Annotated in this window: 51 protein-coding genes and 2 tRNA genes (1 of these 53 running past the window's edge); 22 read left to right on the top strand and 31 right to left on the bottom strand. The window is 47.3% G+C overall.

Features of this window, described 5'->3' with window-relative positions:
* On the top strand, positions 1-855 hold the 3' portion of the coding sequence (gene bchB / locus HUK38_RS06625) for a ferredoxin:protochlorophyllide reductase (ATP-dependent) subunit B (RefSeq protein ID WP_182583537.1). The gene continues 720 nt to the left of window position 1, outside the view; 855 of the gene's 1,575 nt are visible here — the last part of the coding sequence; its start codon lies off the left edge, out of view; it ends in the stop codon at positions 853-855.
* A 135-nt stretch (positions 856-990) separates the two neighbouring features.
* On the top strand, positions 991-2,586 hold the full coding sequence (locus HUK38_RS06620) for a DNA methyltransferase (protein WP_182583536.1): 1,596 nt from the start codon (positions 991-993) through the stop codon (positions 2,584-2,586).
* A 45-nt stretch (positions 2,587-2,631) separates the two neighbouring features.
* Here the strand turns inward: HUK38_RS06620 and HUK38_RS06615 are convergent, their stop codons facing one another.
* Positions 2,632-2,949, bottom strand: coding sequence for a type II toxin-antitoxin system HicB family antitoxin (locus tag HUK38_RS06615; RefSeq protein ID WP_338065370.1), 318 nt, complete (start codon positions 2,947-2,949; stop codon positions 2,632-2,634).
* Between the two features lie 75 nt (positions 2,950-3,024).
* Here HUK38_RS06615 and HUK38_RS06610 point away from each other — a divergent pair, with 75 nt between their 5' ends.
* From HUK38_RS06610 to cydX, 3 genes are all read left to right on the top strand, one after another.
* Positions 3,025-4,638: a cytochrome ubiquinol oxidase subunit I gene (locus tag HUK38_RS06610; RefSeq protein ID WP_182583535.1), complete on the top strand. Its 1,614-nt coding sequence runs from the start codon at positions 3,025-3,027 to the stop codon at positions 4,636-4,638.
* Between the two features lie 2 nt (positions 4,639-4,640).
* On the top strand, positions 4,641-5,783 hold the full coding sequence (gene cydB, locus HUK38_RS06605; protein WP_182583534.1) for a cytochrome d ubiquinol oxidase subunit II: 1,143 nt from the start codon (positions 4,641-4,643) through the stop codon (positions 5,781-5,783).
* Positions 5,784-5,868: 85 nt separating this feature from the next.
* On the top strand, positions 5,869-5,991 hold the full coding sequence (cydX, locus tag HUK38_RS06600) for a cytochrome bd-I oxidase subunit CydX (RefSeq protein WP_182583533.1): 123 nt from the start codon (positions 5,869-5,871) through the stop codon (positions 5,989-5,991).
* 56 nt (positions 5,992-6,047) lie between these two features.
* Here cydX and HUK38_RS06595 read toward each other — a convergent pair whose 3' ends face one another.
* From HUK38_RS06595 to HUK38_RS06580, 4 genes are read right to left on the bottom strand one after another with little or no spacing between them, the layout of a single operon-like run.
* On the bottom strand, positions 6,048-7,052 hold the full coding sequence (locus HUK38_RS06595; protein WP_182583532.1) for a glycosyltransferase family 2 protein: 1,005 nt from the start codon (positions 7,050-7,052) through the stop codon (positions 6,048-6,050).
* Positions 7,053-7,054: 2 nt separating this feature from the next.
* Positions 7,055-7,822: a sulfotransferase gene (locus HUK38_RS06590; RefSeq protein WP_182583531.1), complete on the bottom strand. Its 768-nt coding sequence runs from the start codon at positions 7,820-7,822 to the stop codon at positions 7,055-7,057.
* Positions 7,819-9,588 carry an arsenate reductase/protein-tyrosine-phosphatase family protein gene (locus HUK38_RS06585; protein WP_182583530.1) on the bottom strand — a complete coding sequence of 590 codons (1,770 nt, stop codon included), beginning with the start codon at positions 9,586-9,588 and terminating at the stop codon, positions 7,819-7,821. Before HUK38_RS06585 ends, HUK38_RS06590 begins: the two co-directional genes overlap by 4 nt.
* A gap of 45 nt (positions 9,589-9,633) precedes the next feature.
* Complete coding sequence (locus HUK38_RS06580) at positions 9,634-11,067, bottom strand: oligosaccharide flippase family protein (RefSeq protein WP_182583529.1); 1,434 nt, start codon at positions 11,065-11,067, stop codon at positions 9,634-9,636.
* A gap of 393 nt (positions 11,068-11,460) precedes the next feature.
* Between HUK38_RS06580 and HUK38_RS06575 the strand changes: the two genes are divergently transcribed.
* The 3 genes from HUK38_RS06575 (at position 11,461) to HUK38_RS06565 (ending at position 15,388) form a co-directional block, all read left to right on the top strand.
* Positions 11,461-11,748 carry a hypothetical protein gene (locus tag HUK38_RS06575; RefSeq protein WP_238787505.1) on the top strand — a complete coding sequence of 96 codons (288 nt, stop codon included), beginning with the start codon at positions 11,461-11,463 and terminating at the stop codon, positions 11,746-11,748.
* 22 nt (positions 11,749-11,770) lie between these two features.
* Positions 11,771-12,955: a TonB-dependent receptor gene (locus HUK38_RS06570; RefSeq protein WP_238787504.1), complete on the top strand. Its 1,185-nt coding sequence runs from the start codon at positions 11,771-11,773 to the stop codon at positions 12,953-12,955.
* Between the two features lie 261 nt (positions 12,956-13,216).
* On the top strand, positions 13,217-15,388 hold the full coding sequence (locus tag HUK38_RS06565) for a putative bifunctional diguanylate cyclase/phosphodiesterase (protein WP_182583527.1): 2,172 nt from the start codon (positions 13,217-13,219) through the stop codon (positions 15,386-15,388).
* Here the strand turns inward: HUK38_RS06565 and hypF are convergent.
* The 13 genes from hypF to HUK38_RS06500 form a co-directional block, all read right to left on the bottom strand.
* Positions 15,346-17,790, bottom strand: a complete 2,445-nt coding sequence (hypF, locus tag HUK38_RS06560; RefSeq protein WP_338065369.1) for a carbamoyltransferase HypF — start codon at positions 17,788-17,790, stop codon at positions 15,346-15,348. The two genes, HUK38_RS06565 and hypF, sit on opposite strands and share 43 nt — an antisense overlap.
* A gap of 27 nt (positions 17,791-17,817) precedes the next feature.
* Positions 17,818-17,894, bottom strand: a tRNA-Pro gene (locus HUK38_RS06555).
* A 102-nt stretch (positions 17,895-17,996) separates the two neighbouring features.
* Positions 17,997-18,425, bottom strand: a complete 429-nt coding sequence (locus HUK38_RS06550) for a MerR family transcriptional regulator (protein WP_182583525.1) — start codon at positions 18,423-18,425, stop codon at positions 17,997-17,999.
* The gene (ihfA, locus tag HUK38_RS06545) at positions 18,403-18,705 is read right to left on the bottom strand and encodes an integration host factor subunit alpha (RefSeq protein ID WP_182583524.1); all 303 of its coding nucleotides are present in this window, start codon (positions 18,703-18,705) and stop codon (positions 18,403-18,405) included. The genes HUK38_RS06550 and ihfA overlap by 23 nt, the downstream gene beginning before the upstream one ends.
* 49 nt (positions 18,706-18,754) lie before the next feature.
* Positions 18,755-21,196 carry a phenylalanine--tRNA ligase subunit beta gene (gene pheT, locus HUK38_RS06540; protein WP_182583523.1) on the bottom strand — a complete coding sequence of 814 codons (2,442 nt, stop codon included), beginning with the start codon at positions 21,194-21,196 and terminating at the stop codon, positions 18,755-18,757.
* Positions 21,197-21,290: 94 nt separating this feature from the next.
* On the bottom strand, positions 21,291-21,506 hold the full coding sequence (locus HUK38_RS06535; protein ID WP_182583522.1) for a hypothetical protein: 216 nt from the start codon (positions 21,504-21,506) through the stop codon (positions 21,291-21,293).
* 80 nt (positions 21,507-21,586) lie between these two features.
* Positions 21,587-22,630: a phenylalanine--tRNA ligase subunit alpha gene (gene pheS, locus HUK38_RS06530; protein ID WP_182583521.1), complete on the bottom strand. Its 1,044-nt coding sequence runs from the start codon at positions 22,628-22,630 to the stop codon at positions 21,587-21,589.
* A gap of 162 nt (positions 22,631-22,792) precedes the next feature.
* A complete protein-coding gene (rplT, locus tag HUK38_RS06525; RefSeq protein ID WP_182583520.1) occupies positions 22,793-23,155 on the bottom strand; it encodes a 50S ribosomal protein L20 in 363 nt (120 codons plus the stop codon).
* A 121-nt stretch (positions 23,156-23,276) separates the two neighbouring features.
* On the bottom strand, positions 23,277-23,474 hold the full coding sequence (rpmI, locus tag HUK38_RS06520) for a 50S ribosomal protein L35 (RefSeq protein WP_182583519.1): 198 nt from the start codon (positions 23,472-23,474) through the stop codon (positions 23,277-23,279).
* 123 nt (positions 23,475-23,597) lie between these two features.
* Positions 23,598-24,116 (bottom strand): translation initiation factor IF-3, encoded by a 519-nt coding sequence (infC, locus tag HUK38_RS06515; RefSeq protein WP_182583591.1) that lies wholly within the window; start codon positions 24,114-24,116, stop codon positions 23,598-23,600.
* A gap of 186 nt (positions 24,117-24,302) precedes the next feature.
* The gene (thrS, locus tag HUK38_RS06510) at positions 24,303-26,216 is read right to left on the bottom strand and encodes a threonine--tRNA ligase (protein ID WP_182583590.1); all 1,914 of its coding nucleotides are present in this window, start codon (positions 26,214-26,216) and stop codon (positions 24,303-24,305) included.
* Between the two features lie 196 nt (positions 26,217-26,412).
* Positions 26,413-26,489 (bottom strand) — tRNA-Val (locus HUK38_RS06505).
* 61 nt (positions 26,490-26,550) lie between these two features.
* Positions 26,551-29,445 (bottom strand): class I SAM-dependent DNA methyltransferase, encoded by a 2,895-nt coding sequence (locus HUK38_RS06500; protein ID WP_182583589.1) that lies wholly within the window; start codon positions 29,443-29,445, stop codon positions 26,551-26,553.
* Positions 29,446-29,772: 327 nt separating this feature from the next.
* Here HUK38_RS06500 and HUK38_RS06495 point away from each other — a divergent pair, with 327 nt between their 5' ends.
* The 3 genes from HUK38_RS06495 (at position 29,773) to HUK38_RS15085 (ending at position 33,174) form a co-directional block, all read left to right on the top strand.
* The gene (locus HUK38_RS06495) at positions 29,773-30,582 is read left to right on the top strand and encodes a BRO family protein (RefSeq protein WP_182583518.1); all 810 of its coding nucleotides are present in this window, start codon (positions 29,773-29,775) and stop codon (positions 30,580-30,582) included.
* Positions 30,583-30,665: 83 nt separating this feature from the next.
* Entirely contained in the window at positions 30,666-31,901 is a 1,236-nt protein-coding gene (locus tag HUK38_RS06490) for a glycosyltransferase (protein WP_182583517.1), read from the top strand.
* 616 nt (positions 31,902-32,517) lie between these two features.
* Positions 32,518-33,174 (top strand): IS630 family transposase, encoded by a 657-nt coding sequence (locus HUK38_RS15085; RefSeq protein ID WP_338065374.1) that lies wholly within the window; start codon positions 32,518-32,520, stop codon positions 33,172-33,174.
* An 89-nt stretch (positions 33,175-33,263) separates the two neighbouring features.
* Here the strand turns inward: HUK38_RS15085 and HUK38_RS06480 are convergent, their stop codons facing one another.
* The 3 genes from HUK38_RS06480 to mgtE all read right to left on the bottom strand — a co-directional run bounded on the left by HUK38_RS06480 (position 33,264) and on the right by mgtE (position 36,691).
* Entirely contained in the window at positions 33,264-34,250 is a 987-nt protein-coding gene (locus HUK38_RS06480) for an HPP family protein (RefSeq protein ID WP_182583516.1), read from the bottom strand.
* 93 nt (positions 34,251-34,343) lie between these two features.
* Complete coding sequence (locus HUK38_RS06475) at positions 34,344-35,129, bottom strand: hypothetical protein (RefSeq protein ID WP_182583515.1); 786 nt, start codon at positions 35,127-35,129, stop codon at positions 34,344-34,346.
* Between the two features lie 119 nt (positions 35,130-35,248).
* Positions 35,249-36,691 (bottom strand): magnesium transporter, encoded by a 1,443-nt coding sequence (mgtE, locus tag HUK38_RS06470; RefSeq protein WP_182583514.1) that lies wholly within the window; start codon positions 36,689-36,691, stop codon positions 35,249-35,251.
* 460 nt (positions 36,692-37,151) lie between these two features.
* Between mgtE and secF the strand changes: the two genes are divergently transcribed.
* Both secF and HUK38_RS06460 read left to right on the top strand, forming a co-directional pair.
* Complete coding sequence (gene secF / locus HUK38_RS06465) at positions 37,152-38,132, top strand: protein translocase subunit SecF (RefSeq protein WP_182583513.1); 981 nt, start codon at positions 37,152-37,154, stop codon at positions 38,130-38,132.
* A gap of 71 nt (positions 38,133-38,203) precedes the next feature.
* Positions 38,204-38,746 carry an NADH-quinone oxidoreductase subunit B family protein gene (locus HUK38_RS06460; protein WP_182583512.1) on the top strand — a complete coding sequence of 181 codons (543 nt, stop codon included), beginning with the start codon at positions 38,204-38,206 and terminating at the stop codon, positions 38,744-38,746.
* Between the two features lie 96 nt (positions 38,747-38,842).
* Here HUK38_RS06460 and HUK38_RS06455 read toward each other — a convergent pair whose 3' ends face one another.
* The 6 genes from HUK38_RS06455 to HUK38_RS06430 all read right to left on the bottom strand — a co-directional run bounded on the left by HUK38_RS06455 (position 38,843) and on the right by HUK38_RS06430 (position 44,423).
* The gene (locus HUK38_RS06455; protein WP_182583511.1) at positions 38,843-40,093 is read right to left on the bottom strand and encodes a NupC/NupG family nucleoside CNT transporter; all 1,251 of its coding nucleotides are present in this window, start codon (positions 40,091-40,093) and stop codon (positions 38,843-38,845) included.
* A gap of 27 nt (positions 40,094-40,120) precedes the next feature.
* Positions 40,121-40,771, bottom strand: a complete 651-nt coding sequence (locus tag HUK38_RS06450) for a gamma-butyrobetaine hydroxylase-like domain-containing protein (RefSeq protein ID WP_182583510.1) — start codon at positions 40,769-40,771, stop codon at positions 40,121-40,123.
* A 3-nt stretch (positions 40,772-40,774) separates the two neighbouring features.
* A complete protein-coding gene (gene fabA / locus HUK38_RS06445; RefSeq protein ID WP_194374848.1) occupies positions 40,775-41,299 on the bottom strand; it encodes a 3-hydroxyacyl-[acyl-carrier-protein] dehydratase FabA in 525 nt (174 codons plus the stop codon).
* Positions 41,300-41,587: 288 nt separating this feature from the next.
* Positions 41,588-41,812: a FeoC-like transcriptional regulator gene (locus HUK38_RS06440; protein ID WP_182583509.1), complete on the bottom strand. Its 225-nt coding sequence runs from the start codon at positions 41,810-41,812 to the stop codon at positions 41,588-41,590.
* Entirely contained in the window at positions 41,806-44,154 is a 2,349-nt protein-coding gene (feoB, locus tag HUK38_RS06435; RefSeq protein WP_182583508.1) for a Fe(2+) transporter permease subunit FeoB, read from the bottom strand. Before feoB ends, HUK38_RS06440 begins: the two co-directional genes overlap by 7 nt.
* Entirely contained in the window at positions 44,154-44,423 is a 270-nt protein-coding gene (locus HUK38_RS06430) for a FeoA domain-containing protein (RefSeq protein WP_182583507.1), read from the bottom strand. The genes feoB and HUK38_RS06430 overlap by 1 nt, the downstream gene beginning before the upstream one ends.
* 225 nt (positions 44,424-44,648) lie before the next feature.
* Here HUK38_RS06430 and HUK38_RS06425 point away from each other — a divergent pair, with 225 nt between their 5' ends.
* The 3 genes from HUK38_RS06425 to HUK38_RS06415 all read left to right on the top strand — a co-directional run bounded on the left by HUK38_RS06425 (position 44,649) and on the right by HUK38_RS06415 (position 47,699).
* Positions 44,649-45,104: a MarR family winged helix-turn-helix transcriptional regulator gene (locus HUK38_RS06425; protein WP_182583506.1), complete on the top strand. Its 456-nt coding sequence runs from the start codon at positions 44,649-44,651 to the stop codon at positions 45,102-45,104.
* 2 nt (positions 45,105-45,106) lie between these two features.
* Positions 45,107-45,556, top strand: coding sequence for a hypothetical protein (locus tag HUK38_RS06420; RefSeq protein WP_182583505.1), 450 nt, complete (start codon positions 45,107-45,109; stop codon positions 45,554-45,556).
* A gap of 331 nt (positions 45,557-45,887) precedes the next feature.
* On the top strand, positions 45,888-47,699 hold the full coding sequence (locus tag HUK38_RS06415) for a GGDEF domain-containing protein (RefSeq protein WP_182583504.1): 1,812 nt from the start codon (positions 45,888-45,890) through the stop codon (positions 47,697-47,699).
* 147 nt (positions 47,700-47,846) lie between these two features.
* Here HUK38_RS06415 and HUK38_RS06410 read toward each other — a convergent pair whose 3' ends face one another.
* The 3 genes from HUK38_RS06410 to nifV all read right to left on the bottom strand — a co-directional run bounded on the left by HUK38_RS06410 (position 47,847) and on the right by nifV (position 51,078).
* Positions 47,847-49,481: an ArnT family glycosyltransferase gene (locus HUK38_RS06410; protein ID WP_238787503.1), complete on the bottom strand. Its 1,635-nt coding sequence runs from the start codon at positions 49,479-49,481 to the stop codon at positions 47,847-47,849.
* Positions 49,481-49,870 carry a preQ(1) synthase gene (gene queF / locus HUK38_RS06405; protein WP_420825164.1) on the bottom strand — a complete coding sequence of 130 codons (390 nt, stop codon included), beginning with the start codon at positions 49,868-49,870 and terminating at the stop codon, positions 49,481-49,483. Before queF ends, HUK38_RS06410 begins: the two co-directional genes overlap by 1 nt.
* A 65-nt stretch (positions 49,871-49,935) precedes the next feature.
* Complete coding sequence (nifV, locus tag HUK38_RS06400) at positions 49,936-51,078, bottom strand: homocitrate synthase (RefSeq protein WP_182583501.1); 1,143 nt, start codon at positions 51,076-51,078, stop codon at positions 49,936-49,938.
* A 217-nt stretch (positions 51,079-51,295) separates the two neighbouring features.
* On the opposite strand from nifV, the gene gmk reads away from it, so the two are divergent.
* From gmk to HUK38_RS06370, 6 genes are all read left to right on the top strand, one after another.
* Positions 51,296-51,958: a guanylate kinase gene (gene gmk, locus HUK38_RS06395; protein WP_182583500.1), complete on the top strand. Its 663-nt coding sequence runs from the start codon at positions 51,296-51,298 to the stop codon at positions 51,956-51,958.
* A 101-nt stretch (positions 51,959-52,059) separates the two neighbouring features.
* The gene (locus HUK38_RS06390; protein ID WP_182583499.1) at positions 52,060-52,998 is read left to right on the top strand and encodes an ABC transporter ATP-binding protein; all 939 of its coding nucleotides are present in this window, start codon (positions 52,060-52,062) and stop codon (positions 52,996-52,998) included.
* Positions 52,995-53,762, top strand: coding sequence for an ABC transporter permease (locus tag HUK38_RS06385; RefSeq protein ID WP_182583498.1), 768 nt, complete (start codon positions 52,995-52,997; stop codon positions 53,760-53,762). Before HUK38_RS06390 ends, HUK38_RS06385 begins: the two co-directional genes overlap by 4 nt.
* Before the next feature lie 105 nt (positions 53,763-53,867).
* Positions 53,868-55,202, top strand: coding sequence for a phenylacetate--CoA ligase family protein (locus tag HUK38_RS06380; RefSeq protein ID WP_182583497.1), 1,335 nt, complete (start codon positions 53,868-53,870; stop codon positions 55,200-55,202).
* 111 nt (positions 55,203-55,313) lie between these two features.
* On the top strand, positions 55,314-56,150 hold the full coding sequence (locus HUK38_RS06375) for a metallophosphoesterase family protein (RefSeq protein ID WP_182583496.1): 837 nt from the start codon (positions 55,314-55,316) through the stop codon (positions 56,148-56,150).
* A gap of 104 nt (positions 56,151-56,254) precedes the next feature.
* Positions 56,255-56,674: a hypothetical protein gene (locus HUK38_RS06370; RefSeq protein ID WP_182583495.1), complete on the top strand. Its 420-nt coding sequence runs from the start codon at positions 56,255-56,257 to the stop codon at positions 56,672-56,674.
* Here HUK38_RS06370 and HUK38_RS06365 read toward each other — a convergent pair.
* Positions 56,622-57,425 carry an alpha/beta hydrolase gene (locus HUK38_RS06365; protein ID WP_182583494.1) on the bottom strand — a complete coding sequence of 268 codons (804 nt, stop codon included), beginning with the start codon at positions 57,423-57,425 and terminating at the stop codon, positions 56,622-56,624. The genes HUK38_RS06370 and HUK38_RS06365 overlap by 53 nt on opposite strands.
* Positions 57,426-57,671: the final 246 nt, after the last annotated feature.

Here is a 57,671-nt window from a genome sequence, read left to right as displayed (position 1 = left end):
ACCGTGCCCATCGGTGTCGGCGCGACGCGGGATTTCATCACCGAAGTCGCCCAAGTGATCGGCATTGACCCCGCGCCAGCACTCGCTGCTGCCAAAACGCGGTTGCCGTGGTACTCGCGCTCGGTGGACTCGACCTATTTGACCGGCAAGCGCGTGTTTATTTTTGGTGACGCCACGCACGTCACCGCCGCCGCCCGCATCGCTACCGAGGAATTGGGATTTACTGTTGTGGGATTAGGCACTTACAGCCGCGAGTTTGCCCGCGAGGTGCGCGCCGCGGCGGAGCAGTACGGCGTCGAGGCGCTGATTACCGATGATTATTTGCAGGTCGAGGCGCAGGTCGCGGCGTTGCAACCGGAGTTGGTGCTGGGAACGCAGATGGAGCGGCACATCGCCAAGCGGCTCGGTATTCCGTGCGCGGTGATGTCAGCGCCGGTGCATGTGCAGGATTTTCCCGCTCGTTACGCGCCGCAGATGGGTTTTGAAGGCGCGAACGTCATTTTTGATACTTGGGTGCATCCGTTGATGATGGGGCTGGAGGAGCATTTGATTACGATGTTCCGCGAGGACAGCGAGTTTCACGATCACGCCCCGCCCGCGCCCCCGATCAATGCTGGCGCTGCGGCGGTGGACATTAACGCGGGTGCGTCGTCACCTGCGCCAGTCGCCGCTGCGCCCGACTCGTCATCCGACACGCCGCAGTGGCAAGCGGATGCCGAGCAGGAATTGCGCAAAATTCCGTTTTTCGTGCGTGGTAAAGCGCGGCGGAATACCGAGCAGTTCGCCCGCGAGCGCGGGTTGGCGGTGATTACGGTTGAGACGCTGTATGACGCCAAAGCGCATTTCGGGCGGTGAATGAAAACGGCGATGAGTAAATTGAACTGTGCTGGCGCGATTCAGTTTTAATGAACCGACCAGCACAGTTGCCTTGATTGTTATTCCCGCGACGGCGGGGTTTAATTCGCGCAGTTGTGGGAATGACTTGGAGTGATGATGAACCAACTATTCTACGGCGACAATTTAGACGTATTGCGCAATAAGATTAAAGATGAGAGCGTGGACTTGTGCTACATTGATCCGCCATTTAATTCTAAACGCAATTATTTCCAGATTTATAATAACGTCGGCAAAGAAGACGCGGCACAAGCGCAGGCATTTATTGATACTTGGACGTGGAATGAATTAGCCGAGTTGGGTTGGTTAGATATTACGCAAACTCGCCAAAGTGATTACACGCGGCAGACAATTGAATTATTAAAAGGCTTGCGGGCGGTATTGGGGACGGGCAGTTTGCTGGCGTATTTGGTGAGTATGACGCAGCGGGTGAATGAGATTTGGCGGGTATTAAAACCAACCGGCAGTTTTTATTTGCATTGTGACCCAACCTGTAGTCATTATTTGAAATTGATGTTGGATAGTATTTTTTGTCCAAGGGGCGGAGATTATTTGAATGAAATTGTTTGGGAACGGACTTTTAATTCAGGCAGCAGTAAATCTATAGCGCGGAAATTTCCAACCAATACTGATAGCCTTTTTTTGTACAGTAAAACATCAGAATATTTGTTCAATAAAATCAATCGGCCCTATAGTCAAGGCGCCCTAAAACGCTACGATAAAATAGATGAACAAGGTCGAAGATTTAAATGGAATCCATTGAAAACAGTGTCCGCTGAAAGATTAAATAGGCTGTTGGAATCAGGCGAAGCAAAAATAATACTTACGTCAAAATATCCAGTCTACAAGCATTATTTTAATGAAGAAAAAGGGGCGCCCGTCAGCAATCTTTGGAACGATATTGGCCAAATTGGCACGTTTGGTGGTGAACGCCTCGGCTACCCCACCCAAAAACCCGAAACCTTATTAGAACGCATTATTCAAGCCAGCAGCAATGCAGGCGACCTGGTATTAGATGCGTATTGCGGCTGCGGTACCACCGTTGCTGTGTCCCAGCGATTAAATCGGTCATGGATTGGAATAGACATCACTTACCAAAGTATTGCGTTAATTCTCCAACGATTAGAAGACAGTTTTGGCAGCGACGTATTAACTAATATCAGTTTAAGCGGCATCCCGCGTGACATGGCATTCGCCCGCGCTTTGGCTAATAAAAAAGATGACCGATTACGCAAAGAGTTTGAGAAATGGGCGGTATTAACTTACAGCAATAATCGCGCCGTCATCAATGATAAAAAAGGTGCCGACAAAGGCATTGACGGCGTTGCGTACATTGCCACTGGTAAAGAAAAAACCGCCACAGCGCCGGTCATTATTCAAGTCAAATCTGGCAAAGTACAGCGCAATGACATTGCCACGTTACGCGGTGATATGGCGCGAGAACAGGCAGTCATGGCGGTATTGATTACATTAGAAGAACCGACCAAACCCATGCGGGATGAGGCAATAGCGGCGGGGTTTTATCAGCATGAGTTTTTACACCGCAATTACCCGTGTATTCAAATCGTGACCATTCGTGAAATGCTTGAAGACGGCCGCCGCAGTGATTTACCGCTGCATCACGCAGTGATTAAAAAAGCGGCGGCAGCAAAGACCAGTGAGCAGGGTATTTTATTGGCGGGTGATGATTGATAGCCAATTAAAACTGGCATAAAACAGATTAAACGCATCAGCCAATTACACCGCCACGTCCACATATTTAACATGACATTGTGTCGCAGGCGGCGCAATTCCATCCTCGCGCAACCCTTCCAAGTGGAACAGAATCGCCTCGGTGATTTCGCGTGTCACTTTTTCAACCGACTGCCCAGTCGCAATACAGCCGGGCAAATCGGGAACGTAGGCGGAAAAATTGCCGGCCGCTTTTTCGATAACGATGGCGTAACGCATTGATTTAACTTCTAATCTGCTTGTTTGAAAAAACTGTTTAGGAAATGCCGCCCCGCCCGCCCGCGTCATTCCCAACCCGTCACAAATTGCCAGTTGCCCGCGCACCCGGATGTGTGCATTATCACCGCGTCACTGGTTGACATCCGCCCATCTCCCATCAATTCACTGGGGAATTAAACAATGCTTGACAGTAGTATGATCGAGCTATCGCGCTGGCAATTCGCCTCCACCGCGATGTATCACTTTTTATTTGTCCCGCTGACGCTCGGTTTATCCTGGATTCTGGTCATCATGGAGAGCGTTTATGTGATGACCGGCCGTGAAATCTATAAAGACATGACCAAGTTTTGGGGCAAGTTATTTGGGATTAACTTCGCCCTCGGCGTCACCACCGGCTTGACAATGGAGTTTCAATTCGGCACCAACTGGGCGTATTACTCGCATTACGTTGGTGACGTCTTCGGCGCCCCGCTGGCTATTGAAGGGTTAATGGCATTCTTTTTAGAATCTACCTTCATTGGATTGTTCTTCCTCGGCTGGGAACGATTAAGCAAACGCCAACATTTAACCGTCACCTTTTTAACCGCATTTGGCTCTAATTTATCCGCGTTGTGGATTTTAATTGCCAATGGCTGGATGCAAAACCCCGTCGGTTCTGAATTCAGCTTTGAAACGATGCGCATGGAAATGACCAGCTTTACTGAATTGCTGTTTAATCCCGTCGCGCAAGTCAAATTCGTTCACACCGTCGCCGCCGGTTACGTCACCGCCGCCATGTTCGTCATGGGTATTTCATCGTGGTATCTATTAAAAGGGCGTGATGTCGCCTTTGCCAAACGTTCGTTCTCCGTCGCCGTCGGTTTCGCGCTCGCGTCTATTCTATCGGTCATTTTATTAGGTGACGAATCTGGCTATGAAATTGGCGAAATCCAGCGCGTCAAATTAGCGGCGATTGAATCAGAATGGCACACTGAACCGGCCCCCGCTGCCTTCACGATTTTCGGTATTCCCAGCAATGAAGATGAAGCCACGCACAATGCCATTAAAGTCCCCTGGTTATTAGGCTTAATTGCCACTCGTTCATTAGATGAGGAGGTGGTTGGCTTGAAAGATTTAATAGCAAAGCACGAAATCCGTATTCGCTCCGGCATGATCGCCTATGATGCGTTACACAAACTGCGCAATGGTGAAGATACGCCGGATATTCGCGCCGTGTTCACGCAACACAAAGCCGATCTTGGCTACGGGTTATTATTAAAACGCTATGTTGACAATCCCGCACAAGCGAATGAAGAACAGATTAAATTGGCCGCCAAAGATTCAATTCCCCAAGTGGCGCCGTTATTCTGGAGTTTCCGCGTGATGGTCATGTGCGGCTTCTGGATGTTGCTATTAATTGCGTTAGGGTTTTATTACAATGCCAAGCGCACTTTGCAAGAACAACGCTGGTTATTATGGATGTTTTTATTCAGCATTCCCGTCCCCTGGATCGGTGTGGAAACCGGTTGGTTTGTTGCTGAATTCGGTCGTCAACCCTGGGCAATTGGTGAAGTCTTGCCCACTTACATTGCCGCGTCGAGTTTAACCGCGCAGGAAATCATGTTGAGTTTAACCGGGTTTATTACCTTCTATACGATTCTCTTCTTGATTGAAATGTTTTTAATGTTCAAATTCAGCCGCCTCGGCCCCAGTTCATTGCACACCGGACGGTATTTCCACGAACGGCAAACCAATCATCTAGGTGGTGGCGCAATTGCAGCAACGGCCGCGACTCAAAAGGCGCAGGGAGAATAATCATGCCATTGGATTATGAAGTACTCAAATTCATTTGGTGGGTATTGGTCGGTGTCTTATTCATCGGCTTTGCTGTCACCGATGGATTAGACATGGGCGTTGGCGGGTTATTACCCTTCTTGGGTAAGAATGACCTAGAACGGCGCGTCATTATTAACACCGTCGGGCCGCATTGGGATGGCAATCAAGTGTGGTTAATTACCGCCGGCGGCGCAATCTTTGCCGCGTGGCCATTAGTGTATGCTACAGCATTTAGCGGGTTTTATTTCGCCATGCTCTTGGCATTATTTGCGCTATTCTTTAGACCAGTTGGCTTTGATTACCGCAGTAAAATTGCCAATCCTATTTGGCGCAGCGCGTGGGATTGGGGCTTATTCATTGGCGGCGTAGTACCGGCATTAGTCTTCGGCATTGCGTTCGGCAATTTATTACAGGGCGTCCCATTCCATTTAGACGAGTTCCTGCGCCCCTATTACACCGGCAGTTTTTGGGGCTTACTCAATCCATTTGCATTATTAACGGGCGTGGTGAGCGTCGCCATGTTAATGCTGCACGGCGCATTATGGTTGCAATTGCGCACGGCTGATCCAATTGCCACTCGCGCCAAAGCCTGGGTGAAACCATTGGGATTAACGACCATTGCCACCTTTGCATTAGCCGGTATTTGGCTGACCTTTGGGATTGATGGTTTCAAAGTGGTATCAATGCCCGCATTAGATGCCGTGCCGAATCCATTAACTAAACAGGTCGTGATTGATTCGAGCGGCTGGTTAGTCAATTACCGCGATTATCCATTAACGCTGTTATTTCCAGTGCTGGGATTTGCGGGATTAGGGTTCGCGGTATCCATGTCTATTCAAGATCGCCCCGGCTTGGGGTTAATTTTGAGCGGGCTAGGCATTACCGGGATTATTATGACCGTCGGTGCGGCGATGTTCCCGTTTATTATGCCGTCTAGCACCAATCCCAATAACAGTTTAATTGCGTGGGATGCCACGTCGAGTCATTTGACATTAACGGTGATGTTTTGGGCAGCGGTGATCTTTATTCCGATCATTCTGGTCTACACCACTTGGACGTATTACAAGATGTGGCGGCGCGTGACGATTGAAGAGATTCAAGCGCAGGACACGTTAGCGTATTAACCGATCAATGAGTAAATAACGCCTGCATGACTAAGACACAATGCAAATTGCGGTCTTAGTCATTGCACATTAGCGGAGGTTGATGATGTGGTATTTTTCGTGGATTCTTGGCGTGTTATTAGCCGTTGCATTCGGCATTATTAACGTGATGTGGTATGAATCAGAGCAGTGCCACGAACCAGCGGGGGATCAGGATACGGCGGGTTAATAGAATCGGCGGGTAGTGTTTTTATGGGTATAATTGGCAAATAAATACCTACAACACTACCCGATCATTTTAAATGACAACTTATTTTTTAAGAATTGCACAACCAAATACGCAAGCCACTTGAATGAAAAACGCGCACCCAATGCCTGCCAACCAAAGTGACTACCCGCAGTATAGTTGCCAGATTTGAATAACTGTTCGGCAATGTGTTTAAGGGTGTAAACTAATTGGCATTTAGCCATGTTTCTAATGAGAGGATGTTTGGCATAAATGACCGCTTTTTCAAACACGCGGAGTTGATACAAGCGCCTGTCAACTTCTGATAAGGCCGTTGTCATATTTGATTGTTTTGATTTATCTGGCACCCGATGATGCGAAACGACATTTGGGTTAAAGATAATTTGGTTTGCTTGATTTATCGCTCTTAAATACAAGTCTCGGTCACACTCCCAACGTATGTTTTCATCCATTCCACCAATCGCAAAAAAGAGTTTTTTGCGGATAACCAAGCAATTCAAGTGACAAAAGCCATCAATATTCATCAAATTGTCAACAGACACCAGCCAAATATTTGCCGAAATAGATTTAGGCGGAAAGCGGTTAAAGGTGTTAGGCAAATTCTCAAGCCAAACTGGTTGTGTTAATGGTTTACCTAATAATAACGCTTGTTGGTTACTCATATACAAATCAATGCTAGGCATATCACACAAGTTATTTGCAACTTGTTCAAGGTAGCATGGTTCTATCCAAAAATCGTCATCATCCAGAAAACAAAGGAATTCATTTGATGCAAACTTGCTACCTTCATTTAAACTATAACTTTGCCCATGCCCTTTATCGCGTTGGGCGAGGCGTAAAAGCTTTGTTTCTATGTCAGGACGTTCACCAGCAATTGAATTAAAAAGATTATTGTAGTTTTCTGAATACTGGGCGTCAGAACCATCATCAACAACGATGATTTCAAACCCTTGATAGGTTTGATTTAATACAGAATTTAGAGCATCACCAAACAACTCAGGACGATTGCGTGTTGCTAAAATAACGCTGAATAATCCAGCCATATTTAATCCCTTGTAGCCAGTTTGTGAATGTGTGCGTCTGTAAATACCATTTCTTTTTGCGCAACACCAATAAAATCCAACAATGCTACTTGCTGCTGTCTCTCATTCAGTGATTCAGTCTGTATCAACCGAAATACCTCAGGATATTTTTGCGCAATCTTCTCACTCTCTGAGTAATAAAAATCCCAATATTGTTCAATCGCTTCACGTTTATTATTTGCGTCGAATTTTGGAAAGCATTTATCCCATACCAAATCCTTTTCCCATTCTGTCCCGTCATGTTCTTGCCAAAAATTACGCGATTCATAATAAGGTTGTCGTGTAATTAAAGCAGATAATTTATCAGCAATTTTTTTAGAGCGCCATCTCTGAATTTCTGATTTTTTTAGCCAGCTTCTCACTGTCGCCTCTTTATTTCTTTTGAGACATATAAATCTCACATTTGGGTTAACTGTAAGAATATCTTCGACATAGCTTAAATAATAAAAAGCAATATCTCCAATCAATTTAACTGATTTCATAGTACATAATTTATCATAAGCTACCGCTGCGACAGGGCGTGATAAATCCACCGTTAATTCAGATGAATTACCACCATCTAAAATACGCTGGTATTCTTCAATTGTATTGATAATTGGTCGGCGTGTACCATGAAAACGTACGCAACTCGGATTCATTTCGTGAAAACATAGCGCATCATGTTGCGCATTGATTAATTTTGCCAATGATGCAGTACCAGAGCGTCCTGAACCTAATCCAATAACAATCATTGTTTATCTCTATGTAGTTGAGTAGTTTTTATTGAATCTAAAACGTAGTTAACATTCAATACCAGTGACTGAACACAATTCTCATACTGACATCGCTGCTGCCCAAATGGATCAGCAATTTCAACAGCGCCCTGTAGGCTGTCTTTAATACCCGCCATCCCCAATAAAAACGTTTTATATTTTGCTCTGGGAAGCGCCGCAATTAACTGCTTATAATGGCAATATTCCATGACAAAAATCACATCACTTGCTGTCACCAAATCTGAATTAATACACACCGATGACCAGCTCGTCATATCCACCCCAACCTGTCGCGCCACGTTAATCATCATTGGATCAGCAGCCCGTCCAGTTTCATGATGAAACCCCGCTGACCGTATTATTAAATGCGTCTTTGGTGCAACGGTGGCAACATAGCGTTCAGCAAACGCACTGCGATTGATATTGCCATAACAAACAAATAATACTTGTTTAGCATTCTGTAGCAATGCCTTTATTTGACCACTGCGCCATGCGCGGCGTTGTTGAAATAACCAATAGCGATGATGCCACAATTGTAAAGCACGATAATAATAATCCGAAATAATGCGCCCGATGTCAATGATTCCTGGCAATGGATCACGCCAACTTTGCACATCAAAATAATGACGTGGACTAAATACCAGCAAGCTGTCACGCAATAATTGCCAGCGCGAAGGGAAATGCACTAATTCTGACGGCGCATCGTGACGCAATACCTGTTCATACCAATATAAATCACGATCTAATTTGCGACACATGACGCCAATTTTTGCTGGACGGGTAGTGGTAATAATCCCAGTTGTTAATAGCTCATATAGCATTGCAGGAAAATCAGCGCCCGCCGCGACGGCTAATGGCAATGATCCCCAAAACCGCCCATTGATTTCCATCAGTGCAAATGTTTGGGTTTGGGGATCCCATTTGAATTCAACCATTGCAACGCCATGCCAATGCAATGCTTTCATTAACTTCTGCGCTGTTGCTAATAAACATGGCTCTATTGCAACACTCATTCTTAAACTACTACCACCACCTGTTAATGGCACTTCATGCAGCCGCAAATGTTGAAAGGCATAGCGTATTTCTCCGTGATTTGCAATTAACTCAATTCCAATTCCTTGGCCAATCATGTATTCCTGAAGCAACACAGGGCCATACGGTAGATATTGTTGCAGCTTTACATTAACAGTTTCTACATCAAACGCATAGCTGACTTGTAATTGTTTTTTAGTGAATGCGTGTTCACCAATAGAACAGCCTGGCTTAATAACAACGGGTAATTTTAATCCCAAATTGGCCGCGGTGATTACGGCATGTTCTGTTGTGATTAACTGACTTTTTGGAATAGGAATTTGCAACCGTTCTGCAAGTTCTAATGTGCGCGATTTAAACAATGCAACTGCAAGTGCTGTTGGTGGCGCCATTGCAATACGTTCACGGTCTGCAGCGTTCGACAGCGTCATTAAAGGAACTAAGGTGCGCTCGGTCACTGGAATAATTAAACGATAAACATTCAACGCGATTTGAGTGCGACACCATGCAATAAAATCATCCGTCCGTGATAATGGATCAGGATATAACAAACATTGCTTAACAGTGCGTGAATAATTAGCAAGTGGTTTAGGTAGATGACTGGCAATCACCACGTCAACTTTTAATTGTGTTAATGAACGTGCAATTGTCAATGACGGCACCATATCGCCATCTAACACCAACACGGTTTCATATTGACCTATATTCTGCATTATCGTTAATTCTTTATAAAGAGCATTATTTATATTGGAGAATCATCATATTGCTAATCGAGATTTTATTTTGCTTACTAACCACAATATCTCATTTTTTATAGGATGTTGTAAAATAAATATTGCAGTGATCCAAGCGAGTGCAGCAATGCCTACACAGGCAACCAATGATAAAATACCTGTTGGTATATACCGTGTTATTAGTAATAAACTACACGCAATGGTTCCACTGACTAATAAACTTTTGCGTAATGCCATCCACAATTCTTGTAAAGAACAATTCAAGTTGTCACGCATGATATGATAAGAAAGCAGCATGGCAACTATATTACTTACGGCTAATCCAAAAGTAACGATGATTAAACCAAACTGCGTTAAAAATAATAAAAAAACGGTCTTAACGACTAGCATAATGAGTGCAAAACGTGTATCAATTGCGATACGACCTATTGCAATTAAGATTTGTGCTCTCAGATAAAATGGAACTAAAAGCATTTCTCCTAAACACAGAATTTGTACTAATATGATAGATTCATACCATTGTTCGCCATAGAGTAGTGGGATAAGTTGTGGTGCGGTGAATACCAATAAAAGCAGAAATGGCCAACCTAATACGGTAATATGACTAATTGCAAGTAAATAATGCGGAAGTAATGCCGTCTGTTGTCTTACTTGTGCGGCAAAATGTGGCATGGTAATACTGAATATTGATCGCATTAAAAACTGATTAATTAATTCCAGCAATCCAGTGGCACGACTAAAGTAGCCAACCGCTTGTACACTAAGTAATTTTCCAAAAAATAAATCTGGTAACCGCTTGCCGGTTTCATGCGCAATTGCGGTAATAACGGATAATCCACCGAAACGTAGTACTGGCCAAATTTCAAAACGACCGGGAGGTAATTTCAAATGTCGAGGACGAAAATACCAGATTAAAAATGTTCCAACTACGACATTAGCGATATTACCCCATGCTAATGAAAAATAGCTGAAGCCTAGCAGGGCTAATATAATAGATGTTAAAGTTGAGGCAGTGGCAGTGATTATTTGAACAACCGCAAGCGTTTGAAACTGTAATTCACGGCGCAGTAATCCAGCCGTTGTGGTGCCAAAAGGAATTAAAATAAAATTAACGACTAAAACATGTAGCACAGCTGCAACCGCCGGTTCATCAAAAAATTGGGCGGTCCAATCTGCTAATAACCAAACGACGACAGCTAATCCCCATGAAAACATGAAATTAACTAAACGAGCGGCGCGTAAACGTCCCCAAGTTAAGTCTTTCTCTTGTACAATGTAGCTATTGACGCCAAAATTGCGTAATAAATCAGCCAAGTTAATCAAAATCATTGATAAAGAAAAAATACCAAATTCGCTTGGTGTCAATAACCGTGCAATAATTAAAGTAGCAATAAATTGCAAAACAATTTGAAAGTAGTTAGCAAAAAAAGTTACTAATAAAGAGCGCCGAATATTCATAGAGATAGCGTATGAAATCTTATTTGAATGAATTATCAGTTGCAAAAAAGTTGCTATTGGTTGCCAATCAAAAGTGTGTTAACCTATGTAAAGCTAACCTGTCCGATGGTAAAATTTGAAAACCACCTTAGATGTTCGTGATTGAATCTCTGAGTACGCTTTTTAGCTTGTGCGTCAAACCTAATCGCTGTTAACAGCCTATCAGATATGCTCATAGACTCGATTGTTTTATCACAGGTCATTGATAGCAATCGCTGGCAATGGTGGCGCCATATTATTGTTTTTTTAATGAGTTGTAGTTGTTTGCATTTAGTTCAGGCACAAACAATAATTATTAATCCTTCTGTACATCTAACCTGCATTGATCAAAACACAGCCCGCTTGTTATTTACCATGCGTATTCAGCAATGGCCGAACCAAGAACACCTTCCCGTGCGCGTTTTTGTATTAGCGGACGATAACCCAGTACATCGTGAATTCACTAAAACGGTATTAGAAATTTTTCCTTACCAGTTACGCCACGTTTGGGATCGTCAATTATTTTCTGGTACCGGTCAAGTGCCTATTACACTGACCAGTGAACAAGAAATGATTATGTCTATTGCTAAAACACCAGGCGCCATCGGTTATGTCAGTATTTTACCAAAAAATTCTAATGTTTACACACTTCGTTTGGAATAAGTTGCGTCAACCAGCAATTGGAATGATGACGACTTATTTATTATTGCTGGCAGAGGTAACCTCAGCAGCGGAATCGTTATCAGATCAACTCCAAGTTCATGGATTTATTAGTCAAGCAGTCTTACATACGACAGAAAATCAGTGGTTAGGAGACAGCGCTCATACCTCATTTGCATTCACTGAAATTGGTGTAAATAGCTCATTACGCCTAACGCCACGACTTTTATTTTCAGGTCAAATATTATCTCGTCGTGCTGGTGAGCTATCAAATGGCACACCAACTATTGACTTCGCACTCGCTGATTTTAATTTAGTTTCTTCAACGCATAATCAAGTAGGTATTCGGGCTGGGCGTTTTAAAAATCCATTAGGATTATACAATGAAACCCGAGATGTTCCTTTTACCCGTTCCGGGATTTTTTTACCACAAGTCATCTATTTTGACAAAGTGCGTAATTTAGCATTATCGTCAGATGGTCTGCTTTTTTATAACGATTTTTATTTAGAAAATGGTAATATTTCATTTAGCCTCGGGGGCGGATGGCCATTAGTTGACACCAATGTTGAAAATGCCTATCTATTTCGCAATTTTAGTGGACAGTTACAAGCGGATAATCCCGGTTGGTTAGCAAGTTTTTGGTATAGCAATCAAAGTGAACGCTTTAAGTTAGGGTTGAGTGCTATGACGGTTGACATGCAGTTTAACCCGAATGTAAATGCCTTGCCATTCACAACACCGGGCGCTGGCCATGTAGATTTGCTGTATTTGGTAGCATCAGTACAATACAATACAGAACAGTGGTCATTTACAGCAGAATATAGCCGTGAACCCATTGAATGGCGGCAATTTGGGCAACTGTTTCCGGATTATAAAGCCAACGCTGAAGGTTACTATTTGCAAACCACTTACCGCTTTCATCCGCAATGGGAGTGGTTACTACGATACGAAGAAGGGTTTGCTAATCGTGCTGACCGTCACGGTAATGACCTTGAACAAATCTCACATGGGTTTATTAAGAAAGAAATGGGGTTTTCTAAAATTTTTTCTACGGGTTTGCGCTGGAATATCAATTCACAGTGGATGCTTCGCGCTGAATACCAATTGCACAATGGTTGCTTTATTTTGTCACCGCGTGAAAATCCTGATTTCAGTCAATTAGAACGCAATTGGAGTTTATTTACATTGCAAATTGGATTCCGATTTTGATTCACAGGATGCTAAAATTTTACCCAACGCTAAATGCAGTACGCTGTGGAAACACCTCAATTTATTTCTAAGACTACGCAATTTTTTAGCTTGCGTTGGAAAGTACTTATCAGCGTCAGTGTCGTTTTGATAATTATTAATACTGCACTAGGCTTTTATTCTTATCGGCAATTAATTAATCAATTTGAGCGTGACCAAATCCAAGTTCGTAAGCATCAGATTAATCAACTAAAAACCTTATTTACTGATCGTTACCAACAAATGTCGCAGTTGGCTAACTTATTGCCATTATTTGCGCCACCTCATCACATCACCGACCTTAAAATACAGTTACAATACGCATTAAATCAAAATGGCAGTTTATTAGATTTAGAGTGGGATATTCGTTCGATTCATTTTATTGATTTAGCTGGACGCATCACCTTATTGTGGCCGCAATCCGCACCAATCGTGCCACAAACATTATTCGCTATGGTGCAACAAACACCAGAACAAACAGCTCACTGGTTATCCTGCAAACAGGATTGTCGTCAATACCTTGCAGTGCCACAGCTTATGGCGGGTCATACCGAAGGAACATTAGTTCTTGGACGATTAGTGAGTGATGTTTTATTAGCGTTTCGTGCTTTAACAGGTGCTGATATTGCAATTACTACTGATTTATCAGCGACTAATAATCTGTTTCCGGCAGCAACCAGTCCCGAATTCTTAATTCCATTATTATCGATGCAATCACCACAGATGCTGCGTGATACTGACGCCACACATTCTCTTGCTTGGGAAAAACAGGGCGAATGGTTTGATGTGTTCCATTTAGAATTGACGCCGCAGTTATCCGCATTAATTGTTAATCGTATTACTAGTCAGCGGCAAAGTATTACCACCATTACACGCAATAGCGTTGTTATTGGATTGATTGGATTAGTTTTATCCGAGTTATTACTGCTGCTAGTGATGCACCCGCCATTAAAACGATTGCTTAAATTGACATTACTATTACCGTTGTTAGCCGAAAATCGTTTTACCGCATTAGCACAACAATTACCCAAAGTGCGTACTTGGCGATTATTGCATGATGAAATGGATGTCACCATTGCTACCGTTTTTCAATTAAACCAACGCATGGAACAACTGCAACGTGAACGCGAAACAGCGCAAATGGAGTTAATTTGGCTGGCTGATCACGATCCACTTACCGGCTTACCCAATCGGCGACTGTTTTATCGTACATTAGCCTGTGCCATTGATCGCGCTAATCGCGGTGAATCAGGCGGCGTGTTATTATTTTTTGATCTTGACCGATTTAAAGATGTAAATGACATTAGCGGCCACTTAGTTGGCGATCAGTTATTAGAAAAAATCGCCCAACAGGTAGATAACTTTATTGGTGAAGATGGATTTTTAGGGCGTTTTGGAGGCGATGAATTCGCACTGATTTTACCGCACCAAGACATTCAACACATTTATTCACAGGCAGCTGCTTTGCAAGCCAAAATTGCGCAGGTTATTCTCAATACAGATACGCAACGCTACCAATTATCTGCCAGTATTGGGATTGTGTTATTTCCTGAACATGGCAATAACATTCAAACGTTGATGGCCAATGCTGATTTAGCGATGTATCAAGCAAAACGTGCCGGACGCGGGCGGTCTCATTTATATTCTGAACAAGATGAAGGACGTGATGCAGCGCGGGCGCGGTTAGTTTGGACCGATCGTATTTTAGAGGCGCTCCATGAAGATCGGTTTGAAGTCCATTATCAACCATTATTAGAAATTGTCACTGGGCGAATTTGGCGCGCTGAAGCACTATTGCGAATGCGCGATCAACAAAACAAACTCATTTCACCGGGCTTGTTTATTCCAATTGCCGAAGAGACCGGGTTAATTAACACCCTTGACCGCTGGGTATTAACTCAAGCCATTGCGCAATTGCAGCAACACCCCGGCTTATCATTATCAGTCAATTTATCTGCCAATGCGTTAACCGATCAGCAACTCGGCGGCGATGTGCAACGGTTAATTAGAGATGCCGGCATTGACCCCGCCCGTTTAACCTTTGAAATCACCGAAACCGTGGCAATTAACAGCATGAGTAATGCAGTCAAACTGATTGATGATTTACACACGTTCGGCTGCCATTTTGCATTAGATGATTTCGGCAGCGGCTTTGCATCTTATGCGTACTTAAAACAATTACCGGTTGATGATGTTAAAATTGACGGCGCCTTTATTCGTTATTTAGATTATAATCAAGAAGACCGCATTTTTGTCCGCGCTATTGCTGAAATGGCGCACACAATGGGCAAGCGCGTGATTGCCGAATTCGTCGAATCTGCTGAAATCCTCGACATTTTGCGCGAATTAGACATTGATTTTGCCCAGGGTTATCACATTGCCCGACCCGCCCCGACCTTGCCACCGCTGACGTAACGCTGCCCCGCCACCACCGCCTGCCCCAACGCAATCCCGCCGTCGTGACACGGCACCTGCTGCGCGGTGAGTACCCGCAACCCCGCCGCCTCAGCCCGTTGTGTGATTTGTACCAACAAGCTGCGATTTTGCAACACACCACCCGCCAGCGCCAGCGTCGTGACCCCAAACCGCGCTGCCTGCTGCTGCGCACTGTCCACCAACGCCCGCGCTAAACCGGTATGAAACCGCGCCGCAATTAACGCCGGTGCCACACCCGCGATCAAATCGGCAAATAATTCCGCCCAAATTGGCGCCGGCTCCAGCACCTGTTGCTCCATTGCATCTGTTGTTATTTCAAAACAATAGCCGTCACCCGCTGCGGCCAACTGCGGCCGCGCCAACATTTCCAACGCCTGCGCGGCTTGACCGTCGTAATTAAGCTGCATGGCGTATTCTGGCAACAGCGCTGCCGCCACCGCGTCAAACAAGCGCCCGGCTGAAGAACTACGCGGACTATTGATCTGCTGCGCAATCATTTGACGGAGCAGATCAACCGGTTGCGCGAGTAATAGTTGCATAATTGGTACGTTTGACCACCGCGCAACAGCAGTTGACCACACGCCCGCCGCGTCCAGTTGCGCCAGTAAATTGCGCCAGGGTTGCGTCGCGGCGCGATCTCCGCCCGGCAACGCCACTGCTTTGAGATGCGCCACCCGTTCCGCGTGGCAATAATCACACAGTAGCAATTCTGCACCCCACAACGTCCCGTCCGCACCGTAACCCAAACCGTCCAGCGCCCAGCCGAGTACCTTGCCGCCGTGACGTGACCAGCCATGTTCTGCCAGCACGGCGGCGAGGTGCGCGTGATGATGTTGCACGAAAATTAGTGGCAACTCCGCTCGCGCTGCCCAGTCCCGCCCGTACTGTGTTGCGCGATAATCGGGGTGCAGGTCAACGGCGATCACGGCGGGTTCGAGCGCAAATAACCGCTGATATGCCGCGATCATGCGCTGATATTCGGCAAACGTGCGGGGATTATCCAAATCGCCGAGGTGCGGTGATAGCAGCGCTCGGTTGCCGGTGACAAAACAAAACGTGCTTTTTAATTCGGCCCCGAGCGCCAGCACTGTGGTATTTGTCACACAGTCGTCGGGCAAATACAGTGGCGCGGGGGCGTAACCTCGCGCTCGCCGCAACATGTGCGTTTTACCCAACAGCACGCGGGCGACGGAATCGTCCACGCGGTTAACGATGCCGCGATTGTGTAATAACAGTGCATCGGCGATGCCGCCCAGTTGCTGGTAGGCGTCAGCGTGTTCGGTGACTTGCGGCTCGGCGCTGCGATTGCCGCTGGTCATCACCAGCGGGCGCGGTTGATCGGTCAGCAGCAGCCAGTGCAGCGGGCTGTAGGGCAGCATAAAACCGAGGCTGTCTTGCCCCGGGGCGACGGCGGCGGCGAGATCGTCACCGGTGATTTGGCACGGCGGCAGGCGGTCGAGTAGCACAATCGGCGCGGCGGGGCTGGTGAGTAACTGCGCCTCGGATTCTGAGACCGCGCAGTAGCGGCGGATGGTGGTCAGATCAGCGGCCATCAGGGCGAAGGGTTTGGCGTCACGTCCTTTGCGCAGGCGGAGGCGGGCGACGGCGGCGACGTGGGCGGCATCGCAGGCGAGGTGAAATCCGCCGATGCCTTGCACCGCGACGATGCCGCCGTCACGCAACAATTGCCGCGTGGTGGCGATGACGTCGCCGTCGAGTAACGCGACCGCGCTGCCGTCGGGATGGGTGAGCGTTAATTGTGGCCCGCAACTTGGGCAGGCGTTGGGTTGGGCATGAAAGCGGCGGTCGGCGGGATCGGCGTACTCAGCGGCGCAGGTCGGGCAGAGCGGGAAGGCAGCCATGCTGGTTTGAACGCGGTCGTAGGGCAGCGCGGTGATGATGCTGAAGCGCGGGCCGCAGTGGGTGCAGTTGGTGAAGGCGTAGCGGTAGCGGCGGTTGGCCGGATCAGTGAGATCAGCGCGGCAGGCGGCGCAGGTGGCGATGTCGGGGATGATGCCGGTGTGAACAGCGGTGGCGGCGCTGGCGATGATGTGAAAATCAGTTAGTGACGCGGGCGGGGGGTGATTTAACCGCCGGCGCTCGATGGCGGTGATCTGTGCCAGCGGTGGGCAGTCGCGTTGCAGGGCGGCGCAGAATTGGTCAAGTGCTGACGCGCTGGCGCTCCACACTTCAATCAACACGCCGTCACCGTCGTTTTGCACTGTGCCGATTAAATGCAACGCCCGGGCGCAGTGCCAGACGTGTGGCCGAAAACCGACGCCCTGCACGAGGCCGCGAATGCGGATGGTGGCGGCGTTGCTGAATGGCGTCATCGGTGCGGCGCTGTGCAAATCAATCACCCATAAAAAAACGCGATGCACTTTTAAGTTACATCGCGTTTTTATAATTGGTCCGGGCAGCAGGATTTGAACCTGCGACCCCCACAACCCCATTGTGGTGCGCTACCAGACTGCGCTATGCCCGGAATGTCTGTTTCTTTTTGCATTTAAACAGTGTCAACGCCGACATTCTACCCGAGAGCGCCGCCGTTTGCCACTCGTCGTTGCGGTGGACAAGTTGTCCTAAGTCAATGCAGCCGCCGTTTCAACTCCTGCAACACCTGCTCCAACTCGCCGCGCAACTGCTTAACAATTTGCTGGCGCTGGGCGGGATCAATTTTCGGCGCCGGTGGATCGGCTGACGGTGGTGCGGCGGCAGCCACGGCGGCGGCGGCAGTGGCACTAGTCAACTGCTGGCGCGCCCCGCCGATGGTGAAGCCGTGATCGTAGAGCAGGCTGCGAATTTGGCGCACCAACAGCACATCATGGCGTTGATAATAGCGCCGATTACCGCGCCGTTTGACGGGTTTTAATTGCGGGAATTCCTGCTCCCAATAGCGCAGCACATGCGTTTTAACATCGCATAATTCGCTGACCTCGCCGATAGTGAAATACTTCTTGCTCGGGATCGGTGGCAACTCATCATTGGTGCAGCTATGGCTGTTCGTGTCCGGCATAGGCTTCGACCCGCGACTTCAGTTTTTGTCCTGGCCGGAAGGTGACAACGCGCCGAGCGGAGATCGGAATCTCCTCACCCGTTTTCGGATTTCGCCCGGGACGCTGTTTTTTTTCGCGCAGATCGAAGTTCCCAAACCCAGAGAGCTTCACCTGCTCGCCACGTTCTAACGCACCTCGAATTTCTTCAAAAAACATCTCTACCACATCTTTGGCTTCGCGTTTGTTCAAACCCAGTTCTGCATAGAGGTGTTCAGCCATATCGGCCTTGGTCAGTGACATTTTGTTTGGATCCTTGCCGTTGGATAGTCAGTTGCAAGCTGTCACGCAGTCATCCCCTGACCTGTGCGCCAACATCGTGCGCCAATCGTTCTAACACCCGGGCGATGAGTGCATCGCTCTCCTCATCTGCAAGTGTCTTGGAAAACGATTGTAAAATCAATCCCAAAGCAAGACTTTTTCGTGTTGATTCGATACTTTCGCCGCTATAGCGGTCAAAAATAACAAGTTGTCGTAACCAATCGCCCGCCGCGGCGCGAATACTTGTCACAATATCCGCATAAGCCACGCCCGCATCCACCACAATTGCCAGGTCGCGCCGCACCGACGGATATTTGGACAGCGGCGCAAAGTGCGGCTTGCGACCGTCGCCCAATGCCGCCAACGCCAGTTCAAACAAATACAGCGCCGGCGGTAATTCCAACTGCGCCGCCAAGCGCGGATGCACCATGCCCAGCCAGCCAACCAGTTGCCCATTGCGCAGGATTTGCGCGCTCTGCCCCGGATGCAGCGCCGCGTGATCTGCCACTTGCCAATCAACATCTGCCGCCCAACCCGCGCCAGTCAGCGCCAGCACCGCCTCAACGTCACTTTTGGCGTCATAAAAATCCACCGCCTGCGCCGTCACGCCCCACTGCTCGGGCAACACGCTACCCGTGACCAACCCGGCTAACATCGCCTCCTGCTGCAATTCACCCGCGCTGTCCAGCCGAAACCGCAATCCAGTTTCAAAAATCCGCACCCGCCCCTGCTGCCGCGTCAAATTCTGCTGCGCGGCTTGCATTAACCCCGGCCATAAACTGGTGCGCATCTCCGCCAATTCGGCTGAAATTGGATTGGAAAGCGCCAGCACCGGCTGATCGGGAAACAGCGCCCGCTGGGCGGTCGGGTTGACAAAACTGTAGGTGATGACCTCGTGGTAGCCGCGAGTCACCAGCCGTGCGCGTGCCACGTTGAGATCAAACGCCGCCTCGGGCGTCGCCCGCGTGACCGTGGCCGAGCGCCCGCGTTGCACGGGAATTCGGTTGTAGCCGTAAATGCGCCCAAGTTCGGCGATCACGTCCACTTCGCGCTGCAAATCGGGGCGAAAACTCGGCACCGTGACTTGCCAACTGAATTCCCCCCCGCCGATTTCCCCCCGTTGCAAAAGGGGGGCAGGGGGGATTTCCACGCTCGCCGTGAGCGTCAACCCCAGCCGCGTCAAAATATCCACCACCGTCACCGCGTCGAGCGTCACCCCCAACACCTGACCGATGCGCTGCTGGCGCAGGGTGATGGTCGGCGGCACGGGCAAATCGGTGGGCGAATGCACCTCCACCACCGGCCCCGGTGCCCCGCCGGCAATACTCAGTAACAACGCGGTTGCCCGTTCCAGCGCCGTCATTTGCAACTGCGCATCCACGCCGCGCTCGAACCGATGTGAGGCGTCGGTGTGCAACCCGTAACTGCGCGCCCGCCCGGCAATGGCCGCCGGTGCAAAAAACGCGCTCTCCAGTAGCACCGAAGTCGTGGTCGCCGTCACCGCCGTTGTCAACCCGCCCATGATGCCGGCCAACGCAATTGCGCCGCTATCGTCGGCGATCACGAGCGTATCCGGGCGCAACGTGACCGTTTGTTCATTTAACAACGTCAACGGCTCATCGGCGCGAGCGAAGCGCACCTGAATTGCCCCCGCCAATTTGGCCGCGTCGAACGCATGTAACGGCTGCCCGAGTTCCAGCAAAACGTAATTGGTCACGTCCACCAGCGGACTGATGGCGCGCAACCCACTGCGGCGCAGGCGCTCGCGCAGCCACAGCGGCGTCACCGCGTCGGGATTGAGATTTTCAATTAAACGGCAGGCGTAACGCGGGCAGGCGGCGGGGGCGTGTAATTTTACCGCCCAACTGCGGTCGTGTTCGGGCGACACGGCGGCGTAAATCGGCGGCGGCGTGAGCGTTAAACCGTTAATCACCGCCACCTCGCGGGCAACGCCGGCGATGCTCAAACAATCGCTGCGGTCGGGCGTCAAGTTCAATTCAATCGCCTGATCGTCCAAACCCAACACGGCGCGCACGTCCGCCCCGACCGTCGCGTTATCGGGTAACGGTAAAATGCCGCTGGAACTCTCGGCTAATCCCAACTCGGTGGCCGAGCAGATCATGCCGTGCGATTCGACGCCGCGTAACTTGGCTTTTTTAATCTTGACATCGCCGGGCAGCACCGCGCCGACTCGTGCCAAAGCAACTTTCATACCCGCCGCCACATTCGCCGCGCCGCACACGATGGGCAGCGGGGCGCCGTCGCCCACCGCGACTTGGCACAGGTGCAATTTAGCCGCGTCCGGGTGCGCTGCGACGCTCACCACGTCACCGACCACCACGCCGCTAAATGCTGGCGCGACCGCGTCAATTGCTTCGACCTCTAAACCGGCCATGGTTAATTGCTCGGCCAGCGCCGCCGTGGCAATTGGTGGGTCAATCCAGTCGCGCAGCCAGGCTTCACTAAAACGCATTGAATAAATCCATCCTGTGGTGAAATGAAATTAGAATGATAAAAGCAATTAAGATGTCTCGCGCCGCTCGACTCGAAATGACAGCCAAGTGGTTTTAATTCGATTCAGCCAAGACATGTGCATCGCAGTCAATTACAATTGAAGTTTTTTGTATCTCGAACGGCGGCCGAGTCACAGATGCGGTCGGTTTAATAGATTCCCATTCCTGATCAGTGAATGGACATGCATCCGCATCAGAGAGCGCCGCTTGATGCAAAATATAATCTTCATCGGGTGTGGGAATAATTGTTCCCGGTTTAAGCTGCGGCATAACGATTCAACTCTGGTCAGCAGTTTATGAGCAACGCAGTCTAATAAAAACGACATAAACTCTTTGCAAAGGAATAAAGATCAAGCGAATTGCGCGAGGAATCGCAAATCATTTTCAAAGAATAACCGTAAATCATCTACGCCATAACGCAGCATCGCTAATCGTTCGACGCCCATGCCAAACGCATAGCCCAAATAACGCTCGCTATCAATACCAACGCTGCGGAAGACTTCGGGATAAATCATGCCGCAACCTAATACTTCTAACCAACCGGTTTGTTTGCAAATACGGCAACCCGCGCCACCGCATTTCACGCATTGCACATCCACTTCTGCGGATGGTTCAGTGAATGGAAAATACGACGGCCGAAAACGTAATTGCAAATCATCTTGTTCAAAAAACTGACTTAAAAAATCGTATAACACGCCTTTCAAATCGGCAAAGGTCGCCTGTTCATCTACTAAAAACCCTTCGACTTGATGAAACATTGGCGTATGGGTTAAATCAGAATCGCAGCGATAAACGCGCCCCGGTGCAATGATTCTTAATGGCGGCGCTTGCGTTTCCATCACCCGAATCTGCACTGGCGAGGTGTGCGTTCTTAATAACCGTCCGTCGGGAAAATAAAAGGTATCGTGCATAGCACGGGCGGGATGTGATTCGGGGATATTTAATGCCGCGAAATTATGATAATCATCTTCAACTTCCGGCCCTTCGGCAATAGTAAAGCCAGCGTTGACAAATAACTTTTCAATCCGTTGCAGGGTGCGGGTAATTGGATGCAATCCACCCGCTGTATGACCACGCCCGGGCAAGGTCACGTCCACTTGTTCACTATTCAACCGCGCAACCAGCGCGATCTCTTCTAATACCGCCCGCCGCATGTCAATTAACTGCTGCGCCGTCACCTTTGCTTGGTTAATTGCCGCGCCGGCCGCGGGGCGTTGATCGGCCGGTAATTGCCCCAACGATTTTAAGAGCGCGGTTAATTGACCATTTTTACCCAAATAACGCACCCGCACCTCATCTAATTGCATTAGGGTTTGCGCGGTGGCGACGTCAGTTGCGATCTTGTCATTTAATTCGGTTAAATCAGGTACCAAGTCAGCAGCGGGCGTGGTCATGGGTCAGATGTCCAATTAAATAAAGTGAATACAGGTGGGGTAGTTGCGGCAAAAGATGCAGATAATTTTATTCGATAAAATACGCAGCGGAGCGCATGTAGCGTCAATTGATTGGGGTGTTAGTTCAATTGACAATGCGCACCGCTGCCAGCATTAAAACAATTACGCTGGTGTTAATGCCCCCCGTGCCTGCTCCACCAATGCCGCAAATGCCGGTTCATCGTTATACGCCAATTCAGCTAATATCTTACGATCAATTTCTAATCCTGCTTTATGCAAGCCTTCCATAAAACGGCTATAAGAAATCCCACATTGACGAGCGCCGGCGTTAATACGCACAATCCACAACGCACGGAATTGACGTTTCTTTTGCCGCCGATCCCGATACGCATATTGACCGGCTTTAATCACCGCTTGCTTGGCAACGCGATAAACTTTACTCCGAGCGCCGTAATAACCCTTCGCTTGATCTAATATCTTTTTATGGCGGGCATGTGCTGTTACGCCACGTTTTACTCTTGGCATCTCAATTCCTCAGTGAAAATCAGCCAATGAACCAGCCGCGCTGTGTGATTGAAAATTGTCACAACTGGATACGCGGCTATTCAACAAATTTTGAATTAATCTCAATCAACCACTATTGCAGTTAACAATACGGCAGCATCCGATGCGCGGCGCGCACATCGCTTTTATGTAATAAATGCACCGCCCTCAATTGACGTTTCCGCTTGGTTGTTTTTTTAGTCAAAATATGCCGCCGATGAGAGGCATTGCGTTTAAATCCACCATTCGCCGTGCGGGCAAAACGCTTGGCCGCGCCGCGATTTGATTTTAATTTGGGCATTTTAATCTCCTGAGTGAGTCAATAAAAAAGGAGAGAAAACAACCAAGCGGAAGCCCACCCCCCGCTGATTGTCGTATTCAGTGTGACATTGCGTGTGCAATAGTCAATTATTCCACAACACAATTATTTCTTTTTCGGGCCAAACACCATAATCATTTGTCGGCCTTCCATCAGCGGCTGTTGTTCAACAATACCAACAGCGGCAAGATCATTTTCAATTCGGCGTAAAAACTCAACCCCCAATTCCCGATGCGCATGTTCACGCCCGCGAAAACGCATTGTCACCTTCGCTTTATCACCTTCATTCAAAAAGCGAATTAAACTGCGTAACTTCACTTGATAATCGCCTTCATCCGTGCCGGGGCGAAACTTCACTTCCTTAATTTGCACTTGCTTTTGCTTGCGCTTGGCTTCGGCTTTCTTCTTTTTCTGATCGAATAAAAATCGCCCGAAATCCATTAAACGGCAGACCGGCGGTTCAGCCGTCGGGACAATTTCAACCAGATCAAGCCCCGCTTCCGTGGCTTTTTGCAGCGCCGCGTATAAACTCACCACGCCGATTTGATCCCCTTCAGCGCCAATGAGGCGAACTTCAGCCGATGAAATTTCCTCATTAACACGATTACGTTTTGGTGCAGCGATAGTCGTTTCCTCCGATGTGTTTTTACCATTCGCTCAAGTGGCCAAAAACACCGTTTTAACCACTGCGATCATTCAATCTCATTTAGACAAGTTGATGAGATTTATTTCAGTTTATCTATTGAAGCGCAGCACAAATCAGCATTGTACAATACGACAAGTCCGCACTTGATTAATTAAAAAGGTGAATTAACGGCGCGTCTGCACTGCGTCAGTTAATAATGCAACTAGCGCTGCCGGCGTCTGACTGCCTAAATCTTCACCCGCCCGACTGCGTAATGATAAGGTCGCGGTTTCCATTTCCCGATCACCCACGACGGCCAAATACGGCACGCGCTGCAAGGTATGCTCACGAATCTTAAACCCAATTTTTTCATTTCTCAAATCAACTGCCACGCGGAATCCTTGACTGCGCAATTCATTCGCAATTTGATTCGCATACGCGGCGTGACGGTCGGTGATGTTTAATACCACCACCTGCACTGGCGCTAACCAAACCGGTAATGCGCCGGCGTAATGTTCAATTAAAATGCCAATGAACCGCTCTAATGAACCCAGAATAGCGCGATGCACCATGACCGGTGTTTGTTTGCTATTATTTTCGGCGATGTAATACGCACCCAAGCGCCCGGGCATTGAAAAATCCACTTGAATTGTCCCGCATTGCCAATTGCGGCCAATGCTATCACGCAAAGTAAATTCTATTTTCGGCCCGTAAAAAGCGCCCTCGCCCGGCTGCACCCGAAATGCTAATGATTTAGCGGTGAGTGCCTGCTCTAATGCCAATTCACCCTTATCCCACAACACATCACTACCGACGCGCTGTTCGGGGCGTAATGATAATGCCAAATCAATCTGATCGAAACCAAAATCGTGATAAGTTTCAAATACGATGTCAATTAACACCGCAACCTCAGCGGCTAATTGATCTTCGGTGCAAAACACATGCGCATCATCTTGCGTAAAGCGCCGCGCCCGCATCAAACCGTGCAAAGTTCCCGACGGTTCACTGCGATGCACCACGCCAAATTCTGCTAACCGTAACGGCAGATCGCGGTAGCTTTTTAATCCTTGGTTATAAATCTGAATATGTCCAGGGCAATTCATGGGTTTAATGGCGTAATCGCGCTCGTCTAATTGCGTCGTGAACATGCCGCCGGCGAATTTATCCCAATGCCCCGACCGTTCCCATAAACTGCGATCTAATACTTGCGGCGTTTCCACTTCTTGATAATCGTATTGCGCTAATTTATCGCGCATGTATTGTTCAATTAACCGATAAATCACCCGCCCGCGCTGGTGCCAAAACGCCATGCCCGGCGCTTCATCTTGAAAATGGAATAAATCTAATTGCTTCCCTAATTTACGATGGTCGCGTTTTTCAGCTTCTTCTAATCGGTGCAAATAAGCGTTTAATTCTTTTTTATCCCGCCACGCCGTGCCATAAATGCGTTGCAACATGGGATTACGCGCATCGCCCCGCCAATACGCGCCTGCCACTTTGGTTAATTTGAATCCATCACCGAGGCGGCCGGTACTGGGCAAATGCGGCCCGCGACATAAATCAAACCAATTGCCCTGCCGATAAATGGATACGTCATCGCCCGGGGCAATTAACTCATCAATAATGGCGACCTTGTAAGTTTCGCCCAAGTCATTAAATATCTGCCGCGCCTGGTCACGCGACCATATTTCACGTTGAATGGATAAATCTTGCGCAACAATGGTGTGCATTCGCTGTTCAATGGCAATTAAATCTTCCGGCGTGAATGGTTGATCGCGGGCAAAATCATAATAAAAGCCATCTTCAATTGCCGGTCCAATGGTGACTTGCGTACCGGTATATAATTCCTGCACCGCCTGCGCCATGACATGCGCGGCATCATGTCTTAATAATGGTAACGCATCGTCATCTTTGCGCGTAATAATGGCAACGGTCGAGTCTTCATTTAATAAGTAATTCACATCCACCAATTGCCCATTCACTCGCCCGGCGAGCGCCGCTTTCGCCAATCCCGCACCAATGGCGGCGGCGACGGCGTGAACGGTGAGCGGGGCATCAAAGGTGCGCGTTGAGCCATCGGGGAGGGTGATCGTCGGCATGGAAAACAACCTGCAATTGTATAGCGTAGTCGCCACCTTTGACCAGTTGCGGCCGCGGCGGGCGCTGGCGGGGACTGTGGCGGCGGGTAGTGCGATGAAGTGTGGCATAAAAAAACCGCCAGCTTAAACCGAGGAAGCTGCACGAGTCGCGGGCGGTGATCGTGCAAATTCAGTGGCTTGCTGACGGTTTCAGTGTTGGTAGGCGCGAGTGGGCTCGAACCACCGACCCCCACCATGTCAAGGTGGTGCTCTGACCAACTGAGCTACGCGCCTGTCGTTACGCGGATAAGAATAGCGCTACTCGCGGCGGTTGGCAAGCAAAAAATTGAATGGGTTATTCAATATACGATGCGCAGCGCGCTAGATTCAATTGTAATAACCGCTGCAAAATCGCCGCTTCATTCAATTCAGTTTCCCAAGCATACGCGGCCGCCACTGCTTGATCTAATTGCTGATGTGCATTCACCAACCACGCTGGTTGTTGATTATACAAATTGGTCAGGGTGCGCTGTTTTAATTGCGCAGCGTAGTCGGGTTTGGCAATGATGCGATCAGGATAACCGGCCACGACTTCGGGTACGCGATCAATCCACTCGGGCGGATTTAACCAATGATTGCGCAGTTGATTTAATTGATGCGCGGCTTCGGCAATGGCAATGGCATGAGCGCGGTATTCACTGGCGACGCTGGGAATGATGGCGCCGCTTTCTAATGTTTCAATTGCATGGCTGGCGGTGTCGGCGGGGGTTAATCCAATTGGAAAGGGGAAGGTTTCAAAGGTGGTGGTTGGCGTGTAGCGCGGCGTTGTGCCTAAACTGGTGCCCATTTTTAATGACCACAATTGATGAAAACACGAATGCAAAATACCGAAAGTGGTGTCGTCGGCGCGGGAAATAACAATCAATGCTTGATCTGCGAGTATTTGAGTACTGAGCCAAACAAAAAAACGATGTTTTGCTGTCAATGATGTGACAATTACGCGGAAATATCCTTTAATCGCACGACGTAATCCGGGTCGCGCCTCTTCATGTATCCACCATTTTCGTCGTGTTTTCTCACGTCTAACTGTCTCACGATAGGATTTAACATGATCCAAAAGGTATTGAAATGGCATTTCATATAAAGATGCTTGTATTTCTGAGATATCAATGCCGAAGTCAATAATCCAAGTGTCAGATACATGACCCGTAATGTCTTTTCCATTTCTCCAAGGTTTGAGAACATCGCTATTGGGATGTCCGTGTGGATTAGGAATTTGCAGCCATGATCGTGCAAGATCACCGCAAATATCAAAAGCACCGTATTTTTTCGTTCCTTGAAAACTTACTCTTACATTTTCTTTTAATGGTTTCGCCGTTGTGACATCCATTTTTATTTCACTTGAACCCGCTGTTAAATCTGCATAAATCACCGCCACGCGCTCATCATTTAATACCGGCGGCGTTTTTATTTCGCCAAAACTAATTAAACTCACCCGCACTGCCGCGCCGTCATTCACCCAGGGTTCATCTGACCAGGCATTAAAAATCCGCGTTGTTTGGCAAATCTGATCTAATACTTTGCGATTAGACCCGCCGCGAATTGAATTGGTTGACACCAGACCGGCCGCCCGTGCTTTGCCAGTTTCTATTTGCGTTCGCGCCTTTTCAAACCAATAACAGACCAAATCCGCCCCCGCCGGTACTCGCCCGTCATAAATGGTTTCTAATGCCGCAAAATAATCATCCCCTAATAACCCGCGCTTTTTACTGCCGCCTAAAAACGGCGGATTGCCAATAATCACATCGGCTGTTGGCCATTCGGGTTCACTGCCATCTGCATTCACCACTGCATCACGCTGTTCAATGATGTTAATTGGTTTTAAGATCGGATTTTTTGATAAAGAAAACCCATGTTGCAACATCCACTGAATCTCACCAATCCACACCGTCACCCGCGCCAATTCGGCCGCGTAATGATTCTTTTCAATCCCCAACACATTATGCGGACTGACGGTTGGAAAGGCGCGCATTAACCCGAATTGTTCACCGGCTAAAATAATTTCATGCTCTAAATCTTTTAAGCCTTTTAATGCCAAGAATAGAAAATTACCCGAACCGCAGGCCGGATCCAAGACGTGAAATTGATTTAACCGCTCCAACATTCCAGTCAAAAGCGCCCGCAATTTAGTCAATTGTTTATCACGCACGGCGGGCGATTTCGCCGCGTCTGCCGCCGTTTTTAATTGCAGCATTTCTTTTTGTACGCTCTGCCATTCTTTACGCAATGGCATTAACACCACCGGCGCCACCAATCGCATAATTGAATTGGGATCGGTGTAATGCGCACCCAATTGCGCCCGCTGTTTTGGATCAAGCCCGCGCTCGAATAACGTCCCGAAAATGCTCGGTTCAATCGCAGACCAATTCAATTTAGTGAATGAATGCAGCGTTTTCAAATCTGCCGTTTCTAATGGCAACGGCTGCACCTCGGCAAATAACCCGCCATTAAACCAATCAATTGCTTCTGATCCAAATAACCCGCCCGGCGCCATCGTATTTAATAAACTGGTCAACATCTGTTCAACTTGCGCGGGATATTTCAAGCCATTTTCTAATAACCGCGTGAACAATTGATTCGGCAATAACCCAATATCTTGCGCAAATAAACAGAATAATAATTTTTGACTAAAATGCGCCACCGCGGCCGAATCATGGCCGCGCTGACGCAACGCCGCCGCCCATTCACTGAATTGGCGCGCTGCTCTTTCGGTTAATGCCGCCGTCGTATCAATTGGCCGCAATTTTTCAGGATCAGAAAACGCCCATTTTAATAACTGCAACTTGGACGGATCGCGCAGGTCATTTAATGTCAGCGTGTATTGATCCGGCACCGTGCCAGTAAAGACCGTGTGAATAATGATTTGCGCCATATCAGAGACAATCAATAACGGTGGATGATTCAACGCCGGTGCATAAAATTGCAATCTTTTTAATGCCTGATCTAAGTTTTTACCCGCACTTTTATATTCCCAGCCGAAATGACCATCTTTCCATACATCCGCCCAGCCTTTACCGCCGGTGGTTTTAATCGTGCCATGTTCAAAACAATAAACCGCGCCGGTTGGATCAGCCGCAGCTGGTGTTAATTCATCTAATAATTGACACAGATCGCAAAAATGTTCTTGCGCGGCCGAGCTTTCTTTTAAGGTGGTGCGCTGCCATTTAATGATGAATTCGTCGGGAGTCATGGGATTGGTCACGCGGGAATTGATTGGAGCAGGCGCTATTATGAACGCGGACTGCTATTTTGTCATGTCAGCGCGGGCGGGAGTGAAAAAAAGCGGGGGGAATGATTGACAAGCCTAATGAGATGGGTTTAATGTACTGATTGGTGCTTCAGACACACCTCATAGCGGTTAATCGCCCCGTCAGTCATGCGATTTTATTTTGCGCAATTGCGTCTAGTTTATGCCGGGGTGCGGCGATATATTTGAATAAGCCCGCCGTCTATGAGCGGTCTGAAGCCCCGGCGCCAGTTTCTGGCATCAATTCAGAAAACTCATAGGAGACACATCGTGTCTAATCAAATCATTCCGTTCTTTTTTCCCGAATCAGATGGTATTCAACGCGAAGTGCGCGTCATTATGCGCGACGGTGAACCCTGGTTTGTGTTGCGTGATTTATTGGTAGCGATGGGATCCAAAACCACTACGACTAATGCTTTATCCTCGATAAAACAAGGACTTGACGAGGGGTATTCCAACGAAATACCCCTTGAAACCGTAGGCGGAGTACAACAAATCATCGTCGTTGCCGAGCCTGCTGCAACCTACCTTGTCGCCCGCAGCAATACCGAACAAGGGCGAAAACTCAATCGTTTTATTCATATTGAAGTATTGCCGTCAATTCGCAAAACTGGGCATTACAACCATCAACCCAATACCAACTCAATTATTATAAAAGTCGAAGAAGCGCAAACATCTTTTGCGTGTTTTTATTCGGTAGGTAAATTGTGCGGTTTTGAAAACAACCTATTGATTTTGAGTGCCAATCAAGCCACGTTCAAAATCACGGGTATTAACTTATTGGAATTGATGGACTGCACCCATCTCATTGCATCCAAACAAGAAGCATTATTGGTGGTATCCGATATTGCGCTGCGATTGGATTGCAAAAAACGCGAAGTCAATCCGTTGTTAATGAGTGCCGGTTTAGAAATAGCCTGCCGCGATCATAAAAACAGATTGTATTATGAATTAACCCCATTAGGGCAGCAGTTTGGTGTTTATCTTGACACGGGTAAACGGCATCAGGACGGTACGCCAGTGCGGCAAATCAAATGGCACACGAGCATTATTGAGTTTTTGCAAACGTCGGTGCATTAATCATTGGTTGTGATTTAAGCGTTCCCATGTCCCAGCGTGGGAACGATCAATTTGACTTAATACAATTTTCGTATCATTTTATTATGGCAAATATCCTGTTCGTTCACCAAAACTTTCCCGGTCAATTCAAACATTTGGCACCAGCATTAGCCCGTTCTCATTCGGTGCGGGCGCTGGTATTACGCAATGCACCCATCACAAATTGGCAGGGTGTCACAATTCATCCTTATCAAGTACAGCGCGGCACTTCACCCACTGTTCATCCCTGGGTAAGCGATTTTGAAACCAAAGTCATTCGCGCAGATGCGGCTTTTCGTGCGGCACTGGTATTAAAAAACGCCGGTTACAATCCCGATCTAGTTATTGCGCATCCGGGGTGGGGCGAGAGTTTATTTATTAAAGAAGTCTGGCCTAATGCCACGCTGGGTATTTATTGTGAATTCTTTTATCATGCCAATGGTGCGGATGTCGGTTTTGATCCAGAATTCCCGCCGGCTGATTGCGGTAATTCATGTCGGTTGCGCTTAAAAAACCTTAATTCTTTATTGCATTTTGAAACCGCCGATGCTGGATTAGCGCCCACGCAATGGCAAGCGAATACCTTTCCATTGCCATTCCGTCATCAGATTCGCGTGATTCACGATGGAATTGATACCAATACACTCATTCCAAATGCGCAGGTGAGCGTGACGTTAAATGGGCAATTAACCCTCACGCGCCACGATGAAGTCATTACCTTTGTGAATCGCAATTTAGAACCTTATCGCGGCTATCATCAATTCATGCGGGCGCTGCCAGAATTATTACAGCGCCGCCCAGCAGCGCGGGTGTTAATTGTCGGCAATGATGGCGTGAGTTATGGCGCTGCGCCGCCAGCGGGTCAAACGTGGAAAAACATTTTTATTCAAGAAGTGCGGCCGCGTATTCCCGATCACGATTGGGCGCGAGTGCATTTTTTGGGCAGCATTCCTTACCCGGCCTTTATTGCGTTATTGCAATTAAGTCGGGTACATGTGTATTTGACTTATCCGTTTGTATTGAGTTGGAGTTTATTAGAAGCGATGAGTGTGGGCTGCGCCATTGTCGCCAGTGATACCGCCCCGCTGCGGGAAGTAATTCAACCGGCAAATAATACCGGGCGCTTGGTTGATTTCTTCGATCAGCGCGGGTTAATTGAGATGATTTGCACGTTGCTTAACGACGCGGCATTGCGCGATCAATTGGGTCAGCAGGCGCGATTATTTGCACAAACGCATTATGATTTAACCCAAGTGTGTTTGCCGCAGCAATTGGCTTGGGTGAATGAGTTATTAAGCTAAACTGACGATATTTTGTAGAGGTTTTTATGAATGAAGTTGAAGCAATTGCGGCGCGGATTCGTGATTTACCATTAAAAGATTTTGCCAGACAGGTAAATTGAATCAGATGATTGAAAAAGCGCGTATCGAATTTGCGCGAGGACAAGTTAAAAAATTGTGAAAAACTATACCTCGTCATCAACATTTACACTCCTGAATCAGGTTTTCGGATTTTAGATTAAAGAGATTGGCAAAGAACCGATTGAGTGACATTATTTTACGATGATTGATTACACCCTCAATGATAAAGAACTCAAGGAATTGCATACGGCACATCGCCAAGCGCGAGATAGTCGTGATGCGTATCGCATTAACGCAGTGATTTTGCTTGCGTAAGGGAGGACAGTAGCGGATATTGTTAATGGATTCTGACACGGTACGCAATCATTTCAAGCGTTATCGTTAAGGTGGTTTGAAATAGTTATTGCAAGTTAACTATGTCAGCACTGAGCCTTATCTGAGTCGTGAATAATTAAATGAACTCGATTTACAGTGGCAACATCGCCTTTATTTGACTGCAAAATAAGTTGCACACTGGGTTAAAAAACAATGGCAAGTTTGTTATACACCAAGCGGTATAACGGCTGTACTTCGGCGTCTTAGTTATGTTTATAAAAAGCCTCGTTTAGTTCCTGATGCAGTCAAATTAGAAGTGCAAGAACTGTTTGTCAAAAATTACAAAAAACTCAACAAAAACAAAGATAAAGTTGTGTTGTTTATGGATGCTATCCATCCGCAGTACCAGCCAATTTCAGCGCATAGCTGGATTAGATGTGGTCAAGAAATGCCAGTTAAAACGAATAACAGCCGGAAACGACTGAATATTCACGGCGCGATTGAAATTAATAGCTTAACGCCAGTCATCCGTTTTGAAAATACAGTTAACACGTCTTCTACTATCAAATTACTTGATAAAATAGAAGACACATTTCCTCATGCTAAATCGATTACGATTATTTGTGATAATGCGACTTACTATCGCGCTAAAGCTGTTAAAGAGCATATAAAAGATTCACGAATAAAATTGCTATTTATTCCGGCTTGTTCGCCCAATCTTAATTTAATTGAATGGCTTTGGAAATTTTTCAAAAAACAAATTCTTTATAATAAGTATTATTCTTGTTTTGGAATGTATGAAGATGCTTGTCACGATTTTTTCCAAAATCTTGACTGGTGGGCTGTGCAATTGCGACCTTTGTTAACCGAGAATTTTGAGATCATCCGTCATTATTAAAACGGACGAAAATTGGTATTTAGTGAGTATATCTTTCGCAATATTTGCGGCAATTTTAATCGTAGTGACACTAAAACAAGTGGGTGCATTCACTGATTATTAGTTTCCACGCATTCATCATCCACTGGCCGCCAGGAGTTTTCATCTCGAATGACTTCATGCGCTGCCCAGCGTTGAAAATCAATCAATTCTAAACGCCCATCACTGCGGCGGCGGTGGCCGGTCACACGTCTAAATGAAACGTATTGTGTTTGCGTCATATCATCTATTTGAATACGCAACACTTGCCGCACCTCCCAATCACTGCCAAAGCGGCCATTGCTATAATAATGACCAACAGCAATGATTGGCGGCGCTATTCTGTGTGACAATGCGACCTGCTGAGTAGCGAGTTCATAAATGCGCAATAAATCTTGTTCACTAATGTCAATGTAAGAATCGATTTGACTTAATGCCGCAACCAAATGCGCATGTTCAATTATCGGCGGCTGATAGTGTGAATGCGTATTGACGACAGGTACAGGTGGGCGCGGAATTAACGCGGCTGGATAGCGGCGCCACCGAAATAATCCGTTGAAGGCAAAAGCGATAATTAACAATACCAATACATTTAATCCCACTGGCAGCAGCACGAATTGATACCCGAGCGCGTGAATGGCATCACCACCAATGACCGCAGTTAATGCCGTCGCCCCGCCGGGTGGGTGAATACAGCGTAATAAGTGCATGACGCCAATTGATAAACCAACAGCAATGGCGGCACTCCACCATTGCGTACCTAACCACTGCGCGCAACTGACACCAATCACCGCTGATAATAAATGTCCCGCAATGAATGGCCAGGGTTGTGATAATGGCCCGTGCGGTACGGCGAATAACAACACCGCCGATGCACCCATTGATGCAATTAATAAGGGTGTCCCAGTTGCATTCGGCAACAGTGCTTGACTGATTAACACCACTGCCGCAATGCCAATCGCACCGCCTAATGCAGAAATCAATTTTTCTGTCACACTGACGACGGTTAGATTAATACCTAATAAATCAAATAACCAGCGGCGGCGGGAATGCTGCATACGATTTATCTCCAAAGTGTATTAATATTTTGCGTCATTCTTAATTGAATTGGCAAATTGCTAACACGTTTTTATCATGTGTGATTCTTGTGATTATTCGCTGCTTAATTCTGGTGGAAAACCCGCCGGCGTCGTATATGACCAGGTGTGCGGATCAAAAAGAAAAACCCATGGCTTGGGTGAGACTGGTTGACCTTTGATTTTACCTTTAAGCGTTAATAATAAAGGAAACACCGGCTGGTCAATTTGGGCGCTATCTGTTTCCAAATGGCTCGTCACATCAGTGATTAAACACGCCGTTTCTTCATCGCAACTGCCCGCATCGTTCATATCAGCGGGAATGTTTAATAGGCTAATTTTTTCCCCATGCGGTGCAAGAATTGAATAATTTGAAACGGTGACACCTTGTCCAGTGTAGCCCTCTTTTGTAACCCAACCCCAATAATGATTGCGGCCTAATTTAATCCACAACCAATCGGCAGGTGGATGCCCCCAGCTACCCATGTCTAATTTGGGTGAAGCGGCAATGATGCTGGCTTTCTCATTGTCTAAATCGAGAATAAAGGCACCAACCATCCCAGTGCTGCTGTGAGAATTATAGTCCTGTACCTCGCCATTGATAATCGCAATACAGCTGCCAGTTAATAAGAGATACAAGCGCGTTTCTTGTGGTGTTTTTAATTGATCTTGACGTTTGATATTTAAACAACAGATGTCTTCACTCATATCAACCCGCGCCCGCCAACAGCTCTTTTGTGTATCATAACTATCATAAAATTTAGATAGCACCATATCCACTGGCGATGCGGCTTGAGCAATTGGAGGCAATAATACTATGCTGGCCGCACTGGCTAAAAATAACCCCGCGTGTTTATTCATTGTGTTCTCCAAATTGGCGGTTGACGAGTATTGAAACGAACGGCGTTTGTAACGACTATTTAAGTATTAAAGGCGATTGTATTGCCGCGAGTGCCGCTATTAATCACGTTCACCATCATTTATAATAATACCAATGTTGCCAGACCTAAAAAGATTAAAAACCCGCCGGCATCGGTGAGCGCGGTAATTAAGACTGAGCCGCCGAGTGCCGGATCACGCCCGAAGCGTTGGCGAATGAGTGGAATGGTCACGCCCGCCGTTGCAGCGAGTAATAAATTGAGCGTCATCGCAGCTACCATGACTAACCCCAATTTAAGATTGTCATATAACCACCAGGCTAATAATCCAATGACGTTGCCCCAAATGATACCGTTAATTAACGCCACGCCTAATTCTTTACGCAATAGCCGCCATAATGCCGTTGGTTGCACCTGTCCCATTGCAATGGCGCGCACGATCATCGTAATGGTTTGATTACCCGCATTCCCGCCAATTCCGGCAACAATCGGCATTAACGCCGCTAATGCAACCAATTTTTCAATTGTCCCTTCAAATAATCCAATCACCCGCGATGCAATAAAAGCTGTGACCAAGTTAATTGCCAACCACGCCCAGCGGTTTTTTAATGATTGCAAAATCGGTGCAAATATATCTTCTTCTTCACGCAAGCCCGCTTGATTCAAAATTTCGGCTTCTGAGGTTTCGCGTAAATAATCTACCACATCCGCAACCGTTAATCGCCCAATTACGCGCTGTTCGCTATCAATGACCGGCACTGACACCAAATCATAGCGTTCAAATAAATTAGCCGCGCCATCCGCAGCATCTTCCGGTGCAAAACTTAATACAGTTTTTTGCTGCATCACGGTTGCCACCGTCACCTCGGGATCATTAATTAACAACGCCTCCAACGTTAATACCCCGCGCAAATGTGCTTGGCGATCTACGACAAATAACTTATCAGTATGATCCGGCAACGCATCAAAGCGCCGCAAATAACGCAAAACCACTTCTAATGACACATCCTCGCGCACCTGTACTAAATCAAAATCCATTAACGCCCCGACCGTGCCTTCGGGATACGACATCGCCGCCCGCACATGTTCGCGCTCCTCTTGATCGAGCGCCTCCAGCACCTCGCGCATGACTTCCGGCGGTAAATCTGGTGCTAAATCAGCGAGTTCGTCCGCATCGAGCCGCTTGGCCGCCGCCCGCAACTCGTCCGCATCCATCGTACCAATCAGGGTTTCGCGCACCGCATCCGACACCTCCAGCAAAATGTCGCCATCCTGATCGGCGCGCACCAAATCCCATACCACATGCCGATCAGCCAGCGGCAGCGCCTCTAAAATGCAAGCAATATCAGCAGCATGGAGTTGTTCCAGCTTGCGCCGCAACCGCGCCAAATTCTGCCGATGCGTAATGTGTTCAACTAATTGATGCTGCGGCATCGGCTGCCGCTGCACGAGGTTTTCTATTAACCTTTGACGCGATAATAGGCGTTCGACATCGCGCAAATGGCAATGAATCGCATCAGGATCGCGCAGTTTTAACGGGGACATGGTGAAAATTTACCTAAGTTGGAGCGGAGCGGGGAATAATGGCGTTATAATGCGCCTTTTTAATGGCAATGGTGGTTTAATGACCGTTATTCAGGCGTCAACTGACAGCTACTATGATAGTGTAAGCTAAAAATGGCTATCTTCTTGTAAAAAAACGTGTTTTATGCGCTGCCCTTGCCGATTCGGTGCTTTACCGATAGTATTGAGTTGGCCGTTTGCACAATAAAATTGTGTAATAATAGCGGCATTTTAGCACGGTTTTCTATTAATGTTGCTAATACTAACCCCGGTGGTTTTGCTGTATAGACATTGGCTTAAACCGAAATAGTCTAAAGCACTTTTATTAACCAACATGAGTGGTATCTTGCCAATTTCAACCACCAACTGGCAATACATTCATCACCAAACGCTCCACCTTTAATTCCTAACTTTCATTCTCAAACATTGCAGGCGTCAACGCATGGCTCATCTACGCATCATAAAAAACTTAAATATTGATTTCATGGGCAAACGGTTTGTTGCCATGACTGTTTCAGCAGTCACGCTCTTCGTGTGCCTATTATCCTTTGTCATTCAAGGATTGAATTTTGGATTAGACTTCACGGGCGGCACCGTTGTCGAAGTCGGTTATGCGAAACCCACTGAATTAGACACTGTGACCCGCGCATTAAATGATAATGGTTTCAACCATGCAATGGTGCAATATTTTGGGTCACGCCAAGATGTTTTAATTCGCTTGCCGCCACCCGCTGAGAATGACAATGATGCCGAAGAGAATAAACAACCAGAAACGCAAGCGATGCTCAGTAATCGGTTATTTCAGGTGCTGAGTAAAGCGGCCGACGGTCAACTAGAATTACGGCGGGTTGAATTCGTAGGGCCGCAAGTCGGCGCTGAATTGCGTGAACAGGGCGGCTTGGCCGTGTTGTTTGCGTTAATTGGCATTTTAATTTACGTTGCACTGCGATTTGAATGGCGGTTTGCCGTTGGCGCAGTGGCGGCAATTGTTCACGATGTGATTTTTACCGTCGGCATGTTTTCATTATTCTACATTCCCTTTGATCTGAACGTCCTGGCAGCAGTCTTAGCATTGAGCGGCTATTCATTAAATGACACCATTGTTATTTTTGACCGAGTCCGCGAGAATTTCCGCAAACAACGCAAAGGCACTGTGATTGAACTGATTAACCGCGCTATCAATGAAACCCTATCGCGTACCTTCATCACTGCCGGCGCCACGTTGTTAGTATTATTAGCACCGTTTTTCTTCGGCGGTGAAGCCTTATACGGGTTTTCATTGGTTCTCATTATTGGTATTTTTGTCGGTACCTATTCAACCATTTATGTAGCAACGGCAATTGTCGTGTGGCTTGGGACAACCAGAGCTGATTTAATACCACCCGTGACTAAAGAAGGTCAATTGGTTGATGACCGTCCGTAATGACATGCGGTAAAACAGTTTGAACACGCTGCGACTCATGTCGCAGCTTCTCATTAATAAAAGGAATCATTATGCTGCGCATTCTTAATCAGGCGCTCCGCACTGGGATCATGACCGAACCGGCGCCAACTGCCGATGAAGCCGAATTAGAACGGCTGGGTATTCATATTCGGCGTTATTTGGATGGTTATTTCTCTGGCAGTCTGGCGATTCGCCAAGTAGATGCGGGTTCATGCAATGGCTGTGAATTAGAAATTCATGCGCTGAATAATCCGTATCACGACATAGAACGCTTCGGGATTCATTTCGTTGCATCACCCCGCCATGCAGACGCTTTATTAGTCACCGGCCCCGTGACGCGCCACATGGAAACGGCATTGCGGCGTACTTGGCGGGCGACGCCGGCGCCAAAATTTGTTATTGCAGCAGGGACTTGCGCGTGTGATGGCGGTGAATTCGGCGCGTCCTACGCCAGTTGCGGGGCAGTGGAAACGGTTATCCCAGTGGACGTGAAAATCCCCGGGTGTCCACCGACTCCGGTTGTTTTATTAAAAGGTATTTTAGCGGCCATGCGTCATGTCATTACACCAGTAGTGCCGCGTGTCATTAGTTAAATAGGCGACGGTTGCATGTAATTTTCATTCACCACGCCGTGCGGTTGAATAAATTTTGCGTGATTTATGGCGGTGCGTTAAATCAATCAATAATCATTAGACCGTTAATCCCCCGACCAGCGCAGCAGTCATTAACGTGGTTAGCGTCCCAGCCAGCACTGCTTTGGGCGCTAAATTGACGATTTCATCACGTCGTTGTGGCGCTATGCTGGACAGCCCGCCAATTAAAATACCCATGCTGCCCAAATTAGCAAAACCGCACAGCGCATACGTCATAATTAAACGACTGCGTGGACTTAAAGCGTCAACAGGCAATTGCGCTAAATCAAGATACGCCAGCAGTTCATTCAACACTACTTTAGTGCCGAGTAGCCCACCGGCCGTCATTGATTCATGCCAGGGAATACCAATTAACCACGCCGCTGGTGCCATGAACCAACCTAATAACCGTTGCAAAGTGAATGGTTGTCCGGCGTAATCTGGCAGAAGGTTTAATAATGAATTGGCTAAATGCACTAATGCGACAAATACGACCAGCATGGCGGCAATGTTAATGAGTAAATTGATGCCGGCCAATGTCCCTTGCGTCACGGCGTCAATACTGGAGCGCGCCTGCTGCGGTGGTGTTAGGCTGCCAGCGGTATTGGTATTACCGAGTGGCACCATGATAGCGGCAATGATTAATGCACCCGGCGCATTCACTAATGACGCGGTGAGAATATGACCGAGTGCATCCGGTACGGCGGTCATTAAAAAACTGGCGTATAGCGCCATGACCGTACCGGCAATAGTGGCCATGCCACAGGTCATTACCGCAAATAATTCACCCCGATTCATGGCGGCGAGATACGGCCGAATAAATAAAGGCGCTTCCACCATACCGACAAAGACATTCGCGGCCGCCGCTAATCCAACTGCGCCGCCGATACTCATGGTGCGCTGCAATACGAATGAGATACCGCGTACGAGCCAGGGTAAAATACGCCAATAAAACAATAATGAAGAAAGCGCGCTGATGACTAATACCAACGGCAATACACGAAATGCCAAAATGAAACTGGCGTTGGTATTAATGATGTCAAATGGTGGAGTGCCACCGCTCAAATAACCGAATACAAAACTGGTGCCGGTTTGTGTGGCTTGTTGCAATGTGTCTAACACCTGATTTAATGCCAAAAACAGGTCTTTGAATAATGGTAACTTGAGCAATGTGATTGCCAAAATCAATTGCACACCCAAACCAGTGATGACTAATCGCCTAGGGAAATGCCGCCGTTCTTCACTGATTAACCAGGCTAATGTGAGAAATATGACTATACCGAATGCGCTTTGTAAACTGAGTAACATCGCCTGTTCATTATTGAAATGTGTTGATTAAATCAGCTCCGGCGTCTGCGGCTCAATCGGCGTCATTGGAACTAATCCAATTTCATCGCCATCCTGCAAGCGGGTAAAGGGTTCAGTGAATTGTTTATTCACGGTAACGCGCAATTGACCGGGTTGGAATAACGGTGTCATGCCGCGCCGCCGTTGCCCAAGCCAGGTTAATAAACTATTCACATCTACTACCGTTGCCGGCGCAATTACTTCTTCCGCTGTTTTGCGCATTTTTTTTGCTAACCAAGAGAAATACAGCAATTGCAAATGTTTATTGCCCGGCGCGGGTTCTTGACGCTGATAACCGCATTGTTTTAATTGCGTAAGATACTGCGCCCAATTCTCTTCATATTGCATCCCCAGCGCATACAGTGTTTCCCACGCATAAATACCGGTGTCGTCACCATCATCAAAACACAAGCGCACGGCGTATTGACCTTGCGGTTCAATCGCCGTGATATTCACCAATTCTTTGCCAACAATTGGGATGCCGGCGATGTGTGCGGCAGCCGGCGAAAAGACCCGCAAGTATTCACAGGGTAAATGAAAACAGGCGCCGTCATTAAAACAAATAGTTAAAACCCGTGACTTGCTGTGCAATTGCAATTCGCTGGGTAGATGCGGATATGACACGGAATCTGCCGTCATTCATTAAAATCCTTCAGTCGAAGTGAATAGCCCAACTCGCAAGTCTTTAGCGATATAAATCTCGCGTCCATCAACGTCCATGACGCCATCGGCAATCCCCAATACTAATTTGCGTGTAATTACCCGTTTCATTGAGACACGATAGCTGACTCGCGTTGCGGTCGGCAATACTTGACCGGTGAACTTCACTTCCCCCACGCCTAATGCGCGTCCGTGACCGGGATTGCCAATCCATGCTAAATAAAAACCAACAATTTGCCAAAACGCATCTAATCCTAAACAGCCGGGCATGACGGGATCGCCGGGAAAATGACATTGAAAAAACCACAGGTCGGGATGAATATCTAATTCGGCGACGATTTCACCGCGATTGTATTGCCCGCCTGTGTTACTAATCGTGGCAATACGATCCATCATTAACATATTCGGTACGGGTAATTGCGCATTGCCGGGGCCGAATAATTCGCCATAGCCACAAGACAGTAATTGAGCGCGGTCAAACGTATCGGTTTTTATTGGTTGAGTCATTAGCAGCAGTACAATTAAAAAGGTTAAAACCACGCGCCATAAGCGCCGTGAAACCGCTGGTGAATGCAGTCATGGATATTGCACGTTAACTGTGAACAATCAATTGGCAATATGCAAAACGGTTGCAGCGGGCGGTGACAATTGTACCCAAAAGTTGGCTAACAACGGTGACTGTCATTAACTGGTGTTGCGGTTGATCAAAAAATACTTTTTAATCAACTGGTTAGCGGGAGGTATTGCGCCAGCGCCGGCGGTGTTTATCCCGACGGCGCCAATTGATCGCGGTGATTATTCCACCCAGCGGTAGAATTCGCCCGCTTCTGGGGCGCATCCACTGCATTTGCCGCACCCGCTACAGGTGGCGGCGTTGGCAATGGTCGCTATGTTGCCGCGCCGCAGCCAAACCGCGCATACGCCGCGTGCAACATCAGGGGCGACGTCGAGATGCCGGGCAATCTCGGTCAAACTGGCAAAGGGGCGTTGCTGAAGATAACGCCGTACATTGGTTAGCATGTTGACTGCGCAGCCGACTGCGCCTCGGTGCGCCGCGCCCAGGTGCGTAACCCAGCCACGACGATCATAAAGGTGATGGTCAACCCGGCTAACCACGCGCCGCTTGACCAGGGGTGTTGTTCAAAGGTGGCGGCTTGATAAAACGCGGTTGCCACGAGGTAGGCAATGCCGGTTGTCCACGCCGCGACAAAGGCGGCCCAGGCGTTGCCGGCCTCGCGGACAACGGCGCCAATGGTGGCAATGCACGGAAAATACAGTAGGATAAACAATAAGTAAGCGAAGGCACCGGCGCGGCCGTCAAACCGCGCTTCCATCGCGCCAAAGGTGCCGGTGTTGATCGCCTGTTCTTCAGCGACCGCCTGCGGATCGTCCAGCTCGCCCACATCCAACCCCAGCGGATCACGCCAATTCTCCAACGCCGCCGTGAGATTGACTGGAATTGTGGCGGCGGCGTCGAGCAGCGCGGTGCTGAGGGAGGGCGGTTCGTCGGTATCTAACGTGGCAGGCGCTTGCTCGACAGCCAGTTGGCTATAGACGGTATCAAGCGTCCCGACCACGACCTCTTTCGCCAATACCCCAGAGACGATGCCCAATACCGCCGGCCAATTGTCTTCTGCAATACCGAGCGGTGCAAATAACGGCGTAAAGGTGCGGCTGACAGCGCTTAATACCGAGTGTTCACTATCGCTATGTAAACGCCCGTCCGTGCCAATAGAGTTGAGGAGATTGAGTGCTAATACGACGACCACAATGACACGCCCGGCGTTGACTAAAAAGAGCTTTAACCGATCCCAAGTACGCAATAAAATTCCGCGTAATGTTGGTAAATGATACGGCGGCAATTCCATCATAAAACCGCTGCTGCTGCCGACTAATAACGTGCGTTGCATCACCACACCAGTGAATAACGCTACCAAAATACCAATGACATATAATGCAAATACGACGTTCTGTCCTGAATGCGGAAAAAAGGCCGCGGCAAATAATACATACACGGGCAAACGTGCGCCACATGACATAAACGGATTCATTAAAATTGTCAATTTGCGCTCGCGTTCGTTTTCTAATGTTCGCGTGGCCATGACGGCGGGGACATTGCAGCCAAAACCAACGATTAACGGCACAAAGGCTTTGCCAGGTAAACCAATAGACCGCATGAAGCGATCCATGACAAACGCTGCCCGCGCCATGTAACCTGAATCTTCTAATGCAGATAAAAACAAATATAAACTGACAATGATTGGAATGAAGGTGGCGACTACTGTTAATCCGCCACCAATGCCGTCAGCGAGAATGAGTTGTAACCAATCTGGTGCGCCTAATAATACCAACCAGCGGCCGAATTCAGTGACAAAGAGTGCTTGTGCAGCGCCGTCAAAGAAATCAATAAAGGCACCGCCGATGTTAATGGTGAACACAAACATCGTGTACATGATGAATAGAAAAAACGGAATGCCCCAAATACGGCTTAATACCGCCCGATCAATCGCATCGGATAAATGCCGCCCCGCCCGCCCATGCTGGCGCACGACCCGTGCTGCTAACGTATGCGCATGATTAAAGCGGGTATCGGCAATATGAATATCGGCATCTTCACCTGACCGTTCGGCAATGGATGTGCGCCACATATTCACCGGTTGTATTAACTCTGATGGTAATAGCGCCATTGCTAACGAATCATTCTCTAACCATTTGAGTGCTAACCATCGCCCATTTTCAATGCGTCCAATGACCGTTGGAATCTGCGCGGCTAATGCCGTCACTGCTTGTTCGACGCATTCATCATGCGCTAATGCAAAACCACCTGATGCTTGACCGCTCGCCACCGCTAATGCCCGCGCACTTAATTCGGTAATGCCAGTTTTATTCACCGCCACCACTGGTATGACGGGGCAGCCTAATGCGTGTGCTAATTGTTCGGTATCAATTTGAATACCGTGTTTGGTGGCAACGTCCATCATATTTAATGCAACGACAATAGGAACCCCCATTTCTAACAATTGCACGGTAAAATATAAATGACGTTCTAAATTGCCCGCATCTAATACGTTAATAACTAAATCGGCATCGCGTGACAATAAATAATCACGCGTAATTTGTTCGTCTAATGACACCGCATCCAGCGAATAGATACCAGGCAAATCAATCACGCGCACGGCACGTCCATCTAATTCACACCGCCCTTCTTTACGCTCAACTGTAACCCCCGGCCAATTACCCGTTGTTTGGCGAATACCAGTCAGTGCATTAAATAACGCCGATTTACCGCAATTCGGATTACCCGCTAATGCAAGACGTAATGGACGGGCGCTATCGCTTTCTTCAGAGGCAGCAGTAGTCATTATTCCACCTCAGCTACGACAGTGTTTTCTAATGGCGTAACTAATAATTTTTCAACAATGCCGCCGCCGAGCGCGATGCGTGTTTCACCAGCGGCGACGACGAAGCCGCGCCCGCGCCGATGTTCGATGCGAATTTCGCTGCCGATGTGCAGCCCCAGTCCGAGCAGACGGCGGTTCAGATCGCGTCCGCCGGCGATGCGCACAATACGCGCAGTTGTGCCAAGTGGCAGTTCTGTAAGGGAATTTAGTTCAATAGTTGGTTGAGTCATAGTCACAATCCATTAATCAAGAAACGGTAAAGATGCAAACGATTCGCATTTAGTGTAGCGGATATGGAGCGAAGTGGAAAGGGAATCGGACATCGTTGCGATAAAAAAAGCGCGAGACCTAATCGGATTTTGATGGCTTGCCCGTGTCGCCAAAATTTTGCGGCAAAAAGTTGACAACCTATTGTCTTTATTGGAAACTGGTTGTCCAATGTTTAATTGGAGTACATGATGTCAAAAGCGACCAATCAATTCAGCGCACTGATTCTGACTATTTTCAAAACCAATGGAATGATATTGGCGTGGGGCGATCAATTCGTAGCGCCATTTGGTTTAACCAGTGCGCGCTGGCAAATGCTCGGAGCATTGGCGTTATCTAAAGAACCATTAGCGGCGCCGCGTATTGCTGATTCAATGGGTGTTACTCGTCAAGGTGCCCAAAAACAACTCAATCTGTTATTAAAAGAGGGGTTAATTGAACGCTTGCCAAATCCATTAAATCTGCGCTCACCAGTTTATCAACTCACATCGCTTGGTCACGAGCATTATCAGTCAATTGACAAACAGTGGCAAAAACATGTCCGCTTTATTACCCAACAGCTGAATGCTCAAGACTTGCATATTGCTAATCAAGTCTTGACTAACATCGCCGCGTTACATTCACCCATTTCCAGTGGAGATTAACCATGAACTCAATTCAAAAACCACTGCATCTCACTGCCGCATTGATTTCGCTATTATTTATCATTAGCTTTTGGTTATCTTCAGTAATCGCGGAGTTGTTTTTATCACACAATGCAATTGCAATGGTCAAGCACACCATCGTTTGGTCACTCGTCATATTCATACCCGCTATCGCTATCACTGGCGGAACAGGTTTGGCAATGGCTAAAGAAAATCATCACCACTTGTTAATTGCCAAACGTCAGCGGATGCCATTGATTGCGATGACTGGTGTATTGTTGTTAATTCCAGCGGCGTTATTTCTGAACGCAAAGGCGCAGGTGAACCAATTTGATTTGATCTTTTATAGTGTGCAAGCGATTGAATTATTGGCCGGTGCCAGCAATTTGCTATTAATTAGCATGAATATTCGTGACGGTTTAAGCATCACTCGTTTGGATAAAGCAGCATGATGTTGTAATCACATTCAATGCGCGGCTACGAATTGAGAATTCACTAAAGCGCTATGCAACTGAGTGATTAGTCACCGCGTATTTGAAACAATAGTTTATTCAAATATTCACTGCGTCATGCCTAAAAGTGATGCCGTCAAATACGGCACTTTATAGTTATTACGACTGACATTCATCAGATATTCACTAATCCGTGCTAGACTATAATTTGATGTATGTCTGCATGACTAGGCGAGATTGATGTTGTGCGTATTGTTATTTCCCCGATAACAATAACAATCACTCGTTTTTATTTAATATAAGTGCCTGTATGAATTACGACGATTTGTCAATGATTGTTGCCACAACTGATATGCCATCGCGTACTGAAGAGTTTGCACTCATTTGGGCGGCATTACATGAACAATTAACCTATACGCTACAACCAATTATCAATGTCCACACCGGGACGTTATTTGGCTATGAAGCTGTTTTACAGGGCCATATAGAATTGGGATTTGAGAGCGTTTCGACATTACTAACCTATGCTGAAAATAACGGTGTCTTATCTTATCTGGCAAGATTATTAATTGAACGTGCCGTGACGGTATTTGCAGCAACACACCCGGGCGAGCGCAATCGCATCAGGTTGTTATTACAAATAGCACCGCGCACGTTAAACAGCGTACCATTATTAGGCGAACATATCGCGGCGGTTGCGGCACGTTATCAATTGCCAACGGCCTGTATCTGTTTTGAATTACAGGACACGCAATCACTCAGTTTTTATCCACAAGTACAGAACATTATTCACACATTACGCCAACAACGTTATCTATTTTTAATTGACGAATTTGGCGCAAGTTATTCTGGATTAAAACATCTGTACGAATTAAATCCAGATATGATTAAACTCGACCGCTTTTTTGTTGCTAATTTAGCCACCAACCACCGGCAACACTTATTTGTCAGCCATATCATCCAGCTTGCACACACGCTCGGTATTCAAGTGATTGCTGCCACCATTGAGACGACCGAAGAATTTATTGCTTGTCGTGAAATAGGTTGTGATTTTGCACAAGGACAATTTGTAATAGACCCAAGCATTCAATCGACTAATCTGTTAAAAGAACATTGCCAAATTCAGCAATTTGCTATACCACAACGTCGCCAAAATGATGGTGATTCATCTTTAATTCAAACCTGCATTGAACGTTTGCCGGTATTATGTGAAACAGATGAAATGCGCACCGTATTTGATTTTTTTAGACGCTATAGTGACCGTAGTTTTTTTCCTGTCGTTGATTGCTGTAACCGCCCACTAGGTTTAATTCACGAACAAAACTTAAAATCTTACATCTATTCAAATTATGGTCGTGATTTGTTAGCTAACCCTGCTTATAATAAAAAAATCAACCATTTCATTTTACCCTGCCCTGGGGTTGAAGTGAATAGCACGGTTAAATGTTTATTAGATACTTATATTGCTGCCGGCCATCCGCCAGGGCTAATTATTACCGAAAACTTTTATTACACTGGGTTTATTTCACAAAGCGCACTGCTGCACATTATTGATACTAAAAATTTGGCGGATGCCCGCGATCAAAACCCGCTCACCCGCTTACCTGGAAATCATAATATTGTTGAATATGTTAACCAGATTTTGGCGGACATTCATACTGCTTGTTGTTTGGTTTATTTGGATTTCGATCACTTTAAACCGTTTAATGATACCTATGGATTTCGCATTGGTGATCGTGCAATTATGTTGTTCGCCGATCTATTACGCAAGCAACTGAATAATCAATCTTGCTTTATTGGACACATTGGTGGCGACGATTTTTTTGTTGGATTTAAGCATTTAGCGGTTGAACAAGTAAAAGAAGCGGTTCACACCTTATTAAATATTTTCGCCCATGAAGTGCAAAGTTTTTATGATGCAGCGGCGCGGGAACGTAGCTATATTGAAGCACTCAATCGGCATGGTGAAATGACGCGCTTTCCATTATTAGGTTGCAGTGCGGCAATTTTAGTATTACCTCAAGCAACTCCCCGTCACACGTTTGATGAACTCTCGCGTATTATTGCTGAATTAAAAAAACAGGCAAAAAAATCTCCTGACCACATTGCAATTGAATACGATCTGATTGCTGAGACCCAGTAAGCATTATTAAACATGTTTAACCAACGTGGTTATTGAACTGCGTAAGGTGTGATGCAAAATTTCTCTAACCCATCAATTTAGGCTAATACCGCCCGCCAATTTATCACATCAGGCGGCAAACTTTTCTTATTTAGGCTGCTTGCTTGATTACCGCACCACGATGGATTGATATTGAATTAACTGCCACCAATGCAGTGGGTGTTGACAAGCGGTTTCGCCAGAGTTGGTAACATCTAAACGCTGCACTACTTGACCTGCGCAATCAATAAACACTTGCTGTTGTACTGGAATAAATCCGGGAATAGTTGCGGGTGTTATTTTACTCGTCACCAACCAAAATCCACGTTGTTTTAATACAGTCAAGGGCAGCAATGGCACAATGAAACCGCGCAAATATTCTGATGGACGGGTGATGCCCGGCCATTGATTAACTTGCAATTGCGGTTGATAAAAGTTGAGCATGGCGGCTAATTGATAGCGATCAGCAAATACAGCAATTGATTGCGCCTGTTGCGCCACGCTATCCGCTAATTCAGCAAAGCCATGTGTTTCACGCAACCCCCGTTTGATTTGATCGGGCAATGGCGGCCAAGCAATTGCCGCATAACCAATATACAATGACACAAGCAATAGATTGATTGCTGCCGTTGTCATCACCCAATTAGATAAGCGGCGCAGCGCCATTGCAAATATTGGCGCAGCAGTGATTAAAAACAGCGCCGCCCAATTGGCTTCAACTGAACTAAAACTGGCGATACTGCCGAATAATAATAGCGGCGCGCCTGTGGCCGTTAATAATAACGCCCGTGCCGGCGCGGTGAATTGCGTTGACCACCAGTGGCGCATCTGTTGAATCGCATCTGCGCTATTCAAGCGTCCCACTCCGACAGTGAACGCTATTAACATCGCGCCGAAAAATCCCAATTGACTGCTAATAAAACTGGCGACACTGGCGATGCGGTCAAGTAATGACATTGGCGTGGCAGCGAGCGAGTAAGGTTGCGTAGTTACAACGGCGGGTAATACTTGTTCGGCTAATAATTGCATGGTGCCGGCATCAGTGGAAAAGCCGTGGCCGAATTGAAATCTCACCGTTAACCAGTCGTGATTGGCATTCCACACTATATGCGGTAAACAGATCATAATTGCAATGAACCCGCCAAGATACGGCCAGCGGGTGCGTAATGCAGCGCGGTCAATTAACAGGATTAAAACCAATAACACCGGCCCAATTAACACCATGATGTATTTGCTTAAAAGACCGCAACCGGTGAATAGCCCAGCAATTAACCAGCGCCACCGTTGTTGTGTATGACAAGTGGCGGCATGGGCTTCGTGTAATGCTAATACCCAGCATAAAGTTAATAGCGTATCAGGTGTGGTGATAATGCCGACTAATGCGCCGGGAATGGTGGCGCTGACAATTAACATGGCGATGGTTAATTCGCCCGGGGCGGTTGATTGGTCGCGCAAACCCAATTGCCAATACAGGCGCCACAGTGCAATGACTGTGAAGGTGGCAACAATTAAGGTGCCTAATCTTGCGGCAAATACATTACCCGCCGCCAATAGACTAGTGCTGCTAAGTAATGCCACGCCGGGTGGGTGATCGAAATAGCCCCACTGCAATACCCATGACCAATTAACATAATAGGCTTCATCTTGGGTAATGGGTAGAATTGTCGCTAATGCAATGCGCCACAGCGTGATGATGACAATTAAACCAATTGCCCAGCGGTGCGTATTCAACTGCGAATAACTACGCGGGCGGGATGCAACCATCACGGCAATTGCACGGGCATTGGTGGCTGCCAATAGGCGGCGCGATGTTCAGCAGTGACGGTGGTATAAATCCCGCCGCGTACATTAAATACCGCCGTTAAACGCATAAAACGCGGCTGTAAAACGGCAATTAAATCATTGAGAATTTGATTGGTCACGGCCTCGTGAAAGGCGCCGCGCTCGCGGTAAGACCAAATGTATAATTTGAGCGCTTTTAATTCCACGCAGCAGTGATCTGGGACGTATTCGAGCGTTAATTCGGCGAAATCCGGCTGCCCAGTTTTCGGACATAAACAGGTGAATTCGGGAATACGAATGCGAATGGTGTAATCACGTTCTGGCTGCGGGTTAATAAAGGTGTCTAATACCGGGTTAATTGGGGTGGTCACGCGGGTCATCTCCAATGCTGCGTTGATTGAGTAATAATCCGCTATGATAACGCAATACGCGGCAATTAACGTGTGCGCGTGATGGCGAGAAACCGTTGCAAATCTGCGGGCGCTGGCGAGCGTTTAGTCGTAGTGACAAATGCGCGCACTTGAATTAACACGTCCGCCGCCTGCTGATCGGTCAATTCGGTGCGCAACAGGTCGGCGTAAGCGTGACGCACCGCCTGCCGCCCCGAGTGCTTGCCCAACACGAGGCGATGATGTTGCCCGACCTCGGCCGGGTCAATCCCTTGATAATTCAGCAAATCTTTGAGCAACCCGTCAACATGAATGCCCGCCTCGTGGGTGAACGCCCCATCGCCGACCAGACTTTTTTGCCACGCAATCGGTCGCCCGGACGCCTGCGCCACCAACTGCGACAGCGCCGGGTACTGCGACAAATTCACGCCAGTATCAATGCCATAGCCGTGCCGTAAACCCATCACCACCTCCTCCAGCGCCGCGTTCCCCGCCCGCTCACCGATACCGTGTACGGTCGTGTTGACATGCGTCGCCCCCGCCCGCGCCGCCGCCAATGTATTCGCCGTCGCCAAGCCCAAATCATCGTGCGCGTGCATTTCCAACTCGCAATCGCAGCGAGCGCGCAGGTCACGAATGCGATCAAATAACCCGAACGGTTCCATCACGCCCACCGTGTCGGCAAAGCGCAGGCGCTCGGCACCAGATTGTTGAGCAATATCAGCCACTTGCCACAGAAATTCGGGATCCGCCCGCGAGGCATCTTCCGCGCCAACGCAAACGTGCAAGCCCAAATCCAGCGCCGCTGGGACGAGCGTGCGAATTTGTTGCAACACCCAGCGCCGATCTTGCCGTAATTTGCGCGTAATTTGCTGATCTGACACGGGAATTGACAAATCAATCCACTGCACCGGCAGGTGACGACAGGCGGCCAAATCGGCGTGACACATTCGCGCCCAAATCATCAATTTTGCCCGCAAATTCAGCGCCGCAACGGCATAAATCGCGGCACATTCCTCCTCGCCCATCGCCGGAATACCGATTTCCAATTCCGGCACCCCGAGCGCATCCAAGCCCTGCGCAATGGCGAGTTTTTCTGCCAATGAAAAAGCCACACCCGCTGACTGTTCGCCATCGCGCAACGTGGTATCGTTGATTTGCACCCAAATGGGCGTTACGGTTGTCGCCATGATGAAACACTCCAATACGGCTGGCGCGGTTAATGAAATACCCGTTATGCAAACATCGTGCCGCTGAGTTTAATAACGCTAACTAATTGTTAAATCAAGTAATTTACTCGGCGGTGCGCCACTGTGACCATCAGGTTTGCAACAATGCTGCCATTCAACGAGCGACACTGCGCAACTCATCACACCCATTGTTTATTCAATTTTATTTCATTAAGGAATGATTATTTTGACTGCCGATCACACCCCCACCCCGCCCGTCTTAAATGCCACTTTATTTATTATCTCGGCACCGTCCGGCGCGGGCAAAACCAGCTTAGTGCGCAAATTATTAGCGCGTTTTCCGCGATTAAAATTATCCACTTCCTATACCACCCGAGCGCCGCGTCCGGGTGAACTAAATGGTGAACATTATCATTTTGTCAATCAAGAAACCTTTGAACGCATGATTACCGCCAATGAGTTTGTTGAATACGCTCGTGTCTTCAATCACGCTTACGGCACCGCCGAAGCAACCTTGCGCTCGGCATTGGCCGACGGGATTGATTTAATTTTAGAAATTGATTGGCAAGGCGCCCAACAAGTACGCGCCCGTTTTCCAGAGGCCATTAGCGTTTTCATTCTACCGCCATCATTACAAGCATTAGAACAACGCCTGCGTAGCCGCGCCCAAGATAGTAATGAAGTCATTGCCCATCGCATGACCGCCGCCCGCACCGAATTATCACACTATCACGAATATGATTATCTCATCGTCAACGATCAATTTGAAACCGCTCTCACTGATTTAATGTGTTTAATTCAAACTAGACGCCTGCGACGGGACTATCAATTAGCACACCATCGCGCTATCCTAAACAAATTGTTGGCAGCACCAACCTGATCGCCGCCATCGTAATCATTAACCCCGACGCCTGTTATATTGCGATTTGACTGCAATTGCACTACTATTTTCCACCTTATCATATCACTGTTATTACTCAGATGTCTGCATTAGTCGCGCACCAAGTGCGTAAAGTCTATCAATCCGGTTTTGAAGCCTTAAAAGGGATTGATTTAAGCGTTGCTGAAGGCGATTTTTTTGCCCTTCTTGGTCCAAATGGCGCCGGCAAATCCACCTTTATTGGCATCATAACTTCCCTAGTTAATAAAACATCCGGCAGCGTCACGGTCTTTGGCCATGATCTTGATCGCGCACCACAACAGGTCAAATCCGTTATTGGCGTAGTACCGCAAGAATTCAATTTCAATCTCTTTTTACCTGTTCAAGAAGTCGTCATCAATCAAGCAGGTTATTTCGGTATTCCCCGCCATGAAGCCCGCGCTCGCGCCGAATTCTATTTGCGCAAACTAGACTTGTGGGAACGGCGCGAACAACAAACACGCCAATTATCTGGTGGATTAAAACGCCGATTACTCATTGCCCGCGCTCTCGTACATCGCCCGCGCTTATTGATTTTAGATGAACCCACTGCTGGGGTAGATATTGAAATCCGCCGCGCTATGTGGGAGTACTTACGCGAATTAAATGCCGATGGCACTACTATCATTTTAACCACGCATTATTTAGAAGAGGCCGAAAGTTTATGTCGGCATATTGCCATTATCCATCAAGGCAACTTGATTGCGCGAACGAACATGGCAACGCTGTTAAAAGAATTGCGCGCTGAAACAATTATGCTGAATTTGCGGCAGCCGATTGAATCACCGAACGCAGCGTTACTGGCAGGATTTCATCTAACCCAAGTGGATGCACAGACATTAGAAATTGAATTACAACGCCATCAAACCTTGAATGAACTGTTTGCCGCATTATCACAGCTTGGCCTTGACGTGGTGAGTATGCGCAATAAACAAAATCGGCTGGAACGATTATTTCTCGATTTAATTGAACAAGACACCACCAGCGAGACAGCGCCATGACTCGTTATTGGATCGCATTTGAAACTATTTTAATTAAAGAAGTAGTACGTTTCGCACGGATTTGGATTCAAACATTATTGCCATCCGTTGTGACCACCGTGCTATATTTTGTCATTTTCGGGCGCTTAATTGGCGACCGCATCGGCGTAATGAATGGCTTTGCATACATTGATTACATTGTGCCGGGATTGGTACTAATGGCGGTGATTACCAACTCCTATTCCAATGTTGTGGCCTCTTTTTATAGCAGCAAATTCTCGCGTTATATTGAAGAGTTATTAGTCGCCCCGGTGCCAAACTGGATTATTTTAGCCGGCTATGTCACCGGCGGCGTATTACGCGGATTAGCTGTTGGCATCGCCGTCACATTGGTAGCGTGGTTATTCACGGATTTACATATTCATAGCATCGGCACCACCATTACCATTTTCACCATGACCGCAATTTTATTTTCACTGGGCGGCTTTATCAATGCGGTTTATGCCAATAGTTTTGATGATATTTCAATCGTACCAACCTTCATCTTAACACCGCTTACCTATCTAGGCGGCGTGTTTTATTCCATTGATTTATTGCCAACAATCTGGCAACATCTCTCACTCATTAATCCGATTTTATACATGGTCAATGCGTTTCGCTATGGACTACTCGGCACAACTGACGTGTCGCTCAGTCTGGCATTCGCACTCATCGCCAGCTGTATTTTTATTTTGACGTGGATTAGTCTCACATTGCTTAATCGTGGCGTTGGGATTAAAACTTAATTAACCAACCACCGCGGTTTTTCCGCGTCAGTGGAATTAAAAAGCAACCCAGCTAATCCATTTTTTATTCGCATTCATCTGTGACTACAGGAACTCATCATTATCATGTTGACCGAACTTTGGAATGATGCCGCCGGTGGATTTCACCCGGTCAGTGCCAGCGATTTTTTACCGCATTCACGTTTGCATGAAATCCAATTGCGACGCTTACGCGCCGTGATTACTCGCGCTTATGATGCGGTGGAATTATTTCGTCAGCGCATGAATGAGCGCGGTTTAACACCGGCCGCTATTCGCAGTTTAACCGATTTACAACACGTTCCATTTATGGTGAAAACCGATTTACGCGACACCTATCCATTCGGTTTATTTGCCAGTCCAATGTCAGAAATCGTGCGTCTTCATGCCTCTTCTGGCACTACTGGTAAGCCAATTGTCGTGGCTTATACGCGAGAAGATGTGAATGTTTGGGCCGAAGTAATGACCCGCACTTTTGCCGCTTGCGGATTACATCGTGGCGACATTTTACAAAACGCATTCGGTTATGGTTTATTCACCGGCGGCTTGGGTGCGCATTATGGCGCAGAAGCATTAGGTGCAACGGTCATTCCTATTTCGGGTGGTAATACCGATCGGCAAATTATGTTGCTGCGTGATTTTAATGTCACCGCGCTGTGTTGTACGCCAAGTTATTTCACCTATCTAATAGAACGGGCAATTGAATTAGGCGCTGATTTGCGCGAATTACCATTAAAGGTCGGGATTTTTGGCGCCGAACCCTGGTCAGAAGGAATGCGCAGTCATATTGAAAATACCGCCGCCATTAAAGCCTATGATATTTACGGATTATCCGAAATTATTGGTCCCGGCGTGGCCAGTGAATGCGAAGCGCAACATGGTTTGCACATTTTTGAAGACCATTTTTATCCCGAAATTATTGATCCCGATACAGGCGCGGTATTGCCAGATGGCAGCGAAGGCGAATTGGTTTTAACAACATTAAGTAAAAAAGCCATGCCGGTTATTCGCTATCGCACCCGTGACATCACTACTTTAATGACCGAACCCTGCACCTGTGGGCGGACATTACGCCGTATTCGCCGTATTGGACGGCGGTCGGATGATATGATGATTATTCGCGGCGTGAATGTCTATCCCAGTCAAATTGAAGCGGCATTATTAACGGTCAAAGGCACGGTGCCGCATTATCAAATTATTCTAACTCGTGAACAAGGGCTGGATCAATTGGCGATTGAAGTTGAGGTAACGCCTGAATTATTCAGTGATGAAATTCGTGCACTAGAAATCGTGCGCACTCGATTAAGTCAAGCGATTGAACGCATTATTAACATTCGCGCTGAGGTACGCTTGGTTGAACCGCACACCATTGCCCGCAGTGAAGGTAAAGCTAAACGGGTGATTGATCGGCGCAATCAATAATGCGTATTGTTGTATTGGTAATAAACACCGCATCCCGCCAATGATAACTCATTGCGGATTGCTATATTAAAAGTTGCACAAACTTCGGATGTATATGAGGATAAATCAGTTATGAAAGTCGTTGTATTTTCCGATGTGCAAGGCAATTTAGCTGCAATGGAAGCGGCATTAGAAGTGATTGATAATTGGCAGCCGGATGTGGTAGCGATGGCGGGTGATTTGATTAATCGTGGTCCGGAAAGTGCGCAATGCCTCGCGCTGTTTAATACACAACGCCAGCGTCATGGTTGGTTGCCGGTGAATGGAAACCATGAAACTTGGGTATTGCGCTGCGGTCGAGAGGCGCCAATTTCAGCTATTGAACATGACATGCGCCGTATTGCCGATTGGACGTGGCAACAGGTGGCCGCGCAATACACCGCACTATGCAATTGGCCAGATCATTTGTGTTTTGATGCGCCGCAGCCGGAGCATTGGGTGCATATTACACATGGCACATTAGCGAGCAATAGAGATGGAATTTCGGCCGTGACGACCGATGAATCGTTAATTGGTAAGTTGCCGGAAAATATCGCATTATTTATTACTGGTCATACGCATAAGGTGCATCAACGCCATACACAGGGAATGGATGTGGTGAATGTAGGTTCAGTTGGATCGCCATTTGATCGTGATGTACGCGGTAGTTTAGGGCAATTCAGTTTTTATGGTGGGCGGTGGCATACTGAAATTGTGCGGTTTGATTATGATCGTGCGCGGACAGAACGCGCCTTTTATGAATCGGGCTTTCTTGAATGCGGCGGTCCATTGGCACATTTGATTTTTTTGGAATGGCAACGCGCAGATTTGTTAATGGGTGGTTGGCGGCGGCGTTATGAACCGGCCGTATTAGCCGGCGAGATTGATTTAGATACGTCAGTTAAAACCTATCTCGCTGACGTATTATAAAATGCCGTAAGGTGCGGTGAGCTTGCGAACCGTTTCATTCGAGGGAGAATTGGTGTGGTTCATTCCACATCGTATTAATAGGTTGTAATTGTAAAAGGTTTTTTATGACTGATAATAGCAATCAGCATTCGGATGACAGTATTGATCTGAGCGACATCATGGTTGTTGATGAACTCGTGCGTCAATTCATTTCTAACGTGTTATCCGCAGAAGAAATGGACGATATCTATGTTGAAGTGGATCATATTAGTACAATATTTAGCGGCATGGTTCCACAATACACATCGCCAAATAACTGGTTATCTCGTGATAATATTGGCGAATCATTAATTGAAAATTATGACATTGATGGATCACAAGATTTATTAAATATAGTTCGCACGGCTTTTGCCGAAGTGATTGCCAGCCTATTTGATTTGATTGAAAAATATGCTGATAATCCGTCACAAGCAGAGCCAGAAGTTGATGCGATTATTGCAAAGTTGGTGTTGTCCCTGGTGGGGATGCCGGTAGATGAAGATTAATAGCAGCAGTTGATTGATTAGTTTTAATAGATGTGATCCAATGTTGCGGCTGTCTGTTCAATAATGCAATGACCGCCGACCGCGTCGCTACCATGATTTGCGCTCGGGCGCGGTCTTGTTGGTCATCATTCGACGCATTGGCGGGACGTTGACAAATCAATTCACATAGCCAATCGGTTGGTGACTCAAATGCGCAATGACCAGCGTCAGCAAAGGTGCGCACCCATGCTTGCGATGCGTTCATTAAAATTGCCATTCCATTTCCATTTGCATTACAATTGGTTGCGGCGCCCTGTAGGCCAATAATTGGTTTGCTAAAAGTTGTGGTATTTAAATAATCCGAAGCGCTGTTTTTATTCACCAAATCTAATGTAATGGCGCCGATACTATTTGAATCAAGTTGCGCGGCGAGTAATGCGGTCAAGCCGCCGGATGAAAACCCCATATAAATCACCGGGGTTAATTGTAATGCGGTAGCTAATTGCTGCCATTGTACCGCCCGTTTAGTTGCTGCATTACGGTCGAATAATGAAATGCAATCATTGACGGTGATCACGCGAATATTCGCTCGCGCTAAATAATTAGCTAATCCCGACAAATTCAATTGATCGCGTAAAAAACCATGTCCTAAAATGACAGTGCCGCGCACTGTTGGTTTAATAAAATGGAATGCAGATGGGCGTGGTTCATAGCGGCGGTAGAATAAATGGCAGTGATCACTGGTGATTATAAAACTATCAGTAATTTGCACAGATTGGTTGCTGAAAGTTAACTCACGCGATGACCAAATGGCACAGCTTGTTAATAATAACAAAACTATTAATCCGGTAAATAATCGGAATAGGCGATCGGGAAGCATGAGGCATTAAAACAGTCGCGTTTCGACGTTGGCGAATAGTAACGATCAAACACCTGGAGCATTTTAAGGAATCTGACCGATGCGAATGCACAACTATAAACAAGTTAGTTCGATGCTGCTTGGTGGTGCCAAGTTTAA

The sequence above is a fragment of the Thiospirillum jenense genome, from assembly GCF_014145225.1.
Taxonomy (GTDB): Bacteria; Pseudomonadota; Gammaproteobacteria; order Chromatiales; family Chromatiaceae; genus Thiospirillum; species Thiospirillum jenense.
The sequence above is the reverse complement of the archived record's forward strand: the minus strand, read 5'-3'. Positions and strand labels throughout refer to the sequence as shown.

What these genes read in the sequence shown, in the direction of transcription:
- HUK38_RS06620 (WP_182583536.1), top strand. Translation starts at nt 991, where the DNA reads ATGATGAACCAACTATTCTACGGCGACAATTTAGACGTATTGCGCAAT.
- HUK38_RS06610 (WP_182583535.1), top strand. Translation starts at nt 3,025, where the DNA reads ATGCTTGACAGTAGTATGATCGAGCTATCGCGCTGGCAATTCGCCTCC.
- cydB (WP_182583534.1), top strand. Translation starts at nt 4,641, where the DNA reads ATGCCATTGGATTATGAAGTACTCAAATTCATTTGGTGGGTATTGGTC.
- cydX (WP_182583533.1), top strand. Translation starts at nt 5,869, where the DNA reads ATGTGGTATTTTTCGTGGATTCTTGGCGTGTTATTAGCCGTTGCATTC.
- HUK38_RS06595 (WP_182583532.1), bottom strand. Translation starts at nt 7,052, where the DNA reads ATGGCTGGATTATTCAGCGTTATTTTAGCAACACGCAATCGTCCTGAG.
- HUK38_RS06590 (WP_182583531.1), bottom strand. Translation starts at nt 7,822, where the DNA reads ATGATTGTTATTGGATTAGGTTCAGGACGCTCTGGTACTGCATCATTG.
- HUK38_RS06585 (WP_182583530.1), bottom strand. Translation starts at nt 9,588, where the DNA reads ATGCAGAATATAGGTCAATATGAAACCGTGTTGGTGTTAGATGGCGAT.
- HUK38_RS06580 (WP_182583529.1), bottom strand. Translation starts at nt 11,067, where the DNA reads ATGAATATTCGGCGCTCTTTATTAGTAACTTTTTTTGCTAACTACTTT.
- HUK38_RS06575 (WP_238787505.1), top strand. Translation starts at nt 11,461, where the DNA reads ATGCGTATTCAGCAATGGCCGAACCAAGAACACCTTCCCGTGCGCGTT.
- HUK38_RS06570 (WP_238787504.1), top strand. Translation starts at nt 11,771, where the DNA reads ATGATGACGACTTATTTATTATTGCTGGCAGAGGTAACCTCAGCAGCG.
- HUK38_RS06565 (WP_182583527.1), top strand. Translation starts at nt 13,217, where the DNA reads ATGTCGCAGTTGGCTAACTTATTGCCATTATTTGCGCCACCTCATCAC.
- HUK38_RS06550 (WP_182583525.1), bottom strand. Translation starts at nt 18,425, where the DNA reads ATGCCGGACACGAACAGCCATAGCTGCACCAATGATGAGTTGCCACCG.
- ihfA (WP_182583524.1), bottom strand. Translation starts at nt 18,705, where the DNA reads ATGTCACTGACCAAGGCCGATATGGCTGAACACCTCTATGCAGAACTG.
- pheT (WP_182583523.1), bottom strand. Translation starts at nt 21,196, where the DNA reads ATGCGTTTTAGTGAAGCCTGGCTGCGCGACTGGATTGACCCACCAATT.
- HUK38_RS06535 (WP_182583522.1), bottom strand. Translation starts at nt 21,506, where the DNA reads ATGCCGCAGCTTAAACCGGGAACAATTATTCCCACACCCGATGAAGAT.
- pheS (WP_182583521.1), bottom strand. Translation starts at nt 22,630, where the DNA reads ATGACCACGCCCGCTGCTGACTTGGTACCTGATTTAACCGAATTAAAT.
- rplT (WP_182583520.1), bottom strand. Translation starts at nt 23,155, where the DNA reads ATGCCAAGAGTAAAACGTGGCGTAACAGCACATGCCCGCCATAAAAAG.
- rpmI (WP_182583519.1), bottom strand. Translation starts at nt 23,474, where the DNA reads ATGCCCAAATTAAAATCAAATCGCGGCGCGGCCAAGCGTTTTGCCCGC.
- thrS (WP_182583590.1), bottom strand. Translation starts at nt 26,216, where the DNA reads ATGCCGACGATCACCCTCCCCGATGGCTCAACGCGCACCTTTGATGCC.
- HUK38_RS06500 (WP_182583589.1), bottom strand. Translation starts at nt 29,445, where the DNA reads ATGACTCCCGACGAATTCATCATTAAATGGCAGCGCACCACCTTAAAA.
- HUK38_RS06490 (WP_182583517.1), top strand. Translation starts at nt 30,666, where the DNA reads ATGGCAAATATCCTGTTCGTTCACCAAAACTTTCCCGGTCAATTCAAA.
- HUK38_RS06480 (WP_182583516.1), bottom strand. Translation starts at nt 34,250, where the DNA reads ATGCAGCATTCCCGCCGCCGCTGGTTATTTGATTTATTAGGTATTAAT.
- HUK38_RS06475 (WP_182583515.1), bottom strand. Translation starts at nt 35,129, where the DNA reads ATGAATAAACACGCGGGGTTATTTTTAGCCAGTGCGGCCAGCATAGTA.
- mgtE (WP_182583514.1), bottom strand. Translation starts at nt 36,691, where the DNA reads ATGTCCCCGTTAAAACTGCGCGATCCTGATGCGATTCATTGCCATTTG.
- secF (WP_182583513.1), top strand. Translation starts at nt 37,152, where the DNA reads ATGGCTCATCTACGCATCATAAAAAACTTAAATATTGATTTCATGGGC.
- HUK38_RS06460 (WP_182583512.1), top strand. Translation starts at nt 38,204, where the DNA reads ATGCTGCGCATTCTTAATCAGGCGCTCCGCACTGGGATCATGACCGAA.
- HUK38_RS06455 (WP_182583511.1), bottom strand. Translation starts at nt 40,093, where the DNA reads ATGTTACTCAGTTTACAAAGCGCATTCGGTATAGTCATATTTCTCACA.
- HUK38_RS06450 (WP_182583510.1), bottom strand. Translation starts at nt 40,771, where the DNA reads ATGACGGCAGATTCCGTGTCATATCCGCATCTACCCAGCGAATTGCAA.
- fabA (WP_194374848.1), bottom strand. Translation starts at nt 41,299, where the DNA reads ATGACTCAACCAATAAAAACCGATACGTTTGACCGCGCTCAATTACTG.
- HUK38_RS06440 (WP_182583509.1), bottom strand. Translation starts at nt 41,812, where the DNA reads ATGCTAACCAATGTACGGCGTTATCTTCAGCAACGCCCCTTTGCCAGT.
- feoB (WP_182583508.1), bottom strand. Translation starts at nt 44,154, where the DNA reads ATGACTACTGCTGCCTCTGAAGAAAGCGATAGCGCCCGTCCATTACGT.
- HUK38_RS06430 (WP_182583507.1), bottom strand. Translation starts at nt 44,423, where the DNA reads ATGACTCAACCAACTATTGAACTAAATTCCCTTACAGAACTGCCACTT.
- HUK38_RS06425 (WP_182583506.1), top strand. Translation starts at nt 44,649, where the DNA reads ATGATGTCAAAAGCGACCAATCAATTCAGCGCACTGATTCTGACTATT.
- HUK38_RS06420 (WP_182583505.1), top strand. Translation starts at nt 45,107, where the DNA reads ATGAACTCAATTCAAAAACCACTGCATCTCACTGCCGCATTGATTTCG.
- HUK38_RS06415 (WP_182583504.1), top strand. Translation starts at nt 45,888, where the DNA reads ATGATTGTTGCCACAACTGATATGCCATCGCGTACTGAAGAGTTTGCA.
- HUK38_RS06410 (WP_238787503.1), bottom strand. Translation starts at nt 49,481, where the DNA reads ATGGTTGCATCCCGCCCGCGTAGTTATTCGCAGTTGAATACGCACCGC.
- nifV (WP_182583501.1), bottom strand. Translation starts at nt 51,078, where the DNA reads ATGGCGACAACCGTAACGCCCATTTGGGTGCAAATCAACGATACCACG.
- gmk (WP_182583500.1), top strand. Translation starts at nt 51,296, where the DNA reads ATGATTATTTTGACTGCCGATCACACCCCCACCCCGCCCGTCTTAAAT.
- HUK38_RS06390 (WP_182583499.1), top strand. Translation starts at nt 52,060, where the DNA reads ATGTCTGCATTAGTCGCGCACCAAGTGCGTAAAGTCTATCAATCCGGT.
- HUK38_RS06385 (WP_182583498.1), top strand. Translation starts at nt 52,995, where the DNA reads ATGACTCGTTATTGGATCGCATTTGAAACTATTTTAATTAAAGAAGTA.
- HUK38_RS06380 (WP_182583497.1), top strand. Translation starts at nt 53,868, where the DNA reads ATGTTGACCGAACTTTGGAATGATGCCGCCGGTGGATTTCACCCGGTC.
- HUK38_RS06375 (WP_182583496.1), top strand. Translation starts at nt 55,314, where the DNA reads ATGAAAGTCGTTGTATTTTCCGATGTGCAAGGCAATTTAGCTGCAATG.
- HUK38_RS06370 (WP_182583495.1), top strand. Translation starts at nt 56,255, where the DNA reads ATGACTGATAATAGCAATCAGCATTCGGATGACAGTATTGATCTGAGC.